Annotated in this window: 46 protein-coding genes and 3 pseudogenes (1 of these 49 only partly in view); 27 read left to right on the forward strand and 22 right to left on the reverse strand. The window is 72.1% G+C overall.

The genetic code is table 11. The features are described 5' to 3' along the window. Window positions 1-4 precede the first annotated feature (4 nt). The 4 genes from BS72_RS27410 to BS72_RS27420 form a co-directional block, all read right to left on the reverse strand. The gene (locus BS72_RS27410; protein WP_037914417.1) at window positions 5-862 is read right to left on the reverse strand and encodes a 3-hydroxybutyryl-CoA dehydrogenase; all 858 of its coding nucleotides are present in this window, start codon (window positions 860-862) and stop codon (window positions 5-7) included. 124 nt (window positions 863-986) lie between these two features. Continuing rightward, window positions 987-1253, reverse strand: a complete 267-nt coding sequence (locus BS72_RS40060; RefSeq protein ID WP_407639019.1) for a cellulose binding domain-containing protein — start codon at window positions 1251-1253, stop codon at window positions 987-989. Continuing rightward, entirely contained in the window at window positions 1250-3745 is a 2496-nt protein-coding gene (locus BS72_RS27415) for a beta propeller repeat protein (RefSeq protein WP_407639020.1), read from the reverse strand. Before BS72_RS27415 ends, BS72_RS40060 begins: the two co-directional genes overlap by 4 nt. 387 nt (window positions 3746-4132) lie before the next feature. Then, a complete protein-coding gene (locus tag BS72_RS27420) occupies window positions 4133-5770 on the reverse strand; it encodes a CehA/McbA family metallohydrolase (RefSeq protein ID WP_107498901.1) in 1638 nt (545 codons plus the stop codon). A 305-nt stretch (window positions 5771-6075) separates the two neighbouring features. Between BS72_RS27420 and BS72_RS27425 the strand changes: the two are divergent. The 3 genes and pseudogenes from BS72_RS27425 (at window position 6076) to BS72_RS27435 (ending at window position 10334) form a co-directional block, all read left to right on the forward strand. Then, window positions 6076-7372: pseudogene (locus BS72_RS27425) on the forward strand (glycoside hydrolase family 10 protein). Window positions 7373-7646: 274 nt separating this feature from the next. Then, complete coding sequence (locus BS72_RS27430) at window positions 7647-8381, forward strand: DUF7873 family protein (protein WP_037914419.1); 735 nt, start codon at window positions 7647-7649, stop codon at window positions 8379-8381. Window positions 8382-9005: 624 nt separating this feature from the next. After that, window positions 9006-10334 carry a tyrosine-type recombinase/integrase gene (locus BS72_RS27435; RefSeq protein ID WP_037914421.1) on the forward strand — a complete coding sequence of 443 codons (1329 nt, stop codon included), beginning with the start codon at window positions 9006-9008 and terminating at the stop codon, window positions 10332-10334. 94 nt (window positions 10335-10428) lie between these two features. Here the strand turns inward: BS72_RS27435 and BS72_RS27440 are convergent, their stop codons facing one another. Next, a complete protein-coding gene (locus BS72_RS27440) occupies window positions 10429-10779 on the reverse strand; it encodes a hypothetical protein (RefSeq protein ID WP_063836150.1) in 351 nt (116 codons plus the stop codon). Further along, window positions 10769-11089, reverse strand: a complete 321-nt coding sequence (locus BS72_RS36840; protein WP_157856344.1) for a hypothetical protein — start codon at window positions 11087-11089, stop codon at window positions 10769-10771. The genes BS72_RS27440 and BS72_RS36840 overlap by 11 nt, the downstream gene beginning before the upstream one ends. A gap of 718 nt (window positions 11090-11807) precedes the next feature. Here BS72_RS36840 and BS72_RS27445 point away from each other — a divergent pair. Next, window positions 11808-12665, forward strand: a pseudogene (locus BS72_RS27445) (tyrosine-type recombinase/integrase); the annotation flags it as partial. Window positions 12666-12828: 163 nt separating this feature from the next. Here BS72_RS27445 and BS72_RS36845 read toward each other — a convergent pair. The 3 genes from BS72_RS36845 to BS72_RS40065 are packed head-to-tail and all read right to left on the reverse strand — an operon-like array spanning window position 12829 to window position 15228. Then, window positions 12829-13410: a DUF1851 domain-containing protein gene (locus BS72_RS36845; RefSeq protein WP_157856345.1), complete on the reverse strand. Its 582-nt coding sequence runs from the start codon at window positions 13408-13410 to the stop codon at window positions 12829-12831. A gap of 8 nt (window positions 13411-13418) precedes the next feature. Further along, window positions 13419-14372 (reverse strand): polymorphic toxin-type HINT domain-containing protein, encoded by a 954-nt coding sequence (locus tag BS72_RS27450; RefSeq protein WP_198546043.1) that lies wholly within the window; start codon window positions 14370-14372, stop codon window positions 13419-13421. After that, entirely contained in the window at window positions 14341-15228 is an 888-nt protein-coding gene (locus BS72_RS40065; protein WP_407639021.1) for an RHS repeat-associated core domain-containing protein, read from the reverse strand. Before BS72_RS40065 ends, BS72_RS27450 begins: the two co-directional genes overlap by 32 nt. A gap of 111 nt (window positions 15229-15339) precedes the next feature. Here BS72_RS40065 and BS72_RS27455 point away from each other — a divergent pair, with 111 nt between their 5' ends. Beyond that, entirely contained in the window at window positions 15340-15858 is a 519-nt protein-coding gene (locus tag BS72_RS27455) for a hypothetical protein (protein ID WP_063836151.1), read from the forward strand. 25 nt (window positions 15859-15883) lie between these two features. Here the strand turns inward: BS72_RS27455 and BS72_RS32850 are convergent, their stop codons facing one another. From BS72_RS32850 to BS72_RS27470, 3 genes are all read right to left on the reverse strand, one after another. Beyond that, on the reverse strand, window positions 15884-18418 hold the full coding sequence (locus BS72_RS32850) for an NACHT domain-containing protein (protein ID WP_051951765.1): 2535 nt from the start codon (window positions 18416-18418) through the stop codon (window positions 15884-15886). A 205-nt stretch (window positions 18419-18623) separates the two neighbouring features. Continuing rightward, on the reverse strand, window positions 18624-19547 hold the full coding sequence (locus BS72_RS27465) for an MBL fold metallo-hydrolase (protein WP_037914423.1): 924 nt from the start codon (window positions 19545-19547) through the stop codon (window positions 18624-18626). Window positions 19548-19556: 9 nt separating this feature from the next. Then, a complete protein-coding gene (locus tag BS72_RS27470; RefSeq protein WP_078901678.1) occupies window positions 19557-21011 on the reverse strand; it encodes an MFS transporter in 1455 nt (484 codons plus the stop codon). 149 nt (window positions 21012-21160) lie between these two features. Here BS72_RS27470 and BS72_RS27475 point away from each other — a divergent pair, with 149 nt between their 5' ends. The 4 genes from BS72_RS27475 to BS72_RS27495 all read left to right on the forward strand — a co-directional run bounded on the left by BS72_RS27475 (window position 21161) and on the right by BS72_RS27495 (window position 26867). After that, a complete protein-coding gene (locus BS72_RS27475; RefSeq protein ID WP_037917957.1) occupies window positions 21161-21367 on the forward strand; it encodes a hypothetical protein in 207 nt (68 codons plus the stop codon). Next, on the forward strand, window positions 21354-22745 hold the full coding sequence (locus tag BS72_RS27480; protein WP_037914424.1) for an Asp-tRNA(Asn)/Glu-tRNA(Gln) amidotransferase GatCAB subunit A: 1392 nt from the start codon (window positions 21354-21356) through the stop codon (window positions 22743-22745). The genes BS72_RS27475 and BS72_RS27480 overlap by 14 nt, the downstream gene beginning before the upstream one ends. A gap of 138 nt (window positions 22746-22883) precedes the next feature. After that, window positions 22884-23444, forward strand: a complete 561-nt coding sequence (locus BS72_RS27485; RefSeq protein WP_037914425.1) for a TetR/AcrR family transcriptional regulator — start codon at window positions 22884-22886, stop codon at window positions 23442-23444. A 615-nt stretch (window positions 23445-24059) separates the two neighbouring features. Then, on the forward strand, window positions 24060-26867 hold the full coding sequence (locus BS72_RS27495) for a glycoside hydrolase family 2 protein (protein ID WP_037914429.1): 2808 nt from the start codon (window positions 24060-24062) through the stop codon (window positions 26865-26867). A gap of 151 nt (window positions 26868-27018) precedes the next feature. Here the strand turns inward: BS72_RS27495 and BS72_RS27500 are convergent, their stop codons facing one another. Next, the gene (locus tag BS72_RS27500; protein WP_078901679.1) at window positions 27019-27855 is read right to left on the reverse strand and encodes an enoyl-CoA hydratase/isomerase family protein; all 837 of its coding nucleotides are present in this window, start codon (window positions 27853-27855) and stop codon (window positions 27019-27021) included. Window positions 27856-27962: 107 nt separating this feature from the next. On the opposite strand from BS72_RS27500, the gene BS72_RS27505 reads away from it, so the two are divergent. Then, window positions 27963-28355 (forward strand): winged helix-turn-helix transcriptional regulator, encoded by a 393-nt coding sequence (locus BS72_RS27505; protein WP_051951766.1) that lies wholly within the window; start codon window positions 27963-27965, stop codon window positions 28353-28355. A 109-nt stretch (window positions 28356-28464) separates the two neighbouring features. On the opposite strand, the gene BS72_RS27510 is transcribed toward BS72_RS27505, so the two are convergent. Next, window positions 28465-29061: a MarR family winged helix-turn-helix transcriptional regulator gene (locus BS72_RS27510; RefSeq protein WP_078901680.1), complete on the reverse strand. Its 597-nt coding sequence runs from the start codon at window positions 29059-29061 to the stop codon at window positions 28465-28467. 143 nt (window positions 29062-29204) lie between these two features. Here BS72_RS27510 and BS72_RS27515 point away from each other — a divergent pair, with 143 nt between their 5' ends. Next, window positions 29205-30137 carry an NADP-dependent oxidoreductase gene (locus tag BS72_RS27515; protein WP_037914430.1) on the forward strand — a complete coding sequence of 311 codons (933 nt, stop codon included), beginning with the start codon at window positions 29205-29207 and terminating at the stop codon, window positions 30135-30137. A gap of 209 nt (window positions 30138-30346) precedes the next feature. Here the strand turns inward: BS72_RS27515 and dnaE are convergent, their stop codons facing one another. After that, window positions 30347-33910: a DNA polymerase III subunit alpha gene (gene dnaE, locus BS72_RS27520; RefSeq protein ID WP_037914431.1), complete on the reverse strand. Its 3564-nt coding sequence runs from the start codon at window positions 33908-33910 to the stop codon at window positions 30347-30349. 318 nt (window positions 33911-34228) lie between these two features. On the opposite strand from dnaE, the gene BS72_RS27525 reads away from it, so the two are divergent. Next, window positions 34229-35431, forward strand: a complete 1203-nt coding sequence (locus tag BS72_RS27525; protein WP_037914432.1) for a methyltransferase — start codon at window positions 34229-34231, stop codon at window positions 35429-35431. Between the two features lie 134 nt (window positions 35432-35565). Here BS72_RS27525 and BS72_RS27530 read toward each other — a convergent pair whose 3' ends face one another. Together BS72_RS27530 and BS72_RS27535 are read right to left on the reverse strand one after the other, a co-directional pair. Beyond that, a complete protein-coding gene (locus BS72_RS27530; protein WP_037914433.1) occupies window positions 35566-37785 on the reverse strand; it encodes an NADP-dependent isocitrate dehydrogenase in 2220 nt (739 codons plus the stop codon). 197 nt (window positions 37786-37982) lie between these two features. After that, a complete protein-coding gene (locus BS72_RS27535; RefSeq protein ID WP_037914434.1) occupies window positions 37983-38810 on the reverse strand; it encodes a LysR substrate-binding domain-containing protein in 828 nt (275 codons plus the stop codon). 165 nt (window positions 38811-38975) lie between these two features. Between BS72_RS27535 and BS72_RS27540 the strand changes: the two genes are divergently transcribed. Further along, window positions 38976-39371 carry a DUF5997 family protein gene (locus tag BS72_RS27540; RefSeq protein ID WP_037914435.1) on the forward strand — a complete coding sequence of 132 codons (396 nt, stop codon included), beginning with the start codon at window positions 38976-38978 and terminating at the stop codon, window positions 39369-39371. Window positions 39372-39607: 236 nt separating this feature from the next. Here the strand turns inward: BS72_RS27540 and BS72_RS27550 are convergent, their stop codons facing one another. Further along, entirely contained in the window at window positions 39608-40054 is a 447-nt protein-coding gene (locus BS72_RS27550) for an SRPBCC family protein (RefSeq protein WP_037914438.1), read from the reverse strand. 190 nt (window positions 40055-40244) lie between these two features. Here BS72_RS27550 and BS72_RS27555 point away from each other — a divergent pair, with 190 nt between their 5' ends. From BS72_RS27555 to BS72_RS27565, 3 genes are all read left to right on the forward strand, one after another. After that, window positions 40245-40664, forward strand: a complete 420-nt coding sequence (locus BS72_RS27555; protein ID WP_037917969.1) for a helix-turn-helix transcriptional regulator — start codon at window positions 40245-40247, stop codon at window positions 40662-40664. A 10-nt stretch (window positions 40665-40674) separates the two neighbouring features. Beyond that, the gene (locus BS72_RS27560) at window positions 40675-41085 is read left to right on the forward strand and encodes a VOC family protein (protein ID WP_037917971.1); all 411 of its coding nucleotides are present in this window, start codon (window positions 40675-40677) and stop codon (window positions 41083-41085) included. Between the two features lie 87 nt (window positions 41086-41172). Further along, the gene (locus tag BS72_RS27565) at window positions 41173-43590 is read left to right on the forward strand and encodes an ATP-binding cassette domain-containing protein (RefSeq protein WP_037914439.1); all 2418 of its coding nucleotides are present in this window, start codon (window positions 41173-41175) and stop codon (window positions 43588-43590) included. Between the two features lie 732 nt (window positions 43591-44322). Here BS72_RS27565 and BS72_RS27570 read toward each other — a convergent pair. Beyond that, window positions 44323-45213 carry a helix-turn-helix domain-containing protein gene (locus BS72_RS27570; RefSeq protein WP_037917974.1) on the reverse strand — a complete coding sequence of 297 codons (891 nt, stop codon included), beginning with the start codon at window positions 45211-45213 and terminating at the stop codon, window positions 44323-44325. Window positions 45214-45381: 168 nt separating this feature from the next. On the opposite strand from BS72_RS27570, the gene BS72_RS39655 reads away from it, so the two are divergent. Continuing rightward, complete coding sequence (locus tag BS72_RS39655) at window positions 45382-45921, forward strand: alpha/beta fold hydrolase (protein ID WP_078901682.1); 540 nt, start codon at window positions 45382-45384, stop codon at window positions 45919-45921. Continuing rightward, the gene (locus BS72_RS27575; RefSeq protein WP_078901683.1) at window positions 45864-46943 is read left to right on the forward strand and encodes a dienelactone hydrolase family protein; all 1080 of its coding nucleotides are present in this window, start codon (window positions 45864-45866) and stop codon (window positions 46941-46943) included. Before BS72_RS39655 ends, BS72_RS27575 begins: the two co-directional genes overlap by 58 nt. A 103-nt stretch (window positions 46944-47046) precedes the next feature. Here the strand turns inward: BS72_RS27575 and BS72_RS27580 are convergent, their stop codons facing one another. Continuing rightward, complete coding sequence (locus tag BS72_RS27580; protein WP_051951767.1) at window positions 47047-47793, reverse strand: DUF2071 domain-containing protein; 747 nt, start codon at window positions 47791-47793, stop codon at window positions 47047-47049. Then, window positions 47790-48122 (reverse strand): metalloregulator ArsR/SmtB family transcription factor, encoded by a 333-nt coding sequence (locus tag BS72_RS27585; RefSeq protein ID WP_037914440.1) that lies wholly within the window; start codon window positions 48120-48122, stop codon window positions 47790-47792. Before BS72_RS27585 ends, BS72_RS27580 begins: the two co-directional genes overlap by 4 nt. A gap of 219 nt (window positions 48123-48341) precedes the next feature. Here BS72_RS27585 and argC point away from each other — a divergent pair, with 219 nt between their 5' ends. The 9 genes and pseudogenes from argC (at window position 48342) to BS72_RS27630 (ending at window position 57163) form a co-directional block, all read left to right on the forward strand. Continuing rightward, entirely contained in the window at window positions 48342-49370 is a 1029-nt protein-coding gene (gene argC, locus BS72_RS27590) for an N-acetyl-gamma-glutamyl-phosphate reductase (RefSeq protein ID WP_037914441.1), read from the forward strand. Then, a complete protein-coding gene (argJ, locus tag BS72_RS27595; RefSeq protein ID WP_037914442.1) occupies window positions 49367-50521 on the forward strand; it encodes a bifunctional glutamate N-acetyltransferase/amino-acid acetyltransferase ArgJ in 1155 nt (384 codons plus the stop codon). Before argC ends, argJ begins: the two co-directional genes overlap by 4 nt. Then, entirely contained in the window at window positions 50518-51612 is a 1095-nt protein-coding gene (argB, locus tag BS72_RS27600; RefSeq protein ID WP_078901684.1) for an acetylglutamate kinase, read from the forward strand. The genes argJ and argB overlap by 4 nt, the downstream gene beginning before the upstream one ends. After that, the gene (locus BS72_RS27605) at window positions 51609-52841 is read left to right on the forward strand and encodes an acetylornithine transaminase (protein WP_037914444.1); all 1233 of its coding nucleotides are present in this window, start codon (window positions 51609-51611) and stop codon (window positions 52839-52841) included. Before argB ends, BS72_RS27605 begins: the two co-directional genes overlap by 4 nt. Before the next feature lie 16 nt (window positions 52842-52857). Continuing rightward, window positions 52858-53391 carry an arginine repressor gene (locus BS72_RS27610; RefSeq protein WP_037914446.1) on the forward strand — a complete coding sequence of 178 codons (534 nt, stop codon included), beginning with the start codon at window positions 52858-52860 and terminating at the stop codon, window positions 53389-53391. A gap of 278 nt (window positions 53392-53669) precedes the next feature. Further along, window positions 53670-53915 (forward strand): annotated as a pseudogene (locus tag BS72_RS27615) (argininosuccinate synthase); the annotation flags it as partial. Then, complete coding sequence (gene argH / locus BS72_RS27620) at window positions 53912-55384, forward strand: argininosuccinate lyase (RefSeq protein ID WP_051951768.1); 1473 nt, start codon at window positions 53912-53914, stop codon at window positions 55382-55384. The pseudogene BS72_RS27615 and the gene argH, both read left to right, overlap by 4 nt. 187 nt (window positions 55385-55571) lie before the next feature. After that, window positions 55572-55931, forward strand: coding sequence for a YciI family protein (locus BS72_RS27625; RefSeq protein WP_037914448.1), 360 nt, complete (start codon window positions 55572-55574; stop codon window positions 55929-55931). Window positions 55932-55936: 5 nt separating this feature from the next. Further along, complete coding sequence (locus BS72_RS27630) at window positions 55937-57163, forward strand: RNA polymerase sigma factor (protein WP_051951769.1); 1227 nt, start codon at window positions 55937-55939, stop codon at window positions 57161-57163. Window positions 57164-57333: 170 nt separating this feature from the next. Here the strand turns inward: BS72_RS27630 and BS72_RS27635 are convergent, their stop codons facing one another. Further along, on the reverse strand, window positions 57334-57671 hold the end of the coding sequence (locus BS72_RS27635; RefSeq protein ID WP_037914451.1) for an acyl-CoA dehydrogenase family protein. 844 nt of this gene lie beyond the right edge of the window; only the last 338 of its 1182 coding nucleotides appear in the window; the start codon falls outside the window, past its right edge — the gene reads right to left on this strand; the stop codon is at window positions 57334-57336.

Consider the following 57671-nt stretch of genomic DNA (forward strand, 5'->3'; position numbering starts at 1 on the left):
ACGATCAGTAGCTGTAGAAGCCCGCGCCGGACTTGCGGCCCAGACGGCCGGCGTCCACCATCCGCCGGAGGAGCGGCGGCGCCGCGTACAGCGGTTCCTTGAACTCGTCGTACATGGACTCGGCGATGGCCGCGACGGTGTCCAGGCCGATCAGGTCGGAGAGCCGCAGCGGGCCCATCGGGTGGGCGCAGCCCATCTCCATGCCGTTGTCGATGTCCTCGCGGGTGGCGATGCCCGACTCGAACATCCGGACCGCCGACAGCAGGTACGGCACCAGCAGCGCGTTGACGACGAAGCCGGAGCGGTCCCGGGCCCGGATCGGGTGCTTGCCGAGCACCTCGGTGACCAGGTGCTCGGCCCGCTTCAGGGTCTCGCTGCCGGTGGTGAGCGCCGGGATCAGCTCGACCAGGCGCTGCACCGGAGCCGGGTTGAAGAAGTGGATGCCCATCACCATGTCGGGGCGGGAGGTCGCCACCGCGAGCCGGACCAGGGGGATGGAGGAGGTGTTGGAGGCGAGGATGGCGTCCTCGCGGGTGACCACCTGGTCCAGGACCCGGAAGATGTCCAGCTTCACCTGCTCGTCCTCGACCACCGCCTCGATGACCAGGTCCCGGTCGGCGAGGTCGCCCAGGTCGGTGGTGAAGGTCAGGCGCTCCAGGACGGCGTCGCGGTCCTGCTCGCTGATCTTGCCGCGCTCCGCGGCGCGCCCGAGGGAGTTCGCCAGCCGGGCCCGGCCCAGCTCCAGCGCCTCGCCGGTGGTCTCGGCGACCTTGACGTCGAGCCCGGCCCGCGCGCACACCTCCGCGATGCCCGACCCCATCTGCCCCGCGCCCACCACTCCGACGCGCTGGATGTCACTCACTCGTCAATCCTTCCGCCGATGCCTGCCGGGCCCAGCATCCGGGCGGGGCCCACCCGACCGACGTTACCGCCCGGTGCCGTCCGCGGGCCCTGGCGGGGCCGGACCCGCGGACAGCGTCCCGGTGTCAGCCGGAAGCGGTGGCGCAGGCCGCTCCGCCCAGGGTGATCGCGGTGACCGGGGAGTTCTTCGCGCCGACGGTGGCGTTGAAGCCGACCGTGACGGAGGCGCCCTTGGCCAGGCTGGTGCCCCAGCTCGGCGCCTTGACCGTCACCGCTTTGCCGCTCTGGGTGACGTCGCCGTTCCACAGCGAGCTGATCTGCTGGTCCTCGGCGAAGTTCCAGCCGATGGTCCAGCCGTTCACGGCCGCGGACCCGGTGTTGGTGACGGTCACCGAGGCCTGGAAGCCGCCGGGCCAGCTGTTGGCCACCGTGTACGCGGCCGTGCAGGCGCCCGACCCGGCCGGGGGCGAGGTCGGCGGCGTCGTGGGCGGTGTGGTCGGGGAGTGGTGGGCGGTGTGGTCGGGGGAGTGGTGGTGCCGCCGCCCGAGGTGTCCGAGGTGTCGCCGTAGATGATGCCGCGGCCGTTGGTGCCCACGTAGACACGGCCGTAGACGCGCGGGTCACCGGTGATGGCCGCTCCCGTCCAGCCGTACTGGTGGGCGTCGTCGTTGATCCGCACCCAGGTGGCCCCGGCGTCCGTGGAGCGGTAGATGCCGCGCACCCCGCCGACCTCCGCGCTGCTGTACAGGGCGGGGTAGGAGGCGCCGGGCGCGGCCTTGCCGAAGCCGATGGTGTCGGCCTCCTGCACGCCGGTGACCTTAGTGAAGGTCGCGCCGGAGTCGGTGGAGTGCCACAGCCCGTAGCCCGTGTCGCTGCCGCCGGCCAGCCAGACGTCGCCCTTCGCGCCGGGCAGCGCCTTGATCTGCACGGCGCCCGAGGACGGCAGCCCGGAGGCGGCCGTGGCCGTGAAGGTGGCCCCGGCGTCGGTCGACAGGTAGAAGCGGCCGCCGGAGAAGCCGTAGAAGCGCTTGGCGTCCACCCGGTCGGAGGCGATGGACGCGCCCGAGGGCAGGCCGCTCGCCGCGCTCCAGGAGGAGCCGAAGCCGGTGGTGTGCTGCACGCCCGTGCCCGCGGGGCTCCACAGGAACGCGGAGCCGTCGGCCGCCGCGGCGACGGTGCCGCCGCCGGTGACCCCTGCCGGGTCGGTGCCGGCGAACCAGTCGGCGCCGTTGTCGGTGGAGAACGCCACGTGCGGGCCGCTGTCCTCGTCGCCCACCCGCACCACGATGCCCGGGTTGCTCTCCGCGTAGTCGATGCCGTCCGTGGTGGTGAACGTCGGCTGCTGGTACATCGTCGCGGGGATCTTGGTGATGTCGGTGTGCCGGAACCCGCCGAGGTCGCCGAGCGCGCTCAGCAGCGGCGCCCCCGAGGGCGGGCTGATCAGGCCCTTGACCGCGATCTCCTCCAGCCCCTTGACGTTCGGGGTGAGGGCGATCTTCCCGCCGGAGGTGTCCCAGTCGGTGAGGTCGGAGGTGCCGTAGACCGTGGCGCCGGTGCCGAACCACATCCGGTTGGAGTCGAACGGGTCGATCTCCAGCGACTCCGTCATCCAGCCGAGCTTCGGGGTCTCCTCGGGCGGCGACGGGTTCGCGCCGAACGTCAGCCACGGCACGGAGGAGACGTTCAGGGTGTAGCGGTCCTGGCGGTTCGGGTAGCTGGTGTAGTCCCAGGCGCGGGTCCAGGTGGCGCCGCTGTCGGTGGAGCGGAAGATCTGCGTGTCGGGCCACCAGGAGCTGTACCCGGTGGCCATGAGGGTGCCCGGGTGCTCCCGGTCGATGGTGAGGCCGCTGTATCCGAAGTACGTGTCGGAGTCCGACATCGGGCTGATGTTCGTCCAGGTGCCGGTCTTCACGGCGTACCGCCAGACCTGGCCCGCCGAGCCGTCGTAGGGCCCGCCGGTGTCGCTGGTGGCGATGTAGAGGTAGCCGTTGACGCTGTCCAGCACGCCCTTGTGGGCGATATACCCGGTGGGCTGGCCGGCCAGCCGGGACCAGGTGGCGCCCCCGTCGGTGGAGCGGAAGACGGTGTTGTCCTTGTCGGCGACGCCCACGTAGATCGTCTGGGTGGCCGACCCCTTGGTGCCGGTCGTCGGGTCGAAGGTCACCCACACGACGCCCTGGTTGTCGCTGTTGTAGCCGGTGGTGTCGGTCGGGTCGTCGGCGTAGTTCCCGGCATCCGGGAAGGCCGTGACCTGCGACCACGTCACCCCCGAGTCGGTGCTGCGCCACAGGCCGTGGCCGCTGGGGGTGCCCAGGTAGAGGACGCTGTCCTTGTTCGGGTCGATGGCCAGCCGCTCGCCCATGCCGCGGCCGGGCATGTTCCCGCCGAGCTTGAACGGCAGGTCGGTGGCCTGCCAGGTGGCCCCCCGGTCGGAGGAGCGCAGGACGGCGCCGTTGCCCGGGTCCCAGTCGTTGGTGTACGTGCCGACGGCCGCGTACACCTTGTCCGGCGCCAGCGCGTCGCTGGCCAGGCTCACCACCCCGGTACGGCCCCAGTGGTCCCAGCCCACGGAGTCCAGCAGCGGCGTCCAGGACTGGTCGGACTGGTTCCAGCGGTACGCGCCGCCGATGTCGGTGCGGGCGTAGGCGAGGTTCTTCTCCGACTGGTTGAAGATGATGCCGGGGACGAAGCCGCCCCCGCCGATCTGCACGTTCTTCCAGCTGTAGGTGTCGGCCACCGAGGCGGCGGGTGCGGCGGCCGCAGCGGCCGAGGCGGGCGCGGCGGCCCGGTCGGGTGCCGCGGCGGCCGTGGCGGCGGCGGCCGTGAGGGCGCCGCCGATCAGGGACAGGGCCGCGACGAGCGCGGCGAGGGGTCTGCGGAGCATCGAGTCGTCCTCTGCACGGGTGAATGCGAGTGGGGGTGGACGGTGGTGCACGCGCGTGAACCCGCTGTGGGAGCGCTCCCATAGCGGATCGGCCCGATGGTAGCGCTCACTCGGACGGGCGAGAAGACCTTGGACGCGGTCGTCGGCGAAGGGGCCGACGAGGTCGGGCGGGGCCGATGAGGCCCGGAGGAGGCCGATGGGGGAGGGGCAGGCCGCGCCGGTCCGTCGCGCGGGTCCGGCCCTTTGAAGGACCGGACCCGCGGACTTCACCCGACCACCTGCGGGCCGTCAGGCGACCGGCCTACCGCCCTACCGGTCAGCCGTCAGCCCGCCGTCAGCCGGTCGTGCCGATCGACCGCCGGCCCGGCTGCTCGGCCCGGCAGTGGCTCACTTGACCTTGCCCACCAGGAAGACGGGGTTGGTCATCGCGGCCATGGGGCCGAACATCAGCGCGTCGCCCATGGTGTTGCCCTGGCCGGCGGAGCCGTCCGCCATCGGGTGGCGCACCTCGGCGCGCACGTAGGCGGCGAGGGAGGCCGTCGTACGCCAGGTCACCGTGCCGGTGCCGGAGGCGCCGATCGACGCCTGGTGCATCTGGCCCTCGTCGGTGATGAAGCGGACGGTGCCGTTCGGCACCCCCTGCACGTCGATGCTGATGTCGACGGGAGCCTCGGACGGCACGGTCAGCGTCTGGCCGATGCCGGCCTGCTTCCCGTTCCCGGTGGCGGTGAAGGTGAGGTTGACGGCGGAGGACTCCGCGATCCAGCTGCGGCCGGCGCGGATGCCGTCCATCAGCGCGTCCGTGGCGAGGTCGTCGGCGTACACGACGTTGTGCGGCAGGCCGATGACCTGCGGCTCGCTGTGCGCGTCGCTGTTGCCCATCGCCGGCAGCCACTGCTTGCCGGTGCGGACCGCCTCGCCGAGCTTCTGGTCCCAGGTGCTGACCGCGTGCTCGTCGTCGTAGGTCCACGGACCGGTCCACACCTCGGTGGCGTCCGCGTCGTCGAAGCCGAACTTCCACTGCGAGGCGATGTAGGCGCAGTACATGTGCGCGGGCACCACGAGGCCGCCGTTGCGCCGCACCTGGCGGGAGAAGCGCTCGAACGCGTCGTCACGCGAGCGGTAGCGCCAGTCGATCCACTCGCCGGCGGGCAGGCCGAGGGCGAGCCAGTGGCCGTTGCGGGTGGTGACCTCCTCGCCGGTGATGATCAGCAGGTCCTGGCCGGCGTACTCGCCCCACACCCCGTGCGAGGAGGTGGTGTTGTGGTCGGTGGAGACCATGAAGTCCAGCCCGGCGGCGCGGGCGCCCGCGGCGACCTCGGAGGGCAGGCGCTTGCCGTCGGAGTAGAGGGTGTGCAGGTGGCAGTCGCCGCGGTACCAGCTGTGGCCGCGGCCCTTGGCGCGCTGCGGCGGGTAGTTCGGCACGAAGGAGGGACCCTTGGGGCCGTAGGTCAGGGTGACCTGCACCTGGTAGGTCATGCCCTGCGGGGCCACCTGGTAGGGGCCCAGTACGACGTTCCAGCGTCCGGCCTTCACCGGGCCGGGCAGGTAGCCCGGGGTGGCCTCGGAGTTGCTGATCTCGAACGAGGTACGGGCGCCGCCGGACCAGCCGCGGAAGCCGTGGCCGCCCAGCGCGGTCCCGCGCTCGTCGAAGATGCCGATGTCGCAGGAGTTGGCGGGGACGCCGGACGGAACCGACGGCTTGTCGTAGGAGTAGGAGACCGCGATCTTCTGCACGCCCTCCGGAACGTCCACGGGGAGGTAGACGAAGTCGACGGCGCCGGTGTCCAGCGTGCCGGTGATCGTACTGGTCACCTGGGTGCCGGCGGCGGGCGCGCCGCCCGACTTCTTGTCGGCCGCCTGGGCGGCCTGGGCGAAGGACATCGGGGCCAGGGTGATGGCGGCCGCGCCCAGGCCGGCCGTGAGCAGCCGTCGGCGGCGCACGCCCTCGGCTGAGGCGGCGGCAGGGACGGTGCCGGGGTCGAGCGGTTCGACGTGCTGCTCGCAGCGGCCGTCAGCGCACATGGAAGGGGTCCTCCTGGAATATCGCCGTTTGGGAAACCTCCAGGACCTTCATCGTCCACCGTGAACACGGGATGAGCCGAGCGTGGCGGGTACGGCAACACCACGAGAAACCGCCCACCAGAGTGCCTGATGTCCTGTATTGGCGTCCCACCTGGTGAAATGACGAGGAGTCAGCATCCGGCTCCACGTGGACGGCGTCGGAAAAGCGGCAGTGGTATAGACCAATTCATGCTTGCCGCCACGCCGGACGGCGGCCATGATCTGCGATCATCCGTGATGACCAGGAGCACCGTAGGGAGCCCCGCATGGAGTCGTTGTCCCGCAGGACCTTCACCGTCGCCGCCGCAGGAGCGCTCGCCTCCACGGCGGCCGTCGGCACCGCGACGGCCGCCGCGCCCGCCGGGCGGCCCGCCGCCCCGCCGGGCACGGCACCGCCCCGCGCCGCACCGCGGCGGCGGCCGCACCGCCGCACAGAAGCCGTCGATGCGCGGCGTGTGGATCGCCACCGTCGCCAACACCGACTGGCCCTCCGCGAAGGGCCTGTCCCCGGACGAGCAGCGCGCCGAGCTGATCGACCTGCTCGACAACGCGGTGGAGCGCCGGATGAACGCGGTGGTGCTCCAGGTGCGGCCCACCGCCGACGCCCTCTGGCCCTCCCCGTACGAGCCGTGGTCGCAGTACCTCACCGGCACCCAGGGCCGCGACCCGGGCTGGGACCCGCTGGGCACCGCCGTCCGCGAGGCGCACCGGCGCGGCCTGGAACTGCACGCCTGGTTCAACCCCTACCGGATCTCGCTGAGCACCGACCTGAGCGCCCTCGCGCCCGACCACCCCGCCCGGCTGCACCCCGAGTGGGTGATCTCCTACGGCGGCCAGCTCTACTACGACCCGGGCCGGCCCGCCGTGCGCCGCTTCGTCGAGGACGCCATGCTCGACGCGGTGCGCCGCTACCCGATCGACGCCGTCCACTGGGACGACTACTTCTACCCCTACCCGGTCGCCGGCCAGGAGTTCGGGGACGACGCCAGCTTCGCCGAGTACGGCGCCGGCTTCCCCGACCGGGCGACCTGGCGGCGGCACAACACCGACCTGCTGGTCAGCGAGATGGCCCGCCGGATCAAGGAGATCCGGCCCACCACCCAGTTCGGCATCAGCCCGTTCGGCGTCTGGCGCAACGCCGCCACCGACCCGACCGGCTCGGCCACCCAGGCGGGCGTCCAGACCTACGACGACCTGTACGCCGACGTCCGCGGCTGGGTCCAGAAGGGCTGGCTGGACTACGTCGCCCCGCAGATCTACTGGAACATCGGCTTCGCCGCCGCCGACTACGCGGTGCTGGTGCCCTGGTGGAACGACCTGGTGGCCGGCACCCGCACGAAGCTGTACGTGGGCGAGGCCGTCTACAAGGTCGGCGCCGCGGGGCAGCCCGCCGCCTGGCAGGACCCGGCCGAGCTCTCCCGCCACCTCACGTTCGACGCGGACTACCCCGAGGTGCGCGGCAACATCTTCTACTCCTCCAGCCAGGTCAAGGCCGACCCGCTGGGCGCGGTGACCGAGATGGTCGCCGACCACTGGCCGACCCGGGTCCGCACACCCCGCTGACCCGGGCCGACGGCCCGCGGGCCGCGGCCGGGGCACCCCCCTCCGCCGCGGCCGCGGCCCGCAGGGCCCACCCGCAGCTCCGCACGGCGCGGGTGCCGGACAACCCCGTGCCGTGCGGACCGTCCGACGCCGTGCCGTGCGGACCGTCCGACGCCGTGCCGCACGATGGCTGCGGTCGCGCGCCGTGCAACAGGGCCCGGCAGGCTACAACGGGCCCCAACAGGTCCCGGAAATACGGTCGTACGAGCTGATCGACAACTGCTAGCGTCGCCGTGTGGCGAAACTGAACCAGATCATCGCAGTGGAGAAGGGCGTCAAGAACAAGGCGCAGCAGGAACTGACCGCGGCCCACCACGACCTGCAGAAGCCGGCGCTCCTCTCGGGCATCTCACGGACCTACCAGCCCAAGGACGAGGAGGGTGAGCAACTGCCGCCCGAGTCGACCCGGGTGCAGCTCAAGGCCGAGCAGGTACTCAAGTCCACCGCCGCGGTGCTCACCCGCCTCCTCGACGTGACCGCCACGAAGGACTGGGCGAACTGCGAGGCACGCGCCGACATCACCGTCGACGGCCGCACCCTGGTTCCCGCCGTACCCGTCTCCTACCTGCTCTTCCTGGAGAAGCAGCTCACCGACCTGCACACGTTCGTCCGCAAGCTGCCCGTCCTGGACGCGGCCGAGGCGTGGAGCCCCGACCCGTCGTCCGACGACTGGAAGACGGAGGCGGTACGCACCATCCGCACCAAGAAGGTGCCGCGCAACCACGTCAAGGCCGAGGCGACCGAGAAGCACCCCGCGCAGGTGGAGGTGTACTACGAGGACGTACCGGTCGGCTACTGGACCACCGTGAGGTTCTCCGGCGCACTGCCCGCCCGGCGTGTCAACGAACTGCTGGAGCGGGTCGAGAAGCTCCAGCAGGCGGTGAAGTTCGCCCGGGAGGAGGCCAACGGCGAGGAGGTCACCGACCAGCGCGTCGGTGACGCCGTCTTCGGCTACCTGCTGGGCCACTGAGCCCGCCGCCGGGCAGCGGTCGCCGACCCCGCCCCCGGCACGCACCACCCGACAGACTCCCTCCGCCCGTGCTTCAGCGGACGGGGGGTGCGCGAGGAGCGCAAAGCTGAACCTGAAGCTCGTCGTGAACCACGCGGTCCACAGTGGGGGTTCGAATCCCTCCCCCGGCACACGTCCGGCCGGGGTGGCCCAAGTCCGGCAGAGGCAGACCGCGATGAAACTCAGACTCTCGCTCCAGACTCAGCATTCGCCGCCCATCGCCGGATCGACCGGCCGCGGGCCGAGTCGTCAGGTGCCGGTTCGAATCCGGCCCGGTGCTCCATTCCCTGCACCGGTTGTTCAACGGCAGAACATGACGACATCAGCCTGACCTGCGGCTTTAAACGTGCCGGCGTGCCCACACGGGCGGCATCACAGTGGGCCCGGGGTTGGACATACTCCGGGCCCCGCTCCGTTTTCCCTGCCTCCGGCTGCTCCCGCCTGCTCCCGCTCGGGGGTCACCATGCGGGGACGCCAGGGGTGCGGGGGAGTGGTGCGGACCGCGCGGCGGCAGCGTCCTAGACCCCTCGGGGTACGGGCACCGGTGGCCTCGTCACTGGTGCGGCTGGTGGAGCTTGGACCTTGATGAAGCGCCCCGCTGCATCCCGCCGCACCCGCTCCCGTACCAACGGCGACAGAACCGTCTACCAGTGCAAGGGCGGCCGCTGGGAAGCCGCCGGATACGTCCTCGCTCCCGGCACCACCCGCCGCCGTGTCCGCGTCTACGGCACCACCCGCCGCCGCGTCCGCGTCTACGGCACCACCCGCAAAGAGGCCCTGGCCAAACTCACCGAGAAGACCGCCGCCAGCAACAAGGGTGTCCCGGCACCGTCCGCCCAGGGGAGCGTCGCCGCGTACCTGACGTCCTGGCTGGAGACCGTCGCCGTGCACCGGCTCCGCGAGACCACCCACACCCGCTACACCGCCTGCGTCCGCCTCTACCTGCTCCCCGGCCTGGGACGGAAGAAGCTCGCCAAACTCACCGCCAAGGACGTCCGCACCTGGCTCAACCATCTCCGCACCACCTGCCAGTGCTGCACACGCGGCCTCGACGCCCGGCGTGATGAGGCCCGTTGCTGCGCCGTCGGGACGTGCTGCCACAAGCGGCTCTCCCCGCTGACCCTGGCCTACGTGCACTCCGTCCTCAAGTCCGCCCTGGGGCACGCCGTGCGCGAGGAGGAGACCCCGCGCAACGTCGCCCGCAACGTCCGCATGGGTACCCCACGCCCCCGCCGCTTCGAACCGCTCACCGCCGTAGAAGCCCGTGCGTTCCTCGCCGCCACCCACGGACACCGACTGCACGCGCTGTTCGAACTCGCCCTGCGCACGGGACTGAGCAAGGGCGAATTCCTCGGCCTTCGCTGGGAAGACCTCGACCTGGCCGGCGGAACCGCCAGCATCCGCCGCACCCTCCAGCGCACCCGCACCGGCGGCCTGACCGCCCTACCGACCAAGACCCAGAACTCGGAACGGCGCATCGCCCTGCGCACGGAGTGCCTGCGCTCCCTCACACAGCACCGCAACCGACAGGCCCGGGAACGCGAAGCGGCGGGGACCGGCTGGAAGGCGACCGGCTACGTCTTCACCCGGCCCGACGGCTCACCGATCGAGGGAGCCACCCTCACCCGGCACTTCAATACCCTGCTCCGCCGGGCCGCCCTCCGCCGCATCCGCTTCCACGACCTCCGGCACTCGGCAGCGACCCTCCTCCTGGAGCAGGGCGTCGAACTCGTCGTCATCAAGAAGCTGTTGGGCCACGCCCACATAGGGGTGACCGCGACGGTCCACGCCCACGTCCGACTCCGCCTCCAACGCGACGCCATCGACCTTCTTGGTAATGCCCTCCGCAACCCCGCCGAGATCACCGGCAAGCCCGACGACGAACCACCCCTCTGCGCAGCAGTCGTCCGCTGACGTTGCCGTCAACCATTGCCGTCAGACAGCCCAGAGGCCCCATCGGTGACGACCGATGGGGCCTCAAATTCGCTAACGCGAACCGCTTTGGCGATCAATCAATCGCGCCGTCACCTTCGAGGCGCACGAGAGTCCCCTCCGGCCCCCCCGTCGCCAGAATATCCTCCAGTACCTCGCAGATACTGTCAATTCCAGCCTCCCTCACAAGCAGGAGATCCGGACAGTTAAAGTATCTACCGCTGAAGCATTCTCCCGTAATTTCCCATCGCTTCCAGATGGCATCCACTTCCGCCAAAGTGAGAACAGTCGCACTCCATCGCGACCCATCTTCCAGCGTCAGAACCAGATCAAGATTCGACGCCTCTTCCGGCCTCTGCCCGAGCGCGATCATGAAGAGAGCGGTGGCATTACCAATTTCTCTCCGGATCAACGAGTCACCGCCCATAAATACTCTGCAATCTAGCCATCACCGCTGGCTCATTTCCCTTATCGGATTTACCAACGATCTGGATGCCACTTTCCGTGTTCCGGAAGAAGAGCCTCGCTCCGTTCTTAGAGCGAGCGTAGGCAACATCTGTTCCGGTCAGGAAACCGTTTCCGATACCCGGATTCAAGTTACCTTCCGCCAGCCTCGCCTGCATCGCATCAAGATCCCGCTGGGCAGTCTGATTCTTTCCGGCTTTCTGTGCAGCCCTAACCGGAAGCGGATCATCATGAATTGCCGACGTCAGCGTGGGGCATGTGCTGTTATGCACGAGCACCGGCGTCTGTCCAGCGAGTACATAGTACGTGTGGCACTCGACCCTGCTCTACCTGCGTTTTCGCAGGTGGGCGGGGTTTTGGCGGTCCGTCGGGGTCCGTGGTTGTGCGCTGATGTCGGTGGTTGTTGCCGTCACTACTGCCGTCGGCGGTCTAAACCTGTATGGCTACGTGAGGTGCTCGGTGAGGTCGTCCACGGTCTGGTCGGCCGCGTGGAGGTGCTCAGGCCTCAGCCGCCGACCGTCAGCCACGACGGCGGGTGCGCCGGACGGGCCACCCGTCACGTGTGTCTCGCTCAGCCCCCACTGGCATCAGCCACGCTGTCCGTGCCGTCATGGCCCGAGCCAGCGACGGGCCCCGGCGTACGGAACGGCGGTCCGGCTCGCCAGGGGTTCGCCGCTCTGCCGACCGGGTCTCGATCCGCTGGGCGTGCGCGCCGAGTGGCCGGTGGGCGTCGCCGGCGGGGCGGCAGACAGGAGCGGGCGGCGGTCACCGGCCGCCGGCGCGCGGCGGCCCGCGTCAGCGGGGCGCTCTTGATCAAGTAAAGAAACTCTGAACAGCCCAGATCGCGTAGCCGCGTTCGGCGAGTCTGTCGCGCAGACGCTGTACCTTGGCGGCGTTCTCTTCGGGCGTGTAGTCCCCGCTCAGGCGCTTGCGCTGCTCTGCGACGGCGGTCTTGGCCTGGTGATCCTGGACGACTGCTTCGTACTCGGCCCGCGCGTCTGCCAGGCGCTGTGCGGAGGTTGCTGCCGTAAGAGACTGTCCCCACTGACGCTGGCCTACGTGCACTCCGTGCTCAAGTCCGTCCTGGAGCACGCAGTCCGCGAAGAGGAGACACCGCGCAATGCGGCCCGCAACGTTCGCATGGGCATACCCCGCCCCCGCCGCTTCGAACCCCTCACCGCCGAGGAAGCGCGCGACTTCCTGACCGCCACGAGCGGGCACCAGCTGAGTGCGCTGTTCGAACTCGCCCAGCGCACCGGGCTCCGCAAGGGCGAACTCCTCGGCCTGCGCTGGGAAGACCTCGACCTGGCCGGCGGAACCACCAGCATCCGCCGCACCTTGCAGCGCACCAACAGCGGCGGCCTGACGGCCCTGCCCACCAAGACCCAGAGCTCGGAACGGTGCATTGCCCTGCCCACCGAGTGCCTGCACTCCCTCGAACAGCACCGCGACCGGCAGCGCCAGGAACGCGAAGCGGCAGGGACGGGCTGGAAGGCGAGCGGCTACCTCTTCACCCGGCCCGACGGCTCCCCGATCGAGGGAGCCACCCTCACCCGGCACTTCAACACCCTGCTCCGCCGCGCCACCCTCCGCCGCATCCGCTTCCACGACCTCCGGGACTCGGCGGCGACCCTGCTCCTGGAGCAGGTCGTCGAACTCGTCGTGATCAAGGAACTGCTGGGTCACGCCCACATAGGGGTGACCGCAACGGGGTACGCCCACGTCCGACTCGGCCTCCAACGCGACGCCATCGACCTCCTCGGCAACGCCCTCCGGCACCCCGCCGAACTTGCCGTCCGACCCGACGACGGCGACGAACCACCCGTTCGTGCAGCACCCGTCCACTGACGTTGCCGTCAACTACTGCCGTCAGAAGCCCGCAGGCCCCGCCGGAGCACCTATCCGGCGGGGCCTGCGGGGTAATCAAAATACGCCGACTTCGTGGCCCGTCAGTGGCCCAGGCCAGACCACGGAATGAGCTGGGGCCCACATGTAGCCACAGTCAAACTTATCAGCCCTTGACTTGCGACCGCAATTGACCAAACAGACTCCAGTAAACCTCTTCATCACTTACCTCAAGATTATCAACAGCTCCCTGCCCTCCAAGAAAGAGGGGGACCTTGAATCCTACACACTTCTCAGCTGCGATCTGTTCAGAATTCCCAAGGCGCCACTCCGAGAATAGATCAGCTGCAAGAAATGTATCCGGATCCTCAACCATCTCCCGATCAAGAAGGTCGACCAGAGTGGCGTCAATGACGAAGGCATCTCCAGATCCAGGCTCAATAAAGAGAATCTGACCGGCAATTGGCGTTCCATTGCGAGCGGGAACCGCAAACTGCCGTCCCAGCCAGTCCTTAGCGAATGGGACGATGCGATCCCGGTACTCGGGAAAGGCTTCCCCAATGAGGATCGCGGCACGGCGGGATTGGTCGACATCGTGGATCCGTACGATTCCACCACCAAAGGACTTTCCCGCGCCGAGCGCCATCAACTCTTGGCCTCCCGTCATTTCCATGAGGAGATATCCAGTCGCGTGACGTGCCTCATCCCCAGCATCTTCTGGATACGCAGCCAAGAAATTCTCGTACATTGCGACTCCTAGCAGATAGAAACACCACAGATACGCGTCCCGTTCGGCAGGCCTCTCAGTCGCCCTGCGATCTGTGGACCCAGACTCCTGTTCACACTTGCCTCCAGAGGCGAAAGGTTATCAAGGGTGTCACTTCCACCGAGCTGTAGATCCCGCATGTGGTCCCCGTCAGAGCCGCTCGGAACGTCCTGACCAGCCTTACGGAGACGGCCTGCCGCGGAACCCTTCTCCACCCGCACCGCGTCGGTTTTGACCAGGTCACCATTCTTGGCGAGCCCGTCGAGGTATTCCACCTTTCCATCGGCAGCAGCCTTCTGGTCCGCATCCCAACCATCCTTGTAGTTGAGGTCGAGGTGGACGGCTTCCGGGTCATTGCCGCAGTTGTGAACCAATACCGGCGTGGCCCCCGCCAGTACATAGTACGTGTGGAGTTGGTCGATGGTCAGGTTGTACATGTCGGTCGCTCCCGCGACCGCATGGAGGGCGACGTGGACGTGGGTGTTGCGGGCAGTTTCCAGGGCGTCGCCGAGGGTGAGGTCGCCGGCCGGGACCCATGTGTGGGTGGTGTCATCCCAGAAGGGGTGGTTGTCGGTGGTGTGAAGGGTGGAAATGTGGCCGGGCGAAGTTTCGACCGTGAGGTCGAGGAGGTCGTCGTCGTGGTTGATGTGTGTGGCCGTGACGGTGCGCGTGCCCTTGTGGCTTCCCGTGAGAGGGTTGGCTGATTGGACTTTGTCGCCTGGCGCGATTTTGCCGATCGGTTTGGTTTTTCCGTCCGCCATCAGCACCTGGGTGGAGGGGATGAAGCTGCAGCCGTCCTTGGCGATCCGCTTTAGTTCCTTCGCGGTGAGCCGTAGATCCTCCCCCCATTTAGTATGCAAGAATGCATTGACTCCCAATGCCGCGCATGCGGGCATGTCTTCTTTTTTGCAGTCAACGTAGTCGGAGAAGCCGAGAATATTCAACGTCGCGTCGAGCAGGCTTCCCGCTGTCCGGTTGATCTGAGGATCTTTCGCGATCGGCGCGCATTCGACTTCGTTGTGCTGGCACCATTCTGGGGTGTTGGTGACCGCCTCGCATCCCAAAGATCCGCATTTCGACGCGTCGAGTCCGTTCTGGCATTTCTGGCTGCAGTCTGGATTGCGTCGCATCCCCGCTGCCGCTACCACCGTTACTGCCGCCATTAGAACCGTAGGCATCGGAGCCGTAGTCAGGGCAGGCCGGGTTCTTCAAGCTGGGGCAAACGGTGGCCCCGGATTGGATGGGGTTGCCATTGCCATCCTCGCCGTCCCCACTCCTGAGTATTTGACCTGTTGGGTCAGAGTCGGTCGCGGGATTGTTGTCCGCGTACGCGTAGCCGTTGAGGGATTGCGGGTCGCTGGTGTCGAGGATGGGGTCGACGGAGATGAAGCGGCCGGTGTTCGGGTCGTATTCGCGGGCGTCGATGTAGGTGAGGCCCGAGTCGGGGTCGGCGGGGTCGCCGAGGAATCCCTTGTCGTCGGGCCAGGTTCCGGTGCTGCCGGTGCGCGGGGCGCCGAATGCGGTGGTGTAGCGCTTGGTGACTGCCTGGGTGTCGGCGTCGATGGCGAGGCTGCTGGTGCCATGCGGGTCGGAGGCCAACCAGGTCAGGGTGTTTTTGCCGGTCTGTGTGCTGCGCAGGGCGATGGTGGTGCCGGCGGCGGTGTAGTACCGCTGGGCCCATGCGGAGGTGGTGCCGGTTTTGAGGTGGACTTCGGTGTCGCCGAGGTAGAGGACGGTGTCGCCGGCGCAGCCGCCGTCGACGATCGTGCGGGTGGCGGACCTGCGGAGGCTGTGGGGCACAAGAACCGCGGAGCGGAGGCACGTTGCCCTTGGAGGCGGGCATGCTCTTGGGTGGTGCTGCCCGATCGGCGGCACACGGGGAGGCAACCGACTGATGACGGGGGAGCAGTGATGGATCCGATCTCGGCAGCCGCGCTGACCGGACTGGCAGGGGGTGTCGGTGGTGAGGCCGGCCGGCAGGCGTGGACGGCGTTGGGCGCACTGGTCCACCGTCCGTTCCGCCACGGCGCGGGCAGTGGTGCGGCCGATGACGAGAGCCGTACGCTCGCGGTGAGTTCCGGAGCGGCCGAACTCGCGGCGCTGGTACAGGATCCGGGTGATGTGGAGCGGGCCCAGCGGTTGAGTACGGCTCTCGCTGTGCGAGCCGCGCTCAGCTCGGAGTTCCGCTCCGCGTTGGAGAGCTGGTGGGAGCAGGCGCAGTCGGTGCGTGCGAACGGAGGGGTGGAGAACCGGATCAGTGGGGGCACGCAGCACGGACCTGTCCTCATGGGCAGGGACTTCTCCGGCATCACCATCACCGGCCATGGTTCAGCCGGCCCCCGTGTGACGCCCGCCGACTCGCACGGAACAGGGTCCCCCGCCTCGGACGGCACCGATCCGTCCTCCGCGAGTGGCCCGCAGGAGGGCTGAACCGGCCTCGTCCCCCGGAACCGGTTCACCGCTCTCCGGCGAGGCGGCGTTGCAGTTCGGCGTGGCGGAGCTGGTACGTGGCGCCGACCTGCCGCAACACGCCGCGTCGGTGTGCGTCGGCGAGGAAGGGCATCAGCCGCCACGGCACGTGGCCGTGCAGGGCGAGCCACCATCGCGCGAGTGTGAACGAGCCGTACCGGGCCTGGAGTAAGCCCCAGGCCAGGCCGGTCGCCAGCCCGTCGGCCACTCCGGCGAGGGCCCCCGGCCAGGGGCCCAGGAGTGACCCGATGACGAGGGACGCGGCAATGCCGATGGCGAGGCCACCCGCCGAGGCGGTGGTCCAGAACGTGGCGCGGTCCTGGGCGAGTACGGTCTGCGGGTCCGCCGCGGCCGTCGCCTCGGCCGGCTTGGCCTCCAGCCCCGCGCCGAAGGATCCGCCGGCGGCGCCCACCAGGCCCGACAACAGCCCGTTGAGCACGCCGGCTTGCAGAGTGACCGCGATCCCGAGGGCGAGGCCGCCGCCGAGGCCGGTGAGGATGCCGAGGGGCGACCAACGCAATCCTCGCGCGGGAAGACGGCTGTGGCCCATGGTGACCACGCAGGCCGCCGCGATGGCGAAGCCGATGCTGTTGACCAGCGGCGACGAGTCCCCCATTTCGGGATCCCCGACGAACGCGCCGACGAACGACGCCGCCACGCCTCCTGCCAGCCCCGCGCGGAACCCCCCGAGGAACCCGGGCACGAGGCCCAGCGCGAGTCCGCTGACGACGTATCCCGCGGGGCTCTCGATCCCGAGCACGGAGCGTATGCCGAGTCCGCACGCGGCACCGAGGATGCTGCCGAGTAGCCCTCCTGCCAGCCCGCGGTTGAAACTCCGGTCAGGCGGACTCCAACGGCGGCCCACCAGCGTCACCGCGATGCCGACGACCATGCCGACGCCGAGCCATGCGCCGAACGGCATCAGCACTCCGGCCGGCACCGCCACGAGTCCGACGGCGCCTCCCACCAGAGTCCTCGGTGCCGCGTCGGGGAGGTCCCACCATCTGAGGTCGGTGGTGCCCTGCTGACGGTGCTCCAGATCACGGGCGAGATAGGTCAGGAAGCGGGCCGCCTGCCCGAGTGTCCAGGCGGGCTTCGACCGTGAAGGACCGGCCCTCCGGCCCGGGGAGGAGAACCCGTGCCGGGCATAGGAGGCCGGGAGGAAGGCATCCAGCAGGTGGGCCTGCAGTGCGGCGGGCGTGGGGAACGTCGAGCGGTCCAGGAGCTCGACGGGGTGGCCGACGGGGGCGTGGCGATCCTCGGACCGGGACCCCCGTCCGGCACCCCGCGCGGCAACCGCGGAGTCACGCGCCGGACGCACCGGCCGGTCGGCTGGCGCGGAGCCGTGGGCGAGATCCTCCGCGCCCTCCGCGCCCTCCGAGCCCTCCGCACCCTCCGCCCCCTCCGAGCGCTCCGTCCCCTCCGCCCCCGCCGATCCCTCCGAAGCGCCCGGCGAGGGGTTGTAGGCGACGCGGGCCAGGTAGGCCATCAGCGGTGTCGTGAGCAGCCGGCCCAACGGATGGGGATCGTGCCGAGTGTGCAGCGTGGCGAACACCTCCTGCCAACGGGCCTCGTTGGTCGGCCCGCCGGCGGAGTCCCGCAGGTACCACTCGACGGAGTCAAGGTCCAGCGGCTCGATCGCGACGCCCGCGGCGCCGGTCACCCTCACCTCACGCCCGCTGCGGGGCTGGACTGTGTCGGCGAAGTCGGTGCTGCGCGAGCTGAGGACCATGGCAAGGTTCGGACGGGGGCCGAGGGCGTCGTTGATGCGGGCGATCGCACGGCCTCGCACGCTGCCCGGGATCTCGTCCAAACCGTCCAGCACCAGCATGAGCCGGCCGGAGTCCAGGAGTTCCCGTCCTTTGCTCGCCCCAGTCCGCCCGGGATCGCCGAGCGACGGGTAGTCGATGCTCAGCCGCTGTTCCAGCCACAGGTCCAGTTCCTCCCGGTCCGGCTCCCACGAGGCGAGCGGGACGAGGACGGGAACCGGGTCGCCGTGGCGGCGGCGCGCGAGCAGGTCCAGCACCAACCGCATCAGCAGCACGCTCTTGCCGGAACCCGGTTCCCCGAGGACGACCAGGCGCCCCGTCGGTACCCGGGCCAGTACCTCCGCCAGCTCGCCGTCGCCGCCGGACAGTGCTTCCGGCCCGGGCGCCCAGCCGGACGGCGAGGCCGGTGCCCAGCCGATCCCGGTCGTAGCCAGCCGGAGCAGCGAACGCCAGGGCTCCAGAAGCTCAGGAGCGGCGGGTCGCCACCGGACCGGAAGCGGATACGGGTCGTTCAGCCGTCGTAGCGCCGCCTCCTGCCCCCACTGGCGTTCGACAGCGTCCGCGAGATCGTCCGCGGCCCGGGCCAGTTCCGGGTCCTCGACCACAGTGGGCGTCGGAACCGCTGGAGGGTTGATGGTGACCGGACCGTGGAAGTCCCGCGCCAGGAAGACGGGGCCGTGCTGTGTGCCCCCGCTGATGCTGTTGCCGACCCCGTCTTCCGACGGCTCCTCCCCCCGTGCATCCCGTTCCACGAACTCCCCCTCCACCCGGATGCCCTGCCACGCCCCGCGCCGCCCGCCGGCCGGCCGCCGCGGTAGCCTGACGGGTATTCGTCAGGCTACTCAGCCACCCCCGACTCTGTTAGACGGCCGCGGAGAAGCGCCTGGGGTGCCCCCGGACCGTTCGGCGGCCGGGGAGGCTCGCACAGGTGGCTGTTCGCGCCCGTTCGTGGGAGGTTCAGCCGCGGCCGGGGGCGGCCGGGGCCAGCCGGTAGCCTTCCCCCTCGCGTCGTACGTGGCCGGCGGTCGGCGGCGGGAAGTGGGTGCCGAGCAGCAGCGTCGACGTGCCCGCCAGCGCGTCGAGCAGCCGGCTGCGGGTCCGGACGGCGAGGTCGGGGTCGATGTCCACGCAGCTGCAGAGCCCGGGGTGCGACATCTGGACCGGGTGGTGGATGCTGTCGCCGGTGATCAGCGCGCGTTCACCGCCGCTGCTCAGCTCGACCGCCACCTGGCCCGGCGTGTGGCCCGGGGTGGGCAGCAGACGGATGCCCGGCGCGATCGGGGTGCCGCCGTCCTCGACGTCGACCAGGTCGAACAGGCCCGCGTCCCGGACGGGGTGGACCGAGTCGCGGAACATCTGCTTGCGCGCGTCGTCCATCTCGGCGCCGGACCAGTAGTCCCACTCGGTGCGCGCGGTGAGGTAGCGCGCGTTCGGGAAGGTGGGCACCCAGTCGCCCCCCTCGGCGCGGGTGTTCCATCCCACGTGGTCGGTGTGGAGGTGGGTCAGGACGACGAGGTCCACGGACTCCGGTGCGAAGCCCGCTTCCCGCAGCCGCGTCTCGTAGTCGGTGTTCATGTCGTGCCAGGCGGGGTTCGCGCGCTGCTTGCCGTTGCCGATGCCGGTGTCGATCAGCACGCGCATGCCGTCGGCTTCCAGGGCGAAGCTGTGGCTCGCCAGGTGGAGGAACCCCTGGTCGTCGGCGAAGTCGGGGCGCAGCCACGGTGCTTCGGCCACGAGGTCGGTGGTCGCTCCGGGCAGGAGCCACGGGCTGGTCTCGGCCGGCAGGGCGATCTCGTCGACGCGGAGGACGGTGTGGTCGCCGACGGACCACGAGGAGGCCCCGGGGTGGGTCCCGGCGGCGGACTGAGAGGTCGTGGACATGGGGGTTCCCTACTTGTCGGTGGTGGTGAGGCTGTGGTTGTCGGCGTTCGCCGCGGCTTCGGCGGCGCCGGTGGCGCCGTCGAGGGTCGGCCGGACGGCGCCGGACACGCGACGGGTGACGCGGGTGGGCGGCGGCGAGCCCGGCGCGGACCGTGCCGACCGTGCCGGGCGCGCCGGGCGCGCCGGGCGGGCCGGGTGGGCCGAGTGGGCCGGTCGGGCCGGGTGGGGCGCGTGGGCTGGGTGGGCTGGGTGGGTCGACCGCGTGGACCTGAATAGCGCCGCGACCGCGATGGCGGCCAGCACCGCCACGCAACCGGCGTACGCCACCGCCGTGGTGCGCAGTCCGCAGGCCGCGGTGAGGACGCCGGCGCCGATGGCGGGCAGGCTCATCGCGAGGTAGCTGAGGACGTAGTAGGAGGCGAGCGTGCCGCTCTTCTCCCGGGCCGCGACCGGCGAGAGGACCGCGCGCAGGGCGCCCTGGGAGACGGCGCCGAAGCCGAACCCGGCCAGTGCCGCTCCCACGAAGAGCGGGACCGGGCTGTCGAGGAGGAGGGCGCAGAGGGACAGGCCGGCCGCCGGTATCACCGCGCAGCAGCCGAGCAGGGCCGAGAGGCCGGCCCGGGTCCTGCGCGTGAGGAAGACGGTGAGCGCGGCGACGGAGGTCAGGGTGAAGAACACCAGACCCCCGGCGGCCTCCGGTCCGCCCGGCGAGACGAGCCGGGTGAAGGCCGGGCCCAGCGACGAGTAGAAGCCGCCGAGCGCCCAGACGGCGACGACACCGGCGCCGTTGCGCAGGAAGGCACCGCGGGCCGCCGCCGGCAGGGTCAGGTGCGGCCGCGTGGAACGGAGAGCTCCGGGGCGGGCGCGAACCGTCTCCGGGATTCGGCTGAGAGCCACCGCCTGAACCGCGAACAGGGCCGCGAGGGCCACGTACACCGTGGTCGTGGGGGCGGGCGCGAAGAGCACCAGGAGGGTGGCCGTCATGACGCCGGCGGCCATGCCGGCCACCGGTGAGACGCTGTTGGCCAGCGCGGACCGTCCGGGCCGGGCGGGGTCCTCCAGGTCGAGGAGGGCCGCCCCGGCGGCACTGGTGGCCGCGCCCGTGGCGATGCCCTGCAGTAGCCGGGCGACGATGAGCGCCGTCAGGCCGCCCGCCGTGGCGAAGAGGAGCATGGCCGCGACCTGGAGCAGCAGCGCGCCCAGCAGTACCGGGCGGCGCCCGAGGTGCTCGGAGAGCGTGCCGGTCGTCAGCAGGGCCGCCAGCAGGGCCAGGGCGTAGGCGCTGAAGACCACGGTGATGTCGAGGGCCGAGAGCTGCCACTGCGCCTGGTAGCGGGTGTAGAGCGGGGTCGGCGCGCTGGAGGCCGCGAGCAGTGCGATCAGGATCGAGGCGTGCAGCGCGAACGGCAGGCGCCGGGAGGTGGGGGAGCGGGGGCAGACGCGACCCGCTGGGGCGCTTTGCATGAGGTTCCTTACCAAGCTTAAAGCAAAGAGTTTGCTTTAAGTCACGGTAGGTCGTAGCGTCGACTAAAGCAAATGATTCGCGTTTAGGTGATCGAGGGTCCCCACCCACCCAGGACCCGATGCGCGCCGTACAGATCCGGAAGGCCACCATGACCAGCGCACTCACTCCCCAGGAGGCGGCCCGAGGGGCGCTCCGAGCGGGGCTCCCCCTCGCCGACGAACGGCACGAAGGGGTGGCCGCGACGGCCGACTTCATCCACTCCGTCATCACCACGCTGCGCGAACTCGACTTCGGCGACACGCCCCCGGCGGCCTCCTACCGGGCCGGAACGGAGAACGTCGATGCGACCCTTTGAGCTGTCACTGACCGACGCCGCCCGCGCGGTGCGCGCCCGCGAGCTGTCCCCGGTCGACCTCGCCGCATCCGTGCTCGACCGCATCGCCGCCGTCGACGGACGACTCGGCGCCTATGTCGCCGTCGCCGCGGACCGGGCGCGGAGCGCGGCCGCGCAGGCGGAGCGGGAGATCTCGAAGGGCGGACCGAGGGGACCGCTGCACGGAATCCCGATGGCGCTCAAGGACCTGATCGACGCCGAGGGGATGCCCACCACGGCGAGTTCCGACGTCCGCGCCGGGCATGTCGCGGACCGGGACAGCCGGGTGACCGCACGCCTCGCCGCCGCCGGGGCCGTCCTGCTGGGCAAGACGCACACCCACGAGTTCGCCTACGGCCTGACCACCCCGCAGACGAGGAACGCGTGGGACCACAGCCGCGTCGCCGGCGGATCGAGCGGCGGCTCCGCGGTGGCGGTCGCCGCGGGCGGGGCGACCTTCGCGCTGGGCACGGACACCGGCGGCTCCATCCGGGTGCCCGCGGCGCTCAACGGCGTGGTGGGCCTCAAGCCCACCTACGGCCTCGTCCCCCGCACCGGCGTGACCTCCCTGTCCTGGTCCCTGGACCACGTCGGCCCCATCACCCGCACCGTGCGGGACGCCGCGCTGGTGCTGGCCGCGACGGCCGGCCACGACCCGGACGACCCCGCGAGCGTGCCCGGCCCCCGTACCGACTACCTCGAAAGCGGCGACCTGTCGGGCGTCCGGGTCGGCGTCCCCCGCACCTACTACTTCGACCGGGTCGCGACCGACGTGGAAGAGGCGGTGCGCCGGGCGATCGGGCGGCTGGCGGAACTCGGGGCCGAACTCGTCGACGTCGACATCCCGATGACGCGCTACATCCAGGCCGTCCAGTGGGGGCTGATGGTGCCCGAGGCCACCGCCTACCACGAGCGCTCCCTGCGGGATTCGGCCGACCTCTACGCCCCGGACGTGCGCATCCTGCTGGAGGCCGGTGAACTCACCTCGGCGGGCGACTACCTCCGCGCCCAGCGGGCCCGCACCCTGATGCGGGACGCCTGGGCGCGCATGTTCGACGGGATCGACGTTCTGGCCGCGCCGACGGTACCGATGACGGCCGCCGCCGCGGACCAGGAGGCGGTCGAGTGGGCCGACGGCACGACCGAGTCCGTGTCCGACGCCTACGTCCGTCTCTCCGCCCCGGCCAACATCACCGGCGTTCCGGCCCTCACCCTTCCGGTCGGCCGCGACCGGAACGGGCTGCCGATCGGCATGCAGCTGATGGCGCGGCCCTTCCGCGACGCGACGGTGCTGCGGGTGGGACGGATCTACGAGGAGGCCGCTGCCGAAACCGGTCGGCTCGCTCCGCTCGCGGCCTGAGCGCCGACGTCCCGGGCGGCCACCACCGCCCGGGACCGACGGCGGTCCACCGGCGCCCGCGACCGACGGCCGTGTCCTCGCCGGGGACCGACCGGGTCGCGGCACTAGACGCAACGGATTCGCATTAAGGTGGAGAGCATGACTCCCAGGCCCATGGCCCGGCCCGGCGGGCGCAGTGCCCGTGTGCAGGAATCGGTGCACGCCGCGGTCCGCGAACTCGTCGGCGAAGTGGGACGCGACGTGCTGACCGTCCCCATGGTGGCGGCCCGCGCTGGTGTGACGCCGTCCACCGTCTACCGCCGCTGGGGCGACCTGCAGGAACTCCTCTCCGACGTCGCGGTCGAGCGGCTGCGCCCGGAGACCGATCCCGCGGATCTCGGCAGCCTCCGGGACGACCTCGACGCCTGGGCGGAGCAGTTCCTCGACGAGATGGCCTCTCCGTCCGGGCGCGCGTACATCAGGGACGCGCTCCTCGGAGACCCGGACGGCACCAACGCGGGCCAGTGCTCCGCCTACGCCGCGGAGCAGATCGGCGCCGTGCTGGATCGGGCGGTCCGGCGCGGTGAGCCGGTGCCCGACACGGAGCTGATGATGGACGACGTGGTCGCGCCGATCATGTACCGCATCCTCTTCCGTCCCGGCGCGCTGGACGCCGCGTACGCGCGCGAACTGGTCACGCACGCCCTCGACCGGCTCTGACCGGCACTGCCTCGCCGGGAGCCGGGAGCCGGCAGCCCCTGGACGACACTCGTCCTCACCGCTCGGCCCCTGAACCCCGCCGGCGGACGCCGGTGACGGACCCGGCGTCGCATTCCGTTCGGAGTGCGGATATGTCCGACGGCCCTCCCGCCGAGTTCGCGTTCATGCCCGCGTTCATGTCCGCGTTCATGTCCGCGTTCGTGTTCACGTCCGCGTTCGAGGAATGGCGCTCGGAAAGGGGAGGTGACGCGGGCACCCTTAGCGGGATGACCTGCCGGCCGAATTCCCCCGGACGGGTCGAAAGTCCGCGTTGCCGGCTGCGAAACGCCGGCTGAGGAGTACGCCCACCGTCGCGCCGACGCGCCCCCGCGTGCACCGGGTTCGCCTCCCGGTCCGCCCGTCCGTTCTCGCGTCGCGGCCGGTGAATGCGGCGCGGCGAATTTGTCGCCCAAATCCGGCAGAGGTCACATCGTAGGGAAGTCCGGCTTGTCCGCCCGGCGGGTTCCTTTCGCCGGCGCGGAACCTCTCATGCTCTCTTGACACGGGGATCGGGGGCTGCGGATCATAGAAAACCGCATGACCTGACAACGTTGTCAAACGAGCATCGGGAGCGACGTGACCCAATTGAATCGCAGGCGTTTCCTGTCCAGCGGGATCGCCGTCGCCGGTGGCGGTGTTCTCGGTACGCTCGGGCTGCCCGGTGTCGCCGACGCGGCTCCGGCGGATGCCGCGGGCGCCCGCCCCCTCCACGATGACGGCCACGAGGTCACCAGCGGCTGGACGTTCACGGCGGCCGACGACACGACCGTGTCCGGTGGCGGGCTGGCCAGCGCGCAGCACGTAGCCGGCATGAAGCCGGCCGTCGTGCCGGGAACGCCGCTCACCAGCATGATCGCCAACGGCGAGTACCCCGATCCGCTGTACGGCCACATCGTGACCGACACGGTCCCGGACACCCTGAAGGACACCGGCTACTGGTACCGGGTCGCGTTCCCCGTGCCGCGGCTGATCCCGGGGCAGCGGTTCTGGCTGCGGTTCGAGGGCATCAACTACCTGGGGACGATCTGGCTCGACGGCACCCAGGTGGGCACCGTCGAGGGCGCGTTCAAGCGCGGTGTCTTCGACGTCACGGACATCGTGGCGAAGGCGGACGGCACCGCCCACCTCGCGGTGCTGGTCGGCAAGCTGGACTACGACGAGGGCCCGGCACTGCCGAGCTACACCAGCGGCGTGACCCGCGGCGGGCGCAACGGCGGCCCGACCGGGGTCACCCTGAAGAACGGGCCGACGTTCTTCTGCACGTCGGGCTGGGACTGGCTGCCCACCATCCCCGACCGGGACCTCGGCATCTGGCAGCCGGTCACCTGGTCCACCACCGGGCCGGTCCGGCTGACCGACGTCCGCGTCGATCCCACCCTCTCCGAGGACCTGGGCACGGCCGACATCGCGGTCGACCTCGCCCTCGACAGCGCGTTCAGCACGTCCAGGGCCGTGGTGGTGAAGGGCTCCCTCGACGGCCGCGACTTCGAGCGGACCGTCACCGTGCCGGCCGGCACCTCCTCGATCACCGTGACGTCGAAGGAGATCGCCGCCCTGCGGCTGAACCGCCCGAAGCTGTGGTGGCCCAACGGCTACGGCGACCCCCACCGCTACCGGCTGACGATCGGGGTCGAGTCCGGGGGCCAGGTCCACGACGAGCGGACGGTCGACTTCGGCGTCCGGCGGATCGAGTACACCAAGCCGATCCAGTCGCCGTCCGGCTCCCTGGCCGACTGCCTGGCGATCACCGTCAACAACCAGCCGATCCTGGTGATGGGCGGCAACTGGGGCCTGGACGAGGCGCTCAAGCGCATTCCGCGGGAACGGTTGCGCGAGCAGGTGCGGCTGCACCGCGACGCCAACCTCAACCTGATCCGGAACTGGAACGGCCAGAGCAGCACCGAGGACTTCTTCGACGCGTGCGACGAGTTCGGCATCCTCGTCTGGCAGGACTTCTTCTGCTCGACCGAAGGCCCCCCGCCGGCGGACTTCGACCGCGACCTGGACAACATCCGGGAGTGCATCGTGCGCTTCCGCAACCACCCGTCGGTCCTGCTCTGGTGCGGCGGCAACGAGGGCCCGCCGCCGCAGACGCTCATCGACGGCCTGGACGCGCTGGTCGCCGAACTGGACCCCAAGCGGGCCGCGCTGACCAGCTCGGCCGGCGACACCGGCAAGGACGCGATCGCGGGGTACAGCTCGGGCGGGCCGTACCACTGGGTCACCCCGAGCACCCATTTCTCCCTCAACAACGGCACGCAGTGGCCGCCGTTCCACAACGAGGTCGGCTCGTACTCGATCCCGACGCTGGAGTTCATCCGGAAGATGCTCCCCGAGGCGTCGTGGGAGCACCCGGACGACTTCTGGGCCGACCGCGACGTCAACGGCAACGGGGGCAACGGCGGCGGCGCGGGCTACCTCAAGCTCACCGCGCAGCGGTACGGCGAACTGCAGAACCTCCCGGACTTCGCCCGCAAGTCCCAGCTGATGAACTACGAGTGCATCAAGGCGATCTACGAGTCGCGCGCCGCGAACATGGAGAGCGCCGGGGAGGGCAGGCCCTACCCGAGCACCGGCGTGGTCATGTGGATGACGAACCCGGCGCAGCCCAGCTTCGTCTGGCAGATGTACAGCCACGACCTTGAGGCGCACTCGTCGTTCTACGCGGTCCAGCACGCGTGCCGGCGGGTCAACGTGATCCTCAACAGCCAGACCCTCGACGTCGTGGTGGCCAACCACACCCGGGCCGCGGTGCGGGGCACCGTCGCCGTCACGCTGTACGGCCTGGACGGGGCGGCGTTCGCCGGCACGTCCCTGCGCGTCGACGGGGCGGCCGCGGCCGACCACACCGTGGTCGGCGGCATCGCGGCGCAGTTGGGCACCGCGCCCTCCGATGTCGCCTTCGTCCGGCTGTCGTTCGGGGACGAGCACGGCGTGGAGCTGGTGCGCAACTTCTACTGGGTCGAGAACCCGGCCCGGGCCGCCGGGTTCGTGAGCCTGGACGACGCGCCCGCGGCCGCCGTCTCCGTCGTGGCCGACGCCCGCCACGGGCAGGACGGCCTCGACCTGACGGTGGAGGTCGAGAACACCGGCCGGGCGGTGGCGCTGATGACGCACCTGCAGCTGTACGACACCCGGACCGGTGAACGCGTCCTGCCGGCCACGTTCAGCGACAACTACCTGAACCTGGCGGCCGGTGAGTCCAGCACCGTGCGGGTGCGGCTGGACGACGAGCAGGTCCGGAGCCACCCGTCCCTCGGCGTACGGGTCGACGGCTGGAAGATCGACCAGGACGCCTCCCGGTTGCGGGGCCACGGAGTGGCCGTCACCTTCAACCAGGCGGCGCTCTCCACCCACCCGGCGACGAAGACCTTCGCCGGGTAGCGGGTAGCCGGCGGGAACACGCGGGTACGGCCGGCCGCCGACCACGGCCGGCCGTACCTGTCACCCGTCACCCGGGCTCCGGGTCGGTGTACCGCCTCGTGGTTTTTTCGGCCCGCGCGGCCAGGAGCCTTCCCGGGCCGCGCCTTCGGCGCTACAGGCCGGCGGCGACGCCTCGCAGGACCGATTCCAGATCACGCTCGCCCGCCGGGGTCTGCGCACCGTGCTCCAGAGCCCCTGCCATGAGCCGTGCCGGCAGGTCCCCGCCCACCAGCTCGGCCCAGGCCTCGTCTTCCGCCCGCAGGCCGTCGGTCAGGTCCGCAGGAGGGACCAGCCGCTTGGCGGCGGCGATGATCTCCGGGGACAGCGCGGCGATCTTCTCCGCGACCCCGTCGACGAACGCGTCCAGCTCGGCCGCGGGCACCGAGCGGTTGATCCACCCGTAGGCGGCAGCGGTGTCCGCGTCCACCACGTCCCCGGTGAGCAGCAGCTCCAGCGCCCGGTTGCGTCCGACCCGCTCGCGCAGGTACTGCGTGCCTCCGCCGCCCGGCACGATGCCCATCAGGACCTCGCTCTGTCCGATGCCCGCGGTCTCCCGCGCGGCGAAGGCCATGTCGGCCGCCGCGACGAACTCCGCGCCTCCGGCTCGCGCCGTGCCCGCCAGCTTGACGATCGTCACCTGGGGCTGGTGGCGCAGCAGCTCGCCGACCCCCTGGAAGAGGTTGGCGTCCGGGTTGCGGTCCGCGATCTCCCGCAGCCCGTCCAACTCGTCGAGGATGTGGATGTCGACGTGTGCGATGAAGAGCTCGGGGTTGGCGCTGGAGAACACGATGACGCGGACCGAGCGGTCGTCCCGCAGCGTCCCGAGAGCATCGTGCAGTTCACGGATCAGGGTTCCGCTGAGCACGTTGACAGGGGGATTGTCCAGGGTGATCCGCGCGACTCCGGCATCGATCGCGACGCGGAGTGTCGTGTACTGGTCCAGGTTCATGAGCGTTCCAAGGTTTGCGGTGAGCCAGTAGGTTTGCGATGCATACCAACCCTGTGCTCGGCGTCGTGAACGGTCAATAACGCACTTCTCGACAACCAAGGATCTTGATGGATACCAGCTCCTCGCCCCTGCCGCCCCGTGGCGCTCCGCGATTCAGCGCCGAGTGCCCGAGTCGGCCCATCCTCGACCAGATCTCCGACAAGTGGTCGATGATGGTCATGGCGGTCCTGGAGCAGCCGACGCGGTTCAACGAGATCAAGCGCCAACTGGAGGGCGTCACGCAGCGGGTGCTCACCCAGACGCTGCGCAGGCTGGAACGGAACGGAATGATCCGGCGCCGAGTGCTGGAGACCTCCCCACCCGGCGTGGAGTACTCCCTCACACCTCTCGGTGAGTCGTTCCGCGGCCCTTTCACGCGCCTGTACGAATGGACGGTCGAGCACAGCGACGAGGTCCTGACGGCGCAGTGCGCATTCGACGCGCGGGCATCGGGACAGTAGCCCCCGCCCACCACCCGACCGGCCGTCGTCGGCCGACCTGACCCGCGCGATCGGGGGCCGCGCGGAGCCGGTGCTCGTTCCGTGGGACTGCGGTGACGGCCCGGGGAGCTCAGCCGTTCGGCGGGGCGGTTCCGGGGTTGCTGCCGGGGTTGCTTCCGGGGGCGGTTCCGGGGGCGGTTCCCGGCGTGGCGGAGGTACGGCGGCGGCCGCGGGAGGCCGCGGAGCGGGGCGGTTCGGCGCGCATGTGGTCGCGTACGCGGGTCATGGTGTCGCCGAGACGGTTCAGGTCGTCCTCGGTCAGGGGGTCGAACAGCAGGCGGCGGACGAGCTGGACGTGGCCGGGCAGGATGCGCCGGATGAGGGACCGGCCGTCCTCGGTGAGGGTCACCGCGGTCGCGCGGTCGTCGCCGGGGTCGGGCCCGCGGGTGATCAGGCCGGCCTTCTCCAGCAGTCCTGCCTGGTAGGTCAGGCCGCTGCGGCTGTAGACGATGCCGTCCGCCAACTGGGTCATGGTCAACGGACCGGTGGCGTCGGCGAGGCGGGCCAGCAGCTCGAACTGCGCGTAGCTGATGCCGCCGTCGGTACGCAGCTGCTGTTCGAGCTGGTACTGGAGGAGGCTGACGGACTCCAGCAGCGCGAAGTAGGTGTCCAGACGCCCGGGGTCGAGCGGCTGGGCACCGGCGGCGTCGGGGCGGATCTCGGGCATCCACCCAGGGTACGTACAGCGCATTCGCCGCACGGATCACAACAGAATGTGACGGGCGCCACATCCTCGGCAGGAAATGCTTCGCATTCGAAGCAAGTTCTCCCTCATGCTTCGAATGCGAAGCAAGTCCCCGAGGAGTGATCATGAAGGCAGTGCGTTTCCACGCGTACGGCGACAGCGGCGTCCTGGTCCACGAGGAGGTGGACCGTCCGACGGCGGGGGCCGGCGAGGTGGTGGTGCGGGTGGCCGGCACCACGTTCAACCCGGTGGACGCCCTCGTCCGCGCCGGCTTCATGCGCGAGGTGTTCCCGCTGGACCTTCCGCACACCCCGGGCGTCGACCTCGCCGGAGTGGTCGCGGACGTCGGCACCGGGGTCGGCGGGTGGAAGGCCGGCGACGCGGTCGTGGCGTTCCTGCCGATCGCCGGGACCGGAGCGGCCGCCGAGTACGCCGTCGCGCCGGCCGAGGTACTGGCCGCCGCGCCGAGGAGCGTCGACCTGGCCGACGCCGCGGCGCTGCCGATGCCGGGACTGACCGCCTGGCAGGCGCTGTTCGACCACGCGGACCTCCAGGCCGGGCAGACCCTCCTGGTCAACGGCGCGGGCGGGGCGGTCGGCGGGTACGCCGTCCAACTGGCCCACCGGGCCGGCGCCCTCGTCACCGCCACCGCCAGTCCGCGCAGCGCCGACCGCCTGCGCTCCTACGGCGCCGACCGGACGGTCGACCACACCGTCGCACCGCTGCCGCGGGCGGTGGCCGGGCAGCGGTTCGACGCGGTGCTGAACCTCACGCCCACCGGCCCGGAGGAGACCGCGGCCCTGGTGGACCTGGTCGCCGACGGGGGAGCGTTCGTCAGCGCCACCACCCCCGGGCCCGAGGACGCCGGGCGCGGCGTGCGCACGGCGCGGATCGTCGTCCGCGGCGACGCCGCCCAGCTCGCCGAGCTGGTGGCCAGGGTGGACTCCGGCGACCTGGAGATCGACATCGCGCGGCGGACCACGCTGGCCGACCTGCCCGCCGTCCACGAGGACGCCGCGGCCGGACGGCTGCCCGGCAAGACCGTCCTGATCCCCTGACCGCACCCTGACCGCACGCCGCCGGCCCCGGCGAGCGCCGGGGCCGTGAAGCCGGCCCGGCGGCTCGGCCGTCCGGCGGTTCGGTCGTTCGGCGGTCCGGCGGTCCGGTCGTCCGGCGGTTCGGCCCTCCGGCCGCGCGGGGAAGGCGGCCGGACGACCGGCGGCCTTCCCCGACAGCGGGCCGGCGGGCTCCTATGCGGGCCTGCCGGTCACACCACGCCGATCCAGGCGTCGGCGCCGAAGGACGCCTTGATGTCGGACGCGACCGACATGGGGTCCACCAGGAAACCCAGCTCGTACACCGTGGTCTTCCTCGGCCCCTGCAACCTCACCCGCACCGGGCTCTCACCGGGGTGGGCGACGAGAATGCGCTTGAGCTCCTTGATCGCGGGCTCGCGCAGCATCGCGAACTCGCGGAAGGCCAGCTGGACGGGGGGCTTCCCGCCGCTCTCGGCGGAGCTGACGTCGAGTTCGACCAGCTCCGCGCCGATGATGTTCATCGTGCCGTCGCGGTCCTGGGCCCGGCCGGTGATGGAGACGACGCTGTCGGGGATCAGGGCGTGGCCGACCAGCTGGTAGGTGGCGGGGAAGAAGCAGACCTCGACGTTGGCGTCCCGGTCGGCGAACTGCACGGCCGCCCACGCGTTGCCCTGCTTGGTCATCTTCCGGTCCACGCCGGTGATCAGCCCCGCGATCCTGACGGGCCCCTCCTGGCCGGAGGCGAGGAGTTCCGCCACCGTGGTGTCGCGGTTGCGGGCCAGGATGTGCTCGGTGCCGTCGAGCGGGTGCGCGGACACGTACAGGCCCAGCATGTCGCGCTCGATCGCCAGGAGCTGCTTGCGCGGCCACTCGGTCTCCGGGATGGGGAAGTCCAGTCCGAAGGCCGGGGTGCTGTCGTCCGGTCCGCCCAGCTCCGCGAAGAGGTCGTTCTGGCCGTAGGCCTCGGCCTTCTTGACCGGGATGATCGCGTCGACCGCCTCCTCGAACACCTGGGAGAGCCCCATCCGGGTGTGGCCGAGGGAGTCGAACGAACCCGCCTTGATGAGGGACTCCACGGCGCGCTTGTTCAGGACGGGGATGCTGACCTTGTCCAGGAAGTCCGGGAAGGAGGCGAACTTGCCCTTGGACTTGCGGGCGGCGACCAGGGCCTCGATCACGCCCTCGCCCACGTTCCGCACCGACTTGAGGCCGAACCGGACGTCGTCGCCGACGGCGGTGAACTCCGCGACGGACGCGTTCACGTCCGGGGGCAGCACGTTGACGCCGCCCTTGCGGGCGTCGGCGAGGTAGACGGCCGCCTTGTCCTTGTCGTCGCCGACCGAGGTGAGCAGGGCCGCCATGTACTCGGGCGCGAAGTTCGCCTTGAGGTAGGCGGTCCAGTACGACACCAGCCCGTAGCCGGCGGTGTGCGACTTGTTGAAGGCGTAGCCCGAGAAGGGGAGCATGACGTCCCACAGGGCCTTGATCGACTCCTCCGAGTAGTTGTTGCCCGCCATGCCGCCGTGGAACTTCTCCCACTCCGCGGCCAGCACCTCGGGCTTCTTCTTGCCCATCGCCCGACGCAGCAGGTCGGCGCCGCCCAGGGTGTAGTCGGCCAGCTGGCGGGCGATCGCCATGATCTGCTCTTGGTAGATCAGCAGGTGGAACGTGTTGCCGAGGATCGGCTCCAGCGCGTCCTTCAGCTCGGGGTGGATCGGGTCGATGGCCTGCCGCCCGGTCTTGCGGTGGGCGTAGTTGGTGTGCGCGTTGGCCGCCATCGGGCCGGGCCGGTACAGCGCCAGGGCCGCCGCGATGTCCTCGAAGCGGCTGGGCTCCATCAGTTTGAGCAGCGTGCGCATGCCGCCGCCGTCGAGCTGGAAGACGCCGAAGGTGTCACCGCGGGCGAGGAGGGCGTAGGTGTTCTTGTCGTCCAGCGGGATGTTCTCGGTGGTCAGGTCGATCCCGCGGTTCTCGCGGACGTTCTGGATCGCCTGGTCGATGACGCCCAGGTTGCGGAGGCCCAGGAAGTCCATCTTGACCAGGCCCATGTTCTCACATGACGGGTAGTCGAACCCGGTGATCTTCGCGCCGTCCTTCCGCATGTGCAGCGGAATGCGGTCGGTGAGCTTCGTCTTGGACAGGATGACCGCGGCGGCGTGCACACCCGTGTTGCGGATCAGCCCCTCGACGCCCTTGGCGCCGTCCACGACCCGTTTGACGTCCTGCTCGTTCTGGTACAGGGTGCGGATCTCGCCGGCCTCCCCGTAGCGGGGGTGCTCGGAGTTGAAGATGCCGTCGATGGGGATGCTCTTGCCCATGACGTCCGGCGGCAGCGCCTTGGTGATCCGCTCGCCGTGCGCGAAGGGGTAGCCCAGGATCCGCGACGTGTCCTTGATCGCGTTCTTCGCCTTGAGCTTGCCGAACGTGTTGACCAGGGCGGTGAACGCGTCCCCGTACTTCTCCACGACGTAGCGGACCATCTGGTCGCGCTTGCGGTCGTCGAAGTCGAGGTCGACGTCGGGCGGGTTGATGCGCTCGGGGTTGAGGAAGCGCTCGAAGAGCAGCCCGTGCTCGATCGGGCAGAGCTCCGTGATGCGCGTGGCGTAGGCGACGATCGAGCCGGTCGCCGAGCCGCGGCCGGGGCCGACCGGGATCTTGTTGTCCCGGGCGTACTTGCAGATGTCGGCGACGACGAGGAAGTACGAGGAGAAGCCCATCGGACCGATGACCTTCATCTCGGTCTCGAACCGCTCCAGCACGTGCTCGGGGATCGGGTCGCCGTAGCGCATCGCCAGGCCCTTGAGGACGTCCTTGCGCAGCCACGACTCCTGGGTCTCGCCCTCGGGGACGTCCGGGAACTGCGGCATCTCGTCCTTGTGGTCGAAGACCTCGTCGTAGGACCCGATCCGCTCCGCGATGAGCAGCGTGTTGTCGCACGCCTGCGGCAGCTCCGCGAACAGCTCCCGCATCTGCTCGGCGGTCTTGAGGTAGTAGCCGGTGCCGTTGAACTTGAAGCGGTTCGGGTCGTCCTTGTTCTTGCCCACCCCGATGCACAGCAGGTTGTCGTGGGCGTCCGCGTGCTCCTCCAGCACGTAGTGCGCGTCGTTCGTGGCCAGCAGCGGGATGTCCAGGTCCTTCGCCAGCCGCAGCAGGTCGGCGCGGACGTTGCGCTCCAGGTCCAGCCCGTGGTCCATCAGCTCCAGGAAGTAGTTCTCCTTCCCGAAGACGTCCTGGTAGGAGGCCGCGACCTGGCGGGCCTCGTCGTACTGGTTCAGGCGCAGCCGGGTCTGGATGGCCCCCGACGGGCAGCCGGTCGTGGCGATGATCCCGGCCGAGTGCTCCGCGATCAGCTCCATGTCCATACGGGGCTTGCCGGAGGGGAACTGACCCGTGTACGAGGCCTCCGTCGACAGGTAGAAGAGGTTCCGCAGCCCCTCGACGCCGGTGGCCCACATCGTCATGTGGGTGAACCGGCCGCCGCCGGAGACGTCCTTGCTCCCCTCACCGTCGTCCGCCATCGCCCGCTGCCCGCCCGGCCCCCAGAACTCCTGCTTCCGGTTGCGGCGGGAGGACGGCGCGACGTACGCCTCGATGCCGATGATCGGCTTCACCGCGTCGAAGCCCTTGGCGACCTGCTGGAACTCGTACGCCCCGAACATGTTGCCGTGGTCGCTCATCGCGATGGCCGGCATGCCCTGCCGCGCCACCTCGGCGAACATCGGCTTCAGCCGCTGAGCACCGTCAAGCATCGAGTACTCGGTGTGATTGTGCAGGTGAACAAAGCTGTCAGCCACCGGGCAGGCACCTCCGGAACAGTCGCGTGGAGCGCGTGGAGTCGCGTGGAGTCACGTGGAAGGGGCCCACCCTAGTGCGCCGACCGCTCCGCCGTGCGGAGGTCGGCACCTCCGGCGGACATGTCGCGAGCCCCGTCCGCGTGCTGGCCGCCGGCAGCCCCAACTGCCCCTGGGAGCACGGCGACACGCGGGATCGGCACCCGAGCCGCGCACCCCCGGCGGACCGGCGGCGAGCCGTCATCCGACGCCGTGCCGCGGTCCGGGCGCCCCGGCTGCCGGCCCGGTCCCGGGGAGGCCATCGTCTAGGGTGAAAGGACGATGGACCGATTCACCTCGCCCTGGGGCGACCTCGACCTGACCCGCTTCCCGGACGAGCCCAGGGAGCAGCTGCGCGCGTTCGACGCCGCGGACGCCTACGCCCTGCGCCATCTCGCCGAGAACATCGCCGAGCACGTTTCCGGGCGCGCCCCCGGGAGCCTCTCCGAGGACGCCCCAGGGACGGGCGGCGACGCCGTCGTCCTCGGGGACCGCTGGGGTGCCCTGACCACCGCCCTGGCCGCCGGGCTGCCCGGCCTGCGCCTGACCCTGGTCACCGACTCCTACCTGGCCGGCCGGGCCGCCGAGGCCAACCTGCGGCGCAACGCCCCGCAGGCCCGCGTGGCGCTCACCACCACCCGCGACGAGCCGCCCGCCCGCATCGACGTGCTGGTGGTACGGCTGCCCAAGAGCCTTGCCCTGCTGGAGGACCAGCTGCACCGGCTGGCGCCCGCCCTGCACAGCGGCAGCCTGGTGATCGGCGCCGGCATGACCACCGAGGTGCACACCTCGACGCTGCGCCTGTTCGAGCGGCTCGTCGGCCCGACCCGCACCACCCTGGCCGTCCGCAAGGCCCGGCTGATCCTCAGCACCCCCGCCCCGGCCGCCGGCCGCCCGGCCAACCCGTGGCCGCTGCGGTACGCGCTGCCCGAGGGCGTCGGGCCGATGTCGGGGCGCACCGTCACCAACCACGCCGGCGTCTTCTGCGCGGACCGGCTCGACCTCGGCACCCGGCTCGTGCTCGAACACCTGCCCCGCCGCTCCGGCCCCGAGACAGTTGTCGACCTCGGCTGCGGCAACGGCGTGCTCGGCACCGCCGCCGCCCTGGCCAACCCCGAGTGCGAGGTGCTCTTCACCGACGAGTCCCACCAGGCCGTGGCCTCGGCCGAGGAGACCTTCGCGGCCAACGCCCCGGCCGGGGCCAGGGCCCGCTTCGCGGTCGGGGACGTGCTCGCCGACGTGCCGCCCGGCAGCGTCGACCTCGTCCTCAACAACCCGCCGTTCCACTCCCACCAGGCCACCACCGACCGCACCGCCCAGCGGATGTTCGGCGGCGCCCGAGCCGCCCTGCGCCCCGGCGGCGAGCTGTGGGTCGTCGGCAACCGCCACCTGGGCCACCACGCCCGGCTGCGCCGCGTCTTCGGCAACTGCGACGTGGTGGCGTCCACGTCGAAGTTCGTGCTGCTGCGAGCCGTCCGCGGCTGAGCGGCCGCCCCGCGGGCGACACCTCCCGCGCGACCCCGGAGACGCCCTGCCCCGGCCGGGCCCGGAGACGCCCCGCCCCGGCCGGAGAACCGGCCGGGGCGGGGGCGCCGCCGCCCTCACGGGCGGGGGAGAGGTCAGGCCAGGACGGCCAGCGCCTCGTTGAGCGTGGCGGACGGGCGCATGACCGTGGCGGCCTTCGCCGGGTCCGGCTGGTAGTAGCCGCCGATCTCGGCCGGGGAGCCCTGGACGGCGATCAGCTCGGCCACGATCGCCTCCTCCTGCTCGGCGAGCCGCTGGGCCAGCGGGCCGAACGCCTCGGCGAGCGCGGCGTCGTCGGACTGCCGCGCCAGCTCCTGCGCCCAGTACAGGGCCAGGTAGAAGTGGCTGCCGCGGTTGTCGATACCGCCGAGGCGGCGGCTCGGCGACTTGTCCTCGTTGAGGAAGGTGCCGGTGGCGCGGTCCAGGGTGTCGGCCAGCACCTGCGCGCGGGCGTTGCCGGTGGACTGCGCCAGGTGCTCGAAGCTGACCGCCAGGGCCAGGAACTCGCCCAGGCTGTCCCAGCGCAGGTAGTTCTCCTTGACCAGCTGCTGCACGTGCTTGGGCGCGGAGCCGCCGGCGCCGGTCTCGAACAGGCCGCCGCCGTTGATCAGCGGCACCACCGACAGCATCTTGGCGCTGGTGCCCAGCTCCAGGATCGGGAACAGGTCGGTGAGGTAGTCGCGCAGCACGTTGCCGGTGACGGAGATGGTGTTCTCGCCGCGGCGGATGCGCTCCAGCGACAGCCTGGTGGCCTCCACCGGGGACAGGATGGAGATCTCCAGGCCCTCGGTGTCGTGCTCGGGCAGGTACGCGCGGACCTTCTCGATGAGCTGGGCGTCGTGCGCGCGCTCCGCGTCCAGCCAGAAGACGGCCGGGTCGCCGGTGGCGCGGGCGCGGCTGACGGCCAGCTTCACCCAGTCGCGGATCGGCACGTCCTTGGTCTGGCACATGCGGAAGATGTCGCCGGCGCTGACGGTCTGCTCCAGCACCACGGCGCCCGAGGCGTCGACCACCCGGACGGTACCGGTGACCGGCACCTCGAAGGTCTTGTCGTGGCTGCCGTACTCCTCGGCCTTCTGCGCCATCAGGCCGACGTTGGGCACCGAGCCCATCGTCGCCGGGTCGAAGGCGCCGTGCGCGCGGCAGTCGTCGATGACGACCTGGTAGACGCCGGAGTAGCTGCTGTCCGGGATCACCGCGAGGGTGTCGGCCTCCTTGCCGTCCGGGCCCCACATGTGGCCGGAGGTGCGGATCATGGCCGGCATCGACGCGTCGACGATGACGTCGCTGGGCACGTGCAGGTTGGTGATGCCGCGGTCGGAGTCGACCATCGCGAGCGCCGGGCCGGCGGCCAGCTCCGCCTCGAACGACGCCTTCACCGCGTCGCCCTCCGGCAGGGCCTCCAGGCCGCGCAGCACCGCGCCGAGGCCGTCGTTCGGGGTCAGCCCGGCCGCGGCCAGGGTGGCGCCGTGCGCGGCGAAGGTGTCGGGGAAGAACGCCCGCACCACGTGGCCGAAGATGATCGGGTCGGAGACCTTCATCATGGTGGCCTTCAGGTGCACCGAGAACAGCACGTCCTCGGCCTTGGCCCGGGCGACCTGGGCGGTCAGGAACTCGCGCAGCGCGGCCACCCGCATCACCGAGGCGTCCACCACCTCGCCGGCCAGCACCGGCACCGACTCGCGCAGCACCGTGGTGGTGCCGTCGTCGCCGTGCAGCTCGATGCGCAGGGTGCCGTCCTCGGCGACCACCGCGGACTTCTCGGTGGAGCGGAAGTCGTCGGCGCCCATGGTGCTGACGTTGGTCTTCGACTCGCCGGTCCAGGCGCCCATGCGGTGCGGGTGGGCCTTGGCGTAGTTCTTGACCGCGGCCGCGGCACGCCGGTCGGAGTTGCCCTCGCGCAGCACCGGGTTGACGGCGCTGCCCTTGACCTTGTCGTAGCGGGCGCGGATGTCGCGCTCCTCGTCGGTCTTCGGGTCGTCCGGGTAGTCCGGCAGCGCGTAGCCCTGCTCGCGCAGCTCGGCGACGGCAGCCTTGAGCTGCGGGATCGAGGCCGAGATGTTCGGCAGCTTGATGATGTTCGCCTCGGGACGTTTGGCCAGCTCGCCGAGCTCCGCGAGGGCGTCGTCGATCCGCTGGCCCTCCTCCAGGAACTCGGGGAAGGTCGCGATGATCCGGCCCGCCAGCGAGATGTCGCGGGTCTCGACGGTGACCCCGGCGGTGGCGGCGTAGGCCTGGATCACCGGCAGGAGCGAGTACGTCGCCAGGGCCGGTGCCTCGTCGGTGTGGGTGTAGATGATGGTCGAGTCAGCCACCGGTTGCTCTCCGTCCAGTCTCCAACATTGCTTGATATCAAGATATCCCGTCCGGCGCGGAAGGGCGGAGGGCGCCCCTTCCTGTCCGCCGGCGCGCGGCGGCACACCGGACCGGACCGACGCACGCCGGCGCCGCGCCCCGGGGCCGCGCGGCGACAGGGCCTGTACGGGGCCTGTGCGGGGCCTGATGTCCTGTGTCAGGAGCGGCCGCGCGGCTTGCGGCCCGTACCGCGGGCGCCGGGCTTCGCCGAGGTGCCGCGTTTCGCCGTGCCCGAGGCACCGCGGGCGCCGCCCTTCGTGCTCCCCTTGGCGCCGCCCTTCGCCCCGCCCGAGCGGCCGGACGGGGCGCCGGACGCCGACCGCCGAGGCCGCCCCTCCGCCGACTGCTCGCGCGGGGACGGGGGCTGCTGCTGGGGGCGGCCGCGGGTGCTGTTGACCGTCCGGCCGCGCACGATGCCGATGAACTGCTCGACCAGGTCCGTGTGCCGGTCCTCGGGCCAGGACAGCGCGACGTCCGACCCGGGGGCGTCCACCACCGGCCGGTACACGAGGTCCCTGCGGTGGTGCAGCCGGGCCAGCGACTGCGGCACGACGAGCAGCCCGATGCCCGCCGCCACCAGCTCGATCGCGTCCTCGGTCGTGGCCGGGCGCTCCAGGGCGGGACGGCCCGGCGGGCGCTCCCAGGGCAGCACGTCGTCCATCGGGTGCAGCACCACCTCGTCGGCGAGGTCCGCCACCGCCACCTCGTCGACGGCCGACACGACGTGGTCCTTCGGCACGACCACCACGGTCGCCTCGGTGTACAGGGGGATCGCGCTCAGCGCCGTACGGTCCACCGGCAGCCGGACGATCCCGGCCTCGGCGCCGCCCGCGAGCAGGACGGCGGGCGCCTCCGCGGCGGGCACCGCCACGAGGTCGAGCGGGACGTGCGGCAGCCGCTCCCGCCAGATCCCCACCCACTTCGCGGGCGTCGCGCCCGGGACGTACGCGAGCCGGAACGGCGGCTGGGGCTCCTGGTCGGTCATCCGGCCAGGCTACCGGCCGCGGGCCGGAGCGGCGGCGCCAGGCGCCGAGCGGCCCGTCCGAGGACGGCCGGGGCCGTCCTCGGACGGCCCGGGAGGCCGGTCCGGCGCGCGGCGCGCCACCGCGCCGTGGTCGGGAGGGCCGCCGCGGCTCGTTACGCTTGGCGTATGACCTCGCAGCAGAACCCGCAGACGATGAAGCCCGCCACCGCGGCGAAGAAGCTGGGGGTGTACCTCCCGGCGACACCCGCAGAGTTCCAGGAGGGTGTCGTCTCGCGCAGGGAGCTCGACGCGCTGCAGGCCGACCCGCCCGCGTGGCTGCGCGACCTGCGGCGTGACGGGCCGCACCCGCGCCCCGTCGTCGCCTCGAAGCTCGGCGTCTCCATCGCGGGGCTGGCCCGCGGCGGGATCACCGAGCCGCTGACCACCGAGCAGATCGAGGCGCTGAAGAGCGAGGGCCCCGAGTGGCTGGAGCGCGAGCGCGCCACCCAGGCGGACGTGCGCAAGGAGAACGCGCGCATCAAGGACAAGCACGCCGCCGAGGCGGCCCGCCGCTCCGCCTGATCCGCCGCCGCGGCTGAGCCGTCGCTCCGCCCTGATCCACCCGGCCCGGCTGCTCCGGACGGCGTCCGGGCGGGGTCTCCGGGCGGCTCGGTGCCGGAGGCCGACCGACGTGTACCAAAGCCTCGCGAACGGGGTCTCGGGAACGGGGTCTCGCGGGATCTCGTGAACGTGCCCCCCGGACGTGCTCCGTGGACGTGTTCCCCACATGTGACCCAGCCCCCGGTCCCCGGGGGGCCTCACGCGGCTTCGACAGCCTGCTTGATCCGCTGTGCGAAGGCGTCGGCGTCCTTGCGGGCGGCCTTGAGCGCCAGCGGGGCCAGCAGCTTCCCGACCCCGTGGCCCTCCAGCACGTTGTAGACGCGCAGCCGGGTCCGGCCGTCGGGCAGCGCCTCCAGGTCGTAGCCGCCGTCGGGCGAGGTCACGGAGTTCCGCGACACCTCGCTCCAGCGGATCGTGGTGGGCGCGTCCAACCGGTTGATCCGGAACTCGCGGTGCGAGGTCATCCCGGCGTCCTTGACCGTGCTGGCGTAGACCGTCCCGACCCGGGGCGCGCCCTCGGTGGTCTTCCTGATCTGCTGGACCCGCGGGCTGAACGCCGGGTCGTTCTCCCCGTCGGCGAGGTAGGCGAACACCTGCTCCACCGGCCGGTCGATCTCCGCGGTTCCCTCGAACATGCCTGTCATGGCCTGACACCTCCGGCCTGTCGCGGCTGCGGCCCCCGGCCCCCCGCCGTCCCCCGGTTTGTCCCACCAGGCCCCGTCCCCCCGTCCCCCTCCTTCCATCATCCCCGCCCGGAGGCGTTCACGCGGGCCGGGAGCCCGGGAGACCCGGCGAGAGGGCGGGCTGTCAGCGCCCGGTGCCATGCTGGGAGGCATGAACCTGGACGACCTGGTACGGCTGCGCCGCGCGCGGGACGCGATGGACCGCGACTACGCGCAGCCACTGGACGTCGCGGCGCTGGCGCGGGTCGCCCTCATGTCACCAGGGCACTTCTCGCGCAGCTTCCGCGCCGCCTACGGGGAGTCGCCCTACACCTACCTCATGACCCGCCGGATCGAGCGCGCGAAGGCGCTGCTGCGGCGCGGCGACCTGAGCGTGACGGAGGTCTGCTTCGCGGTCGGCTGCACCTCGCTGGGCACGTTCAGCTCACGCTTCAGCGAGCTGGTCGGCATGGCGCCCAGCGTCTACCGGCAGCGGACGGACCGGGCGGCGGCGGAGCCGCCGTCCTGCGTGGTGAGGCACGCGACCAGACCGATCAGGAATCGAGAAGCGCCGGCCGCCGAGCCCTTCTAGCGTGAGATCCATGGACATCACCATTCACGCGAGCTTCCTCCCCCACGACGACCCGGAGGCGTCCCTGGTCTTCTACCGCGACCTCCTCGGCTTCGAGGTCCGCAACGACGTCGGCAAGGACAGGATGCGCTGGATCACCGTCGGCCCCGCCGACCAGCCCGGCACCTCCATCCTGCTGGCGCCGCCCGCCATCGACCCGGCCGTCACCGACGACGAGCGGCGCACCATCGCCGAGATGATGGCCAAGGGCACCTACGGCTGGATCCTGCTGGCCAGCAAGGACGTGGACGCCGCGTTCGAGCAGCTCCAGGCCGGCGGCGCCGACATCGTCCAGGAGCCGATCGACCAGCCCTACGGCATGCGCGACTGCGCCGTGCGCGACCCCGCGGGCAACCTGATCCGCATCCAGCAGGTCTCCTGACGCGTACGGCCCACCACCCGCCCTCGACCGCGGCGGCCGCGCCGGCGGGCCCGGCCGCCCGGGTCCGCCCCACAGACGGAGACACCGATGAGCAAGGCCACGGGGACGCCCTCGCGACCGGAAGCCGCCACCGCCCCCGCGCCGGAGACCGCCGACACCCACGACCTGATCCGGGTGCACGGCGCCCGGGAGAACAACCTCAGGGACGTCGCCGTCGAGATCCCCAAGCGGCGGCTGACGGTCTTCACCGGCGTCTCGGGGTCGGGCAAGAGCTCCCTGGTGTTCGACACGATCGCGGCCGAGTCGCGGCGGCTGGTCAACGAGACCTACAGCGCCTTCGTCCAGGGCTTCATGCCCGCCCCGGCGCGGCCCGACGTCGACGTGCTCGACGGGCTGACGGCCGTGATCAGCGTCGACCAGCAGCGGATCGGCACTGACCCGCGCTCCACGGTCGGCACCGCCACGGACGCCAACGCGATGCTGCGCGTCCTCTTCAGCCGGCTCGGCCGGCCGCACGCCGGCCCGCCCAACGCCTACGCCTTCAACGTGCCCTCGGTCCGGGCCAGCGGCGCGATCACCGTGGAACGCGGCGCCCGGAGGACGGTGAAGGCGACCTTCGACCGCACCGGCGGCATGTGCCCGCGCTGCGAGGGGCGCGGCTCGGTCAGCGACATCGACCTCACCCAGCTCTACGACGACACCAAGTCGCTCAACGAGGGCGCGCTGACCGTCCCCGGCTACAGCATGGACGGCTGGTACGGCCGCATCTTCACCGGCTGCGGCTTCTTCGACCCGGACAAGCCGATCCGGAAGTACACGAAGAGGGAGCTCGACGCCCTCCTCCACAAGGAGCCGACGAGGATCAAGGTCGACGGCGTCAACCTCACCTACGAGGGGCTGATCCCGAAGATCCGCTCGTCGTTCCTGTCCAAGGACGTCGACTCGCTCCAGCCGCACGTGCGGGCGTTCGTGGAGCGCGCGGTCACCTTCGCCACCTGCCCGGACTGCGCCGGCACCCGGCTCAGCGAGGCGGCCCGCGCGTCGAAGATCGACGGGACCGGCATCGCCGACGCCTGCGCCATGCAGGTCGGCGACCTCGCCGCGTGGGTGCGCGGCATCGGCGAGCCCTCGGTGGCGCCGCTGCTCGCCGCCCTGGGGGAGACCCTCGACTCCCTCACCCGGATTGGCCTCGGCTACCTCTCCCTCGACCGGCCGACGGGCACCCTGTCGGGCGGCGAGGCGCAGCGGGTGAAGATGGTCCGCCAGCTCGGCTCCTCGCTCACCGACGTCACCTACGTCTTCGACGAGCCGACCACCGGCCTGCACCCGCACGACATCGAGCGGATGAACGGCCTGCTGCTGCGGCTGCGGGACAAGGGCAACACCGTGCTCGTGGTGGAGCACAAGCCGGAGGTGATCGCGATCGCCGACCACGTCGTGGACCTCGGCCCCGGCGCCGGCACCGCGGGCGGCACCGTCGTCTACGAGGGCACCGTCGAGGGGCTGCGGGCCGCCGGCACGGCCACCGGCCGCCACCTCGGCGACCGGGCGGCGCTCAAGAAGCGGGTGCGCGAGGCCACCGGCCGCCTGGAGATCCGCGGCGCGGCCACCCACAACCTGCGGGACGTCGACGTCGACATCCCCCTCGGGGTGCTGACCGTCGTCACCGGCGTGGCCGGCTCGGGCAAGAGCTCGCTCGTGCACGGGGCGCTGGCCGGCAGCCCGCAGGCCGCCGAGGCGGGCCTGGTCGTCGTCGGCCAGGAGCCGATCCGCGGGTCGCGGCGCAGCAACCCCGCCACCTACACCGGACTGCTCGACCCGGTCCGCAAGGCGTTCGCCAAGGCCAACGGGGTGAAGCCGGCGCTGTTCAGCGCCAACTCCGAGGGCGCCTGCCCCGGCTGCGGCGGCGCCGGCGTGGTCTACACCGACCTGGCGATGGCGGCCGGCGTCGCGTCGCCCTGCGAGGAGTGCGAGGGGCGGCGCTACCGGGCGTCGGTGCTGGAGTACCGCCTCGGCGGGCGGGACATCGGCGAGGTGCTGGCGATGCCGGTGAACGAGGCGGCCGGGTTCTTCGCCGAGGGCGAGGCGCGGGTCCCGGCGGCCGAGCGCGTCCTGGGCCGGCTCGCCGACGTCGGCCTCGGCTACCTCAGCCTCGGCCAGCCGCTCACCACCCTCTCCGGCGGCGAGCGGCAGCGCCTGAAGCTGGCGACCCACATGGCCGGCAGGGGCGGCGTCCACGTCCTCGACGAGCCGACCGCCGGCCTGCACCTGGCCGATGTCGAGCAGCTGCTCGGGCTGCTCGACCGGCTCGTCGACTCCGGCACCTCCGTCATCGTCGTCGAGCACCACCAGGCGGTCATGGCGCACGCCGACTGGATCATCGACCTCGGCCCGGGCGCGGGCCACGAGGGCGGCCGGGTGGTCTTCGAGGGCACACCGGCCGACCTCGTCACCGCCCGCTCCACGCTCACCGGCGAGCACCTCGCGGCGTACGTCGGCGGGTGAGAGCGGGCCTGGCGGCCGGTTCCCAGGGGTCAGAGGCCGTGGCCGGCCAGTGATCGGATGACGCCCCGGCCGGTGATCGCATGACGGGCCGGCCGGGGCGTCACGCCGGACATCGCGGCCGGACCGGGACCGACTTACGCCCCGTAGCCCGCACCCGGGTCGAGGGAGAACACGCCGGGGTACACCTCTCCCGTCACCTGGCGGTCAAAGGAGCCGCTCCGGACCCACCCGGCGTTCTCGGGCACGAACGGTCGGAGTGACCCCGGCGTTCTCGGGCACGAACGGTCGGAGTGACCCCGGCGGTCGGCTCGGCCTCGCGGGCCGGGAACCGAGCTGCGTCGCCTCCATGGCGGAGGCGACGCCCCCCGCCCGCAGCCGGGCGAACCCCGCCACACGGACGTCAGCGGGGCCCGGAACCCTCGGATCGGCGCCGGTACCCCACACGGCGCCCAGCCGGCGCGCGTCGGAGAGCGGGCCGAGCGCGGTGAACCGGCGTTCGAGCGGACCAGGGTCCGTAGGGACGCCGCCGCCTGCGCTCTCCGCCGTCGACGCCCACGCCGTGAGTACCGTCGCCAAGCCCGGCGCGAGCGCACCCCGGCGTCTCAGACCCGGCACGCCGACCATGAACGCCCTCCGCAGCGGTCGACCTGATCGCAGCGGTCCTCTCAGCGCCACCCCGGGGAATCGAGCAGCCGGGCGGCGCCCCGCACGGCCCCTCGGCCCGCCGGCCCCTCAGCCCGCCGGCCGGGCGGTCTGCGCGGCCAGCGCGGCGCAGAGCCAGTCGTGGGCGGCGCCGGCGGTCGGCTCCGAGGGGCCGGACAGCTCCGCGGTCAGCTCCCAGTAGCGGTCGATCCGGGGGTCCGCGGCGAGTGTCCGGCTGAGCCCGCGGCGGAAGGCCGGGGTGTCCCGGGTACCGCGGGAGCGTGCGTAGGCGGAGACGAAGCAGTCGAGCGCCTCGCCCTCCCGCGGTGCCCGCCGCGCCCGCAGCCGCGGCGACGCCAGCGCGTAGGCCTCGATGAGGCCGTCGTAGAGCACCTCCGGGCGGCCCCCGTCGGGCCGGTGCGCCGCCGGCTGGCCGTGGCCGGTGCCGGTGCAGGGGGCGCTGACGAGGGCGTGCAGCCGGGTGAAGGCCAGCACCTGCGCCGGGGTCGGGTCGTCCGGGAGCCGCGGAACCGCCCCGTCGACGACGGCCGCCACCAGCCGGGCCGGCAACCGCGGCGGCAGCCAGCGCCGCCAGAAGCGCGCCAGCGCGGCCGTGCTGGGCGGCACGGACACCGCGCCGATCAGCCGCAGCCGCTCGGCGCGTTCCCCGGGGCCGCACTCCTGGAGCGACTGCAGAGCCGCCTCCTGCCAGCGCAGGACGGCCAGTTGCGAGCCGATCCGCCGCAGCCGGCCGGCGACGGCGTCCGCCAGCGCGTCCTCCTGGCCGAGGACGCGCCCCACCTCGGGGACCGGCAGGCCGAGGGCGCGCAGGGAGCGGATCAGGCCGAGCCGGTCGAGCGCGCCGGGGCCATAGCGGCGGTGGCCGCCGGCGCTGCGGCCGGCTTCGGGCAGCAGCCCGCTGTCGGAGTAGAAGCGGACGGCCTTGACGGTGACGCCCGCCCGTTCGGCGAGCTCCCCGATGCTCCAGGTGCTGCCGGCGGGTGGTCCGGCGGGGGTCCCGGCGGGCGGTTCCGGGGGTGTCTTCTCGGGCACGGCTTGAACCTCCCTCAGGGGGAGTTCCTACCGTAGCGACGAGCACGGACGGCCGACAGGGACGGCCCCGTGGGGACGGCGTGCGAGGAGGCTTCGATGACGGCGTTCATCCTGGTTGCGGGGGCCCACACCGGGGGCTGGATCTGGCGGGAGGTGGCCGCCCGGCTGCGGGAGGCGGGCGATCGGGTGCATCCGGTGACGCTCACCGGCATGGGCGGCCGGAGCGCGGCGGCCGGGCCCGGCACCGACCTGGAGGCGCACATCGGCGAGCTGCTGGAGCTGATCGACCGGACGGACGCGGCCGAGGTGGTGCTGGTCGGCCACTGCTACGGCGTCTACCCTGTGCTCGGCGCGGCGGACCGGCGCCCGGGACGGATCGCCCGGATCGTCCTTCTGGACACGGGGATGCCCCAGCACGGCGACCGCGCCCTCGCCCTGGTGCCCGACCCGACGCTCCGCGACCGGCTGGCACAGCGGGCCGAGGCGGACGAGGACGGCTGGCGGGTCCCCCGCCGTCGCGCGAGGAGTGGCGGCGCTGGGGCAGCACCGACGGCCTCCCGCCCGCGGCCCTGGACCGGTTGGCGGCGAACGCCGTACCGCAGCCCGCCGGCACCCTCACCCAGCCGCTGCGCCTGACGGGAGCGGTCACCAGGCTGCCGGTGACCGGTGTGCTGTGCACCGCCAACGGCTCCAGCCTGGCCATGGTGGAGGCCCTGCTCAGGATGGGGGACCCGCGCTTCCAGGCACTCGCCGACCCCCGGGTGGGCTTCCTCGAACTCGGCGCCGGGCACTGGCCGATGCTCTCCTGCCCCGACGAGCTGGCCGACGTGCTCCTGCGGGCGGCCGCAGGGGAGGGGCACCGGGTGGCCGCCAGGACGGACGAACCGCCGGCGCACCTTCGCCCCTTCCTGCTGGACGTGCCGGAACGGCCGCGCGAGCGGGTGGGACGAGTCGACCTGTACTTCCCCGACGCCCCCGACGGTCTGGGGGACCTGGACGCCCCCGTCCGCGGCGACCTTTGCGGTGTCGGCCGCCCGTGGCCGGCGGTGGTGCTCGTCCACGGCGGCCCGGTCCACCCCGACGTGCGGCCGACCCCCAGGGACTGGCCCGGCTTCGTCGGCTACGGCCGGTACGTGGCGGCCAGGGGAGCCGTCGCCGCGGTGCTGGACCACCGGCTGCACGGTCTCGGCGACTTCGCCCGGGCCGCCGAGGACGTGGCCGAAGCGGTCGCCCTCGTACGGGCCGACCCGTGCGTCGACGCGGACCGGGTGGCGGTGTGGTGCTTCTCCGGCGGCGGGCTGCTCTCGGCGGACTGGCTCGCGGCGCCGCCGCCGTGGCTGCGGTGCGTCGCGGCGTCGTACCCGATCCTCGCGCCGCTGCCGAACTGGGCGCTGGTCGAGCCGCGGTTCCGCCCGGCGGTCGCGGTGCGGACCGCCGGACGGCTGCCGATCGTGCTGACCCGGGTGGGGCTGGAGACCGCCGAGATCGCGGCGACGGTCGAGGAGTTCCTGACCGCCGCGCGGAGGTGCGGTGCCGCGGTCGAGGTGGTCGACGTGCCGCTCGGCCACCACGGCTTCGAGACGGCCGACCACACCGACGAGGCGCGCGAGGCCCTGGACCGCGCGGTGCGGTCCGTACTGCGGCATCTGCGGAGCTGAGGGGTCCCACGGGTCGGGTCGCGGCGCCGCGGGGACCGTCCGGTGCCGCCCTGACCCGCGCGCCCGCGGCCGGATGGGGACGCGCGCGCTGTGACCGCGTGCTTCAGCGGGCGAGCGGGGCGGCCCGGTGCGCGGCCATGGCCGGCAGCGGCCGCCAGCCGGCGCGGACGTCCCGCATGACCAGAGCGCAGTCCGGGGTCGCGCTCCCTGGCGGGAAGCGGTCCGGGTCGTCGAAGAAGGACGAGGCGGCGGATCGGATCCGGCCGGCCTCGACGTGCCAGGCGTCCGTTCGGAGTTCCATACCGTCCAGGTGGTCGCCGGACCGGGTGGGCGAGAAGCCCTTCGACCCGGCTCGGAAGAACCGGGACGCCTCCGCGAGGTCGGCGAACAGCGCGCTGCCGCGCAGCTCGTCGGCCGGCTCGACGGTGACGTCCACCCGAGTGCTGCCGTCCCTGGCCGCCATCGCGACGCGCGTACGGTGCGGCGGCTCGTGCACCGCGAAGTCGGCGCGGCCGTGTTCACCGGGGAAGACGCGGCCTCCGGCCCAGGCGGTGAGCCGTGAGGCGGTGTCGCGGCGCGGGATGTAGACGCCGGTCTCGACGCCGTCCGGTCCGTCCCACTCGACGGCGATCCGATGCGCCGCGTTCTCGCTCCGGAGGCCGAACGCCCCGGGTGCCCAGGCGGGCCGGACACCTCCCAGACGGAGGAGGCAGATGCCGGCGACCGCGTGGCCGTGCACCACCTGCGGGCGCAGCGGCCCGGGGAGCAGGCGGGCGGCGGCGTCCGGGGCGACCCGGTAGTTCACCAGAAGCCGTCGTTCGATGACGCTGGACAGTCGCGGCTGCATCATGACCCCTCGCTCTGCGCCCCTGGGCGCCGTCTGGTGTGGCGCAGCACGATCTGCTCGGGGCAGACGGCGCTGAGGAACCGGCCGACGCAGGTCGCCAGGCGGTCCTCGGCCAGGGTGTAGAGGATCCGGTTGCCCTCCCGGCGCTCGGTGACCAGGCCGGCCCCCTTGAGCACGCCGAGATGGCGTGAGACGGAGGGCGCGCTGATCGGGAACCTGGCCGCGATCTCTCCGGCGGCGAGCTCGCCGCCTCCGAGGTCCTCCAGGATCTGGCGCCTCGTCGGGTCGGCGAGGGCCCGGAAGACCCCCGCCTCGTCCTGCGCTCCGGTCATGGTTCGTGTTTAGCTCTTTGGCTAAATACCCGCAAGGGGTCGGACGGCTTCCGCCGCGGACTGGCGGCGACCCGCCGGACCGGGCGCGAACCCGCCGGTCCGAATGCGAACCCGTCGGTCCGAGTGCGACGTCACAGCGCGGGTGCCCGACTCGACGATACGGTGGATTGCATAGAAGTGCGGTGCACCGTATAGTCATGCTGTCTATAGGAGGTAACGATGGCAGTGCGTGTGGCGGTCGCCGGGGCCAGTGGTTACGCCGGCGGGGAGGTGCTCAGGCTGCTCGCCGGGCACCCCGAGGTCGAGATCGGCGCCGTGACGGCGAACAGCAACGCGGGCCAGCGCCTGGGCGCGGTCCAGCCGCACCTGCTGCCGCTGGCCGACCGGGTGCTGGCACCCACCACGGCGGAGGCGCTGGCCGGGCACGACGTGGTCTTCCTGGCGCTGCCGCACGGCCAGTCCGCCGCCGTGGCCGCCGAACTGGGACCGGACGTCCTCGTCATCGACGTGGGCGCCGACTTCCGGCTGCGGAACCCCGCCGACTGGGAGCGGTTCTACGGCTCGCCGCACGCCGGCACCTGGCCGTACGGGCTGCCCGAGCTGCCCGGCGGCCGCGCCGCCCTCGAAGGGGCCCGCCGGATCGCGGTGCCCGGCTGCTACCCCACCGCCGTCTCGCTCGCCCTGGCCCCGGCGCTCGCCGCCGGCCTGGTCGAGCCCGAGGTCGTGGTGGTCGCCGCCTCCGGCACCTCCGGCGCCGGCAAGGCCCCCAAGCCGCACCTGCTCGGCTCCGAGGTGATGGGCTCGATGAGCCCGTACGGCGTCGGCGGCGGCCACCGGCACACCCCCGAGATCGCGCAGAACCTCACGGCCGCGGCCGGCGAGCCGGTCACCGTGTCCTTCACGCCCACCCTGGCGCCCATGCCGCGCGGCATCCTCGCCACGTGCAGCGCCAAGGTCCTGCCCGGCACCGACGCCGGCGCGCTGCGGGACGCCTACGAGAAGGCGTACGCCGACGAGCCGTTCGTCCACCTGCTCCCCGAGGGCCAGTGGCCGGCCACCGCCGCCGTCCAGGGCTCCAACGCGGTGCACCTCCAGATCGCGTACGACGAGGCGGCCGGGCGGTTGATCGCCATCAGCGCCATCGACAACCTCACGAAGGGCACGGCCGGCGGGGCCGTGCAGAGCATGAACATCGCCCTGGGCCTGCCCGAGGGCACGGGTCTTCCCATGATCGGAGTCGCACCTTGAGTGTCACGGCAGCTAAGGGGTTCACGGCGGCCGGAGTCGCCGCCGGGATCAAGAGCAGCGGCAACCCCGACCTCGCCCTGGTGGTCAACACCGGGCCGCGCAGCGCAGCCGCCGGCGTGACGACCTCCAACCGCGTCAAGGCCGCGCCCGTGCTGTGGACCGACCAGGTCCTCAAGGGCGGCGCGGTGACCGCGGTGGTGCTCAACTCCGGCGGCGCCAACGCCTGCACCGGCCCGGCCGGCTTCCAGGACACGCACGCCACCGCCGAACGGGTCGCCGAGGTGCTGGGCCACAGCGCCGCCGAGGTCGCGGTGGCCTCCACCGGCCTCATCGGCGTGCGGCTGCCGATGGACAAGCTGCTGCCGGGCATCGGGCTGGCCGCGGCGGAGCTGTCCGAGCACGGCGGCGAGAAGGCCGCCATCGCCATCAAGACCACCGACACCGTCCACAAGACGGCGGTGCGCACCAGCCCCGCCGGCTGGACCGTCGGCGGCATGGCCAAGGGCGCGGGCATGCTCGCGCCGGGCCTGGCCACCATGCTCGTGGTGGTCACCACCGACGCCGACGTGGACTCCGCCGTCCTGGACAAGGCGCTGCGCGAGGCCACCCGGGTCACCTTCGACCGGGTCGACTCCGACGGCTGCATGTCCACCAACGACACCGTGCTGCTGCTGGCCTCCGGCGCTTCGGGAACGGTCCCGGAGTACGACGAGTTCGCCGCGGCCGTGCGGGAGGTCTGCGCCGACCTGGGCCGGCAGCTGATCGGCGACGCCGAGGGGGCCAGCAAGGACATCGCCATCGAGGTGGTCAACGCCGCCACCGAGGACGACGCCGTCCTGGTCGCCCGCACCGTGTCCCGCAGCAACCTGCTCAAGTGCGCCATCCACGGCGAGGACCCCAACTGGGGCCGGGTGCTGTCCGCGGTCGGCACCACGTCCGCCGCCTTCGAGCCGGACGAGCTGAACGTCGCGATCAACGGCGTGTGGGTCTGCCGGAACGGCTCCGTCGGCGAGGACCGCGACCTGGTCGACATGCGCTTCCGCGAGGTCTCCATCACCGTCGACCTCGCCGCCGGCACGGAGTCCGCCGTGGTCTGGACGAACGACCTCACGGCCGACTACGTCCACGAGAACAGCGCGTACAGCTCATGAGCGGCCTGACCGACCCCGAACCCGAATCCGGAGCGGACGCAGTGACGGACCCCGCGCAGGACCCCGCCGCCACACTGGCCACGGCCCTCTGCGCCCCCGCCGGCGCCGACCCGGCCGCCGAACCGGCGGGCTGTGCCCGCCCCGGCGCCCGGCGCAGGGACACCGCGCTGCTGAAGGCCGGCGTGCTGGTCGAGGCCCTGCCGTGGCTCACCCGGCACAACGGCAAGATCGTGGTCGTCAAGTTCGGCGGCAACGCCATGGTGGACGAGGAGCTGAAGGCCGCCTTCGCCCAGGACATCGTCTTCCTGCGGCAGGCAGGGCTGCGCCCGGTCGTGGTGCACGGCGGCGGCCCGCAGATCAGCGCCCAGCTCGACCGGCACGGCCTGGTCAGCGAGTTCCGGGCCGGCCTGCGGGTGACCACGCCCGAGGCGATGGACGTGGTGCGGATGGTGCTCGCCGGGCAGGTCCAGCGCGAGCTGGTCGGCCTGCTCAACCAGCACGGGCCGCTCGCGGTCGGGCTCACCGGCGAGGACGCCCGCACCATCAGCGCCGTCAAGCACCGCCCGGTCATCGACGGCGAGCCGGTCGACATCGGCCGGGTGGGCGAGATCACCGCCATCGACACCGGCGCCATCGAGGCGCTGCTCGACGACGGCCGCATCCCGGTGGTGTCCTCCATCGCCCGCGCCGCCGACGACGGCCACGTCTACAACGTCAACGCCGACACCGCCGCCGCCGCGCTGGCCGCGGCCCTGGGCGCGATGACGCTGATGGTGCTCACCGACGTCGAGGGCCTGTACGAGGACTGGCCCAACAGCGACGAGGTGATCAGCAGGCTCACCGCGGGCGAGCTGGAGAAGCTGCTGCCGGAGCTGTCCAGCGGCATGGTGCCCAAGATGGAGGGCTGCCTGTACGCCGTCCGCAACGGCGTGGCCACCGCCAGGGTGATCGACGGCCGGGTGCGGCACGCGATCCTGCTGGAGATCTTCACCGACGAGGGCGTGGGCACGATGGTCGTGCCCGACCCGCCGGAGGACGCCGCCGCGGCGCCCGCCGGCCAGACCACCACCACGGAAGGGGCCACCCTGTGACCGGCGAGAGCGCGACCAGCACCGGCGGCAACGAGGCACTGGCCGGGCGCTGGCAGGGCGCCCTGATGGACAACTACGGCCTGCCCCGGCTGCCCCTGGTGCGCGGCGAGGGCGCCCGCTTCTGGGACGCCGACGGCCGGGTCTACCTGGACTTCCTCGGCGGCGTCGCGGCCAACTCGCTGGGCACCGCGCACCCCGCGGTGGTCGAGGCGGTGTCCCGCCAGGTCGCCTCGCTCGGCCACGTCTCCAACCACTTCATCGCCGAGCCGACCGTCCGGCTCGCCGAGCGGCTGCTGGACCTGTTCGGCGGGCGCCCCGGCCGGGTGTTCTTCTGCAACTCCGGCGCCGAGGCCAACGAGGCCGCGTTCAAGCTGGCCCGGCTCACCGGCCGGCCGCACGTGGTGTCCACCGAGGGCGCCTTCCACGGCCGCACCATGGGCGCGCTGGCCCTCACCGGCCAGCCCGGCAAGCGCGCCGCGTTCGAGCCGATGCCGGCCGGCGTGACCTACGTGCCGTTCGGCGACGTCGAGGCGCTGCGGGCGGCCGTCACCACCGACACCGCGGCCGTCGTGCTGGAGCCCATCCAGGGCGAGAACGGCGTCGTCGTCCCGCCGCAGGGGTACCTCACGGCCGCCCGGGAGATCACCGCCGCCACCGGCACCCTGCTGATCCTGGACGAGATCCAGACCGGCATCGGGCGCACCGGCCACTGGCTGGCCGCCATGGCCGAGGGCGTGCAGGCGGACGTGGTCACCCTCGCCAAGGGCCTGGGCGGCGGCCTGCCGATCGGCGCCACGGTGGCGTTCGGCGCGGCGGCCGAGCTGTTCGGGCCCGGCTCGCACGGCAGCACCTTCGGCGGCAACCCCGTCTCGTGCGCCGCCGCGCTCGCCGTGCTGGACACCATCGAGGCCGAGGAGCTGCTCGGCCACGTCCAGCGGCAGGGCGACAAGCTGCGCAAGGGCATCACCGAGATCGGACACCCCCTGGTCGATCATGTGCGCGGTTCTGGACTGCTGATCGGTATCGTGCTCACCGAGCCGCTGTCCGCGCAGGTCCAGCAGGCGGCTCAGGACGCCGGGTTCCTGGTGAACGCGGCGGTGCCGGGTGCCGTGCGGCTCGCCCCGCCGCTGGTGGTCGGCGACGCCGAGACCGACGCGCTGCTCGCGGCGCTGCCCGGGGTGCTGGACGAGGTGTACCGGGCGGCGCACGCCGAGCCGGCAGGACAGTGACGAAAGAGCGCACCCGATGACCGAGCCGCACTCGAACGGCGGGGGCCCGTCCGTGCCCCAGACCCGTACCGCCCGGCACCGCAGGATTGTCGACATCCTGGGACGGCAGCCGGTCCGGTCGCAGAGCCAGCTCGCCCGGCTCCTCGCCGACGACGGGCTGAGCGTCACCCAGGCGACGCTCAGCCGGGACCTCGACGAGCTCGGCGCGGTCAAGATCCGCACCAACGACGGCGAACTGATCTACGCGGTGCCCTCCGAGGGCGGCTTCCGCACCCCGCAGGCGCCGCTGGGCGAGTCGGTCAAGGAGGAGCGGATGCGGCGGCTCGCGGGGGAGCTGCTGATCTCCGCGGAGGCGTCGGCGAACCTCGTGGTGGTGCGCACCCCGCCGGGCGCGGCGCAGTTCCTGGCCTCCGCCATCGACCAGGCCGAGGTGTACGACATCCTCGGCACCCTGGCCGGCGACGACACCCTGGTGCTCATCAGCCGCGACCCGGCCGGCGGCCAGAAGGTCGCCGACCACCTGCTCCGGCTGGCCCAGGGCGACGTCTGACGCCCACCGCCGGGCCCTCGCGGGGCCCGGGCCCGCGGGACAACCGCCCGGCCGGCGCGCGCGACCGCGTGCCGGCCGGGCGGTGCCGTGTCCGGCCGCGGTGCCGTGGCGGCGCGCCGCTGATCCACTTGCTTTGACGAGTCATGCAGTGGAGTGCATACTTATACCTATCGAGTCCGTCGACGGGCGCACCGCTGAAGGAGGACCCCCGTGACCGAGCGCGTCGTCCTCGCCTGTCCGGGCGGAGCCGAGGCGGCCGAGGACCGCGACGGGTTCGCCCGCCCGCGCGGGCGCTGGACGGCTTCGTCGCCGAGGCCGGCAGCCACGTCACCGGCGACATCCGGATGACCCCGCACGGCGGCCGGGCCGTCGTCACCGGCCGGAAGTCCCCGGAGCCGCTCCACGGCTCCGACCTCGCCACCTACGACACCGGCGACACCTTCGACCAGTCCCTGTCCAAGGGTTTCATCGAGATCTTCGGCACGTCCGGCAAGATCGCGGCAAAGCGGGAGCTGTCCAAGTGAGCACCGAGACCACCGAGAACACCGGCAGCGCCGGCACCGCGGGCGGCAAGCTGTGGGGCGGACGGTTCGCCGACGGCCCCTCCGCCGCCCTGGAGAAGCTCTCCGCCTCCATCCACTTCGACATGCGGCTCACCCCGTACGACATCGCCGGCTCCCGGGCCCACGCCCGGGCGCTGCACACGGCGGGGCTGCTGACCGAGGCCGAACTCGTCGAGATGACGGCCGGGTTGGACACGCTGGAGGCCGACACGGCGGCCGGCGCGTTCACCGCGACCATCGCCGACGAGGACGTGCACACGGCGCTGGAGCGCGGCCTGATGGAGCGGGTCGGCCCCGTCCTCGGCGGGAAGCTGCGGGCCGGCCGGTCGCGCAACGACCAGATCGCCACGCTCTTCCGGATGTACCTGCGCGACCACGCCCGGATCATCGGCGGCCTGCTCGCCGACCTCCAGGACGCGCTGGTCGGGCTGGCCGAGGCGCACCCCGCGGCCCCGATGCCGGGCCGCACCCACCTCCAGCACGCCCAGCCGGTGCTCTTCGCGCACCACGTGCTCGCCCACGCCCAGGCACTGTCCCGGGACGCCGAGCGGCTGCGCCAGTGGGACGAGCGCACCGCCGTCTCGCCCTACGGCTCCGGCGCGCTGGCCGGCTCCTCGCTCGGCCTGGACCCGCAGGCGGTCGCCGGCGACCTCGGCTTCGAGCACGGCAGCGTCGGCAACTCCATCGACGGCACCGCCTCGCGCGACTTCGCCGCCGAGTTCGCCTTCGTCACCGCGATGATCGGGATCAACGTCTCCAGGATCGCCGAGGAGATCATCATCTGGAACACGAAGGAGTTCTCCTTCGTGACCCTGCACGACGCCTTCTCCACCGGCTCGTCGATCATGCCGCAGAAGAAGAACCCCGACATCGCCGAGCTGGCGCGCGGCAAGTCCGGCCGGCTGATCGGCAACCTGACCGGGCTGATGGCCACCCTCAAGGCGCTGCCGCTGGCCTACAACCGGGACCTCCAGGAGGACAAGGAGCCGGTCTTCGACTCCTGCGACCAGTTGGAGGTGCTGCTGCCGGCCTTCACCGGCATGCTGGCCACCCTCACCGTCCACGAGGAGCGGATGGCGGAGCTGGCCCCGGCCGGCTTCTCGCTCGCCACGGACATCGCCGAGTGGCTGGTGCGGCAGGGTGTGCCCTTCCGGGTCGCGCACGAGGTGGCCGGCGAGTGCGTCAAGGTCTGCGAGGCCGAGGGGATCGAGCTGGACCAGCTCACCGACGAGCAGTTCGCGAAGATCTCCGCGCACCTGACGCCCGGTGTGCGCGAGGTGCTCAACGTGCCCGGCGCGCTCGCCGCCCGCAGCGGACGCGGCGGCACCGCCCCGAGCGCCGTCGCCACCCAGCTCGCCGAGGTGCGGGCGAACCTGGCCGCCCAGCACACCTGGGCGTCGGCCCGGACCCTCGTCGGCGGGCAGAACTAGGCTGTTTCGTCCGGGGCTTCGGGGCTTCGGGGCCTCGCGGCCCCGCGCCTCGCGGCCGAGGCCGAGGCCGGCGCCGCGCCCCGGCTCGCGGCAGGCACGCCCCCGTGTGCCGAGCCGCCGGTTCCGCACCCGCACCGTCCGCCCCAGTGGTAGAAGTTGACGGACCGGACCGGAGAGGAACACCGTCATGGCGCACTACCTGTTGCTGATCAACGACAACGAGGCGGACGGGGAGGCGGCGGACGAGGCGGCCATCCGGGCCAGGGACGACGCGCACGACCGCTGGCGCGCCGAGCACAAGGACGTCCTGGTGTACACCGCGCACCTGCGGCCGAGTTCGACCGCGACGACGGTCCGCGAGGACGTCCGCGGCGGCTTCCTGGTGACCGACGGGCCGTACGCGGAGACCAAGGAGGCGCTGGGCGGCTTCTACGTCATCGACGTGCCGGACCTGGACGCGGCGCTCGCCGCGGCCCGGCGACTTCCGTACTTCGGCAGGGTGGGTGACGCCGCGGTCGAGGTGCGGCCCATGTTCTTCGCCGGCTGAACCCGGTGGACGTCGCCGAGGCCGTCGCGGAGGCCCACCGCCGGGAGTGGGCGTTCGTGCTGGCCTCGACCGTACGCGTGTGCCGGGACCTGGACATGGCCGAGGAGTGCGTCCAGGACGCCTACGCCAAGGCCCTGGTCGCCTGGGCGGAGAACGGCGTGCCCGGGCGGCCCGCCGCCTGGCTCACCACCGCCGCCCGGAACCGGGCCGTGGACCTGATCCGGCGCGCCGCGCTGGAGCGCCGGAGCCTGCCGCTGCTCGCCGACGACGGGGCCGTGGTGGCCGGGCCGGGCGAGGACGCGGACCCCGCGGACGAGCGGCTGCGCCTGGTCTTCACCTGCTGCCACCCCGCCCTGGCCCCGCAGGCGCAGGTCGCCCTGACCCTGCGGCTCATCTGCGGCCTGACCACCGCTCAGGTCGCCCGGGCCTTCCTGGTCAGCGAGACGACCATGGCGGCCCGGATCACCCGGGCGAAGAAGAAGATAGCCGAGGCGCGCATCCCCTATCGCATCCCCGACGCCGAGGAGCTGCCCGAACGGATCGACGCGGTACTCACCGTGGTGGACCTGCTGTTCGCGACCGGGCACACCGCGCCGAGCGGCCCCGACCTCGTCCTCGTCGACCTGGTCGAACACGCCACGGCACTGGCCCGGATGCTCAGGCTGCTGCTCCCCAGCGACGCCGAGGTGGCCGGGCTGCTCGCGCTGGTCCTGCTCACCGACGCCCGCCGCGCGGCCCGGGTCGACGCCGCCGGCCGCCCCGTACTCCTCGCCGACCAGGACCGCGGCCGCTGGAACCGCGAGTCGATCGCCGAGGGGCTCGTCCTGGTGCGTGCGGGGCTGCGGCGCAGTCCGCCCGGCCCGTTCGCGCTGCGCGCCGCGATCGCCGCCGTGCACGCCGAGGCGCCGTCCTGGGAGGACACCGACTGGGCGGAGATCGTCGGGCTCTACGACCTGCTGATGCGGCGCCGGCCGACCCCGGTCGCGGCTCTCAACCGGGCGGTCGCGGTGGGGTTCGCGCACGGACCCGAGGCGGGGCTGGCCGCGCTGGACGAGCTGACGCACGAGCCGGCGCTGGCCGCGTACCCCTACCTCGGGGTGGCCAGGGCCGACCTGCTGCGCAGGCTCGGCCGGGCGGAACAGGCGTGCTCGGCGTACGAGGAGGCGCTGCTGTTCACCGAGAACGAGGTGGAGCGGGCGTTCCTGCTCGACCGGATCGCGGAACTGAGATGACGAGGGGTGCCCGCGGGCACCCCTCGTCACGTACGGGCGGGCCTGGCCGACCGGTCCGGACCTCGGAACCGCGCCGCCCTCGGGGCGGGTGGCGCGGTCTCCCCGCCGTGCCGAGGCGGAACGGCCCCGTGGGCGGCGCTGTGCGCTCCCGCCCGGAGATCTTCGGGCGGTCAGACGAAGAAGGTGTTCGGCTCAAGCCCGCACAGCACCCGCCCGTACAGTTCGAGGTTGGTGCTGGGCAGGTTGAGCGCGTGGATGTTGATGGCCTGGACGTCGCGGCGGATCCGCTGGACTAGCTGGTCGGAGTAGATGGAGGAGGCGCCGGAGGCCCCGGCGATCAGGTCCACGGCCCGCGCGGTCAGCTGGCACACCCGCCCGACGGCCACCCGGGCGTACGCGCGCTCCTGGAGCGTCCACTCCTGCCCGGCCGCCGCCTTGCCGTCGACCATCGAGGCGAGCTTCCGGGCGTGGAACTCGGCCTCGTCGGTCAGCAGTGCCGCCTCGGCCA

This window comes from Actinacidiphila yeochonensis CN732 (assembly GCF_000745345.1).
Classification (GTDB): Bacteria; Actinomycetota; Actinomycetes; order Streptomycetales; family Streptomycetaceae; genus Actinacidiphila; species Actinacidiphila yeochonensis.

Coding starts and splice junctions, on each gene's coding strand:
- BS72_RS27415 (WP_407639020.1), bottom strand. CDS start 3,745: ATGCTCCGCAGACCCCTCGCCGCGCTCGTCGCGGCCCTGTCCCTGATC.
- BS72_RS27420 (WP_107498901.1), bottom strand. CDS start 5,770: ATGTGCGCTGACGGCCGCTGCGAGCAGCACGTCGAACCGCTCGACCCC.
- BS72_RS27435 (WP_037914421.1), top strand. CDS start 9,006: ATGAAGCGCCCCGCTGCATCCCGCCGCACCCGCTCCCGTACCAACGGC.
- BS72_RS27440 (WP_063836150.1), bottom strand. CDS start 10,779: ATGGGCGGTGACTCGTTGATCCGGAGAGAAATTGGTAATGCCACCGCT.
- BS72_RS36845 (WP_157856345.1), bottom strand. CDS start 13,410: ATGTACGAGAATTTCTTGGCTGCGTATCCAGAAGATGCTGGGGATGAG.
- BS72_RS27455 (WP_063836151.1), top strand. CDS start 15,340: ATGGATCCGATCTCGGCAGCCGCGCTGACCGGACTGGCAGGGGGTGTC.
- BS72_RS27465 (WP_037914423.1), bottom strand. CDS start 19,547: ATGTCCACGACCTCTCAGTCCGCCGCCGGGACCCACCCCGGGGCCTCC.
- BS72_RS27470 (WP_078901678.1), bottom strand. CDS start 21,011: ATGCAAAGCGCCCCAGCGGGTCGCGTCTGCCCCCGCTCCCCCACCTCC.
- BS72_RS27475 (WP_037917957.1), top strand. CDS start 21,161: ATGACCAGCGCACTCACTCCCCAGGAGGCGGCCCGAGGGGCGCTCCGA.
- BS72_RS27480 (WP_037914424.1), top strand. CDS start 21,354: ATGCGACCCTTTGAGCTGTCACTGACCGACGCCGCCCGCGCGGTGCGC.
- BS72_RS27485 (WP_037914425.1), top strand. CDS start 22,884: ATGACTCCCAGGCCCATGGCCCGGCCCGGCGGGCGCAGTGCCCGTGTG.
- BS72_RS27500 (WP_078901679.1), bottom strand. CDS start 27,855: ATGAACCTGGACCAGTACACGACACTCCGCGTCGCGATCGATGCCGGA.
- BS72_RS27505 (WP_051951766.1), top strand. CDS start 27,963: ATGGATACCAGCTCCTCGCCCCTGCCGCCCCGTGGCGCTCCGCGATTC.
- BS72_RS27510 (WP_078901680.1), bottom strand. CDS start 29,061: ATGCCCGAGATCCGCCCCGACGCCGCCGGTGCCCAGCCGCTCGACCCC.
- BS72_RS27515 (WP_037914430.1), top strand. CDS start 29,205: ATGAAGGCAGTGCGTTTCCACGCGTACGGCGACAGCGGCGTCCTGGTC.
- BS72_RS27525 (WP_037914432.1), top strand. CDS start 34,229: ATGGACCGATTCACCTCGCCCTGGGGCGACCTCGACCTGACCCGCTTC.
- BS72_RS27535 (WP_037914434.1), bottom strand. CDS start 38,810: ATGACCGACCAGGAGCCCCAGCCGCCGTTCCGGCTCGCGTACGTCCCG.
- BS72_RS27540 (WP_037914435.1), top strand. CDS start 38,976: ATGACCTCGCAGCAGAACCCGCAGACGATGAAGCCCGCCACCGCGGCG.
- BS72_RS27550 (WP_037914438.1), bottom strand. CDS start 40,054: ATGACAGGCATGTTCGAGGGAACCGCGGAGATCGACCGGCCGGTGGAG.
- BS72_RS27555 (WP_037917969.1), top strand. CDS start 40,245: ATGAACCTGGACGACCTGGTACGGCTGCGCCGCGCGCGGGACGCGATG.
- BS72_RS27560 (WP_037917971.1), top strand. CDS start 40,675: ATGGACATCACCATTCACGCGAGCTTCCTCCCCCACGACGACCCGGAG.
- BS72_RS27565 (WP_037914439.1), top strand. CDS start 41,173: ATGAGCAAGGCCACGGGGACGCCCTCGCGACCGGAAGCCGCCACCGCC.
- BS72_RS39655 (WP_078901682.1), top strand. CDS start 45,382: ATGACGGCGTTCATCCTGGTTGCGGGGGCCCACACCGGGGGCTGGATC.
- BS72_RS27580 (WP_051951767.1), bottom strand. CDS start 47,793: ATGATGCAGCCGCGACTGTCCAGCGTCATCGAACGACGGCTTCTGGTG.
- BS72_RS27585 (WP_037914440.1), bottom strand. CDS start 48,122: ATGACCGGAGCGCAGGACGAGGCGGGGGTCTTCCGGGCCCTCGCCGAC.
- argC (WP_037914441.1), top strand. CDS start 48,342: ATGGCAGTGCGTGTGGCGGTCGCCGGGGCCAGTGGTTACGCCGGCGGG.
- argB (WP_078901684.1), top strand. CDS start 50,518: ATGAGCGGCCTGACCGACCCCGAACCCGAATCCGGAGCGGACGCAGTG.
- BS72_RS27610 (WP_037914446.1), top strand. CDS start 52,858: ATGACCGAGCCGCACTCGAACGGCGGGGGCCCGTCCGTGCCCCAGACC.
- BS72_RS27625 (WP_037914448.1), top strand. CDS start 55,572: ATGGCGCACTACCTGTTGCTGATCAACGACAACGAGGCGGACGGGGAG.